This is a genomic window from Rhizobium sp. CF142 (assembly GCF_000281145.1).
Classification (GTDB): domain Bacteria; phylum Pseudomonadota; class Alphaproteobacteria; order Rhizobiales; family Rhizobiaceae; genus Rhizobium.
On sequence record NZ_AJWE01000008.1, the window covers coordinates 173,015 to 217,160 of the forward strand.

General features: G+C 60.9%; 40 protein-coding genes (1 of these 40 only partly in view). 20 read left to right on the plus strand and 20 right to left on the minus strand.

Going from position 1 to position 44,146, the window contains the following annotated elements; all coding sequences use genetic code 11:
- The 4 genes from PMI11_RS02000 to PMI11_RS02015 form a co-directional block, all read right to left on the minus strand.
- Positions 1-345, minus strand: the 5' portion of a protein-coding gene (locus tag PMI11_RS02000; protein ID WP_007812751.1) for an ABC transporter substrate-binding protein. The gene continues 738 nt to the left of window position 1, outside the view; only the first 345 of its 1,083 coding nucleotides appear in the window; its start codon is at positions 343-345; its stop codon lies off the left edge, out of view.
- 128 nt (positions 346-473) lie between these two features.
- Entirely contained in the window at positions 474-1,490 is a 1,017-nt protein-coding gene (locus PMI11_RS02005; RefSeq protein WP_007812754.1) for a dipeptidase, read from the minus strand.
- The gene (locus PMI11_RS02010) at positions 1,490-2,128 is read right to left on the minus strand and encodes a 2-hydroxychromene-2-carboxylate isomerase (protein ID WP_037070543.1); all 639 of its coding nucleotides are present in this window, start codon (positions 2,126-2,128) and stop codon (positions 1,490-1,492) included. Before PMI11_RS02010 ends, PMI11_RS02005 begins: the two co-directional genes overlap by 1 nt.
- Positions 2,121-3,602 carry an FAD-dependent oxidoreductase gene (locus tag PMI11_RS02015; RefSeq protein WP_037070544.1) on the minus strand — a complete coding sequence of 494 codons (1,482 nt, stop codon included), beginning with the start codon at positions 3,600-3,602 and terminating at the stop codon, positions 2,121-2,123. Before PMI11_RS02015 ends, PMI11_RS02010 begins: the two co-directional genes overlap by 8 nt.
- Before the next feature lie 504 nt (positions 3,603-4,106).
- Between PMI11_RS02015 and PMI11_RS02020 the strand changes: the two genes are divergently transcribed.
- From PMI11_RS02020 to PMI11_RS02110, 19 genes are all read left to right on the plus strand, one after another.
- Positions 4,107-5,231, plus strand: coding sequence for an ABC transporter substrate-binding protein (locus tag PMI11_RS02020; protein WP_007812761.1), 1,125 nt, complete (start codon positions 4,107-4,109; stop codon positions 5,229-5,231).
- 49 nt (positions 5,232-5,280) lie between these two features.
- Entirely contained in the window at positions 5,281-6,390 is a 1,110-nt protein-coding gene (locus PMI11_RS02025; protein ID WP_007812763.1) for a FecCD family ABC transporter permease, read from the plus strand.
- Positions 6,387-7,250 (plus strand): ABC transporter ATP-binding protein, encoded by an 864-nt coding sequence (locus PMI11_RS02030; RefSeq protein ID WP_007812766.1) that lies wholly within the window; start codon positions 6,387-6,389, stop codon positions 7,248-7,250. The genes PMI11_RS02025 and PMI11_RS02030 overlap by 4 nt, the downstream gene beginning before the upstream one ends.
- Positions 7,251-7,271: 21 nt before the next feature.
- The gene (locus tag PMI11_RS02035) at positions 7,272-8,591 is read left to right on the plus strand and encodes an NtaA/DmoA family FMN-dependent monooxygenase (RefSeq protein ID WP_007812768.1); all 1,320 of its coding nucleotides are present in this window, start codon (positions 7,272-7,274) and stop codon (positions 8,589-8,591) included.
- A 156-nt stretch (positions 8,592-8,747) separates the two neighbouring features.
- Positions 8,748-9,848 carry an LLM class flavin-dependent oxidoreductase gene (locus PMI11_RS02040; protein WP_007812770.1) on the plus strand — a complete coding sequence of 367 codons (1,101 nt, stop codon included), beginning with the start codon at positions 8,748-8,750 and terminating at the stop codon, positions 9,846-9,848.
- Between the two features lie 100 nt (positions 9,849-9,948).
- Positions 9,949-11,193, plus strand: coding sequence for an acyl-CoA dehydrogenase family protein (locus tag PMI11_RS02045; protein ID WP_007812771.1), 1,245 nt, complete (start codon positions 9,949-9,951; stop codon positions 11,191-11,193).
- Positions 11,190-12,233 (plus strand): ketopantoate reductase family protein, encoded by a 1,044-nt coding sequence (locus tag PMI11_RS02050; RefSeq protein ID WP_007812774.1) that lies wholly within the window; start codon positions 11,190-11,192, stop codon positions 12,231-12,233. Before PMI11_RS02045 ends, PMI11_RS02050 begins: the two co-directional genes overlap by 4 nt.
- A 38-nt stretch (positions 12,234-12,271) precedes the next feature.
- Positions 12,272-12,865 (plus strand): TetR/AcrR family transcriptional regulator, encoded by a 594-nt coding sequence (locus tag PMI11_RS02055; RefSeq protein WP_007812776.1) that lies wholly within the window; start codon positions 12,272-12,274, stop codon positions 12,863-12,865.
- Positions 12,849-13,451, plus strand: coding sequence for a 2-hydroxychromene-2-carboxylate isomerase (locus tag PMI11_RS02060; RefSeq protein ID WP_007812778.1), 603 nt, complete (start codon positions 12,849-12,851; stop codon positions 13,449-13,451). Before PMI11_RS02055 ends, PMI11_RS02060 begins: the two co-directional genes overlap by 17 nt.
- A gap of 29 nt (positions 13,452-13,480) precedes the next feature.
- Complete coding sequence (gene sseA, locus PMI11_RS02065) at positions 13,481-14,359, plus strand: 3-mercaptopyruvate sulfurtransferase (protein WP_007812779.1); 879 nt, start codon at positions 13,481-13,483, stop codon at positions 14,357-14,359.
- Positions 14,356-15,732 (plus strand): FAD-binding oxidoreductase, encoded by a 1,377-nt coding sequence (locus PMI11_RS02070; RefSeq protein WP_007812782.1) that lies wholly within the window; start codon positions 14,356-14,358, stop codon positions 15,730-15,732. Before sseA ends, PMI11_RS02070 begins: the two co-directional genes overlap by 4 nt.
- 43 nt (positions 15,733-15,775) lie before the next feature.
- Entirely contained in the window at positions 15,776-18,097 is a 2,322-nt protein-coding gene (locus PMI11_RS02075) for a molybdopterin-dependent oxidoreductase (RefSeq protein WP_007812785.1), read from the plus strand.
- A gap of 309 nt (positions 18,098-18,406) precedes the next feature.
- Complete coding sequence (locus tag PMI11_RS02080; RefSeq protein WP_007812787.1) at positions 18,407-20,059, plus strand: ABC transporter substrate-binding protein; 1,653 nt, start codon at positions 18,407-18,409, stop codon at positions 20,057-20,059.
- Positions 20,060-20,098: 39 nt separating this feature from the next.
- A complete protein-coding gene (locus PMI11_RS02085) occupies positions 20,099-21,109 on the plus strand; it encodes an ABC transporter permease (protein WP_007812789.1) in 1,011 nt (336 codons plus the stop codon).
- Entirely contained in the window at positions 21,106-21,954 is an 849-nt protein-coding gene (locus PMI11_RS02090) for an ABC transporter permease (protein ID WP_007812791.1), read from the plus strand. The genes PMI11_RS02085 and PMI11_RS02090 overlap by 4 nt, the downstream gene beginning before the upstream one ends.
- Entirely contained in the window at positions 21,933-23,663 is a 1,731-nt protein-coding gene (locus PMI11_RS02095) for a dipeptide ABC transporter ATP-binding protein (protein ID WP_007812793.1), read from the plus strand. Before PMI11_RS02090 ends, PMI11_RS02095 begins: the two co-directional genes overlap by 22 nt.
- A complete protein-coding gene (locus PMI11_RS02100; protein ID WP_007812795.1) occupies positions 23,660-24,742 on the plus strand; it encodes an LLM class flavin-dependent oxidoreductase in 1,083 nt (360 codons plus the stop codon). Before PMI11_RS02095 ends, PMI11_RS02100 begins: the two co-directional genes overlap by 4 nt.
- Positions 24,743-24,850: 108 nt before the next feature.
- Positions 24,851-25,411: an FMN reductase gene (msuE, locus tag PMI11_RS02105; protein ID WP_007812798.1), complete on the plus strand. Its 561-nt coding sequence runs from the start codon at positions 24,851-24,853 to the stop codon at positions 25,409-25,411.
- Positions 25,412-25,664: 253 nt separating this feature from the next.
- On the plus strand, positions 25,665-26,279 hold the full coding sequence (locus tag PMI11_RS02110) for a L,D-transpeptidase (protein ID WP_007812799.1): 615 nt from the start codon (positions 25,665-25,667) through the stop codon (positions 26,277-26,279).
- Between the two features lie 262 nt (positions 26,280-26,541).
- On the opposite strand, the gene PMI11_RS02115 is transcribed toward PMI11_RS02110, so the two are convergent.
- The 9 genes from PMI11_RS02115 to PMI11_RS02160 all read right to left on the minus strand — a co-directional run bounded on the left by PMI11_RS02115 (position 26,542) and on the right by PMI11_RS02160 (position 35,203).
- A complete protein-coding gene (locus PMI11_RS02115; protein WP_007812802.1) occupies positions 26,542-27,528 on the minus strand; it encodes a beta-ketoacyl-ACP synthase III in 987 nt (328 codons plus the stop codon).
- Positions 27,528-28,796 carry an adenosylmethionine--8-amino-7-oxononanoate transaminase gene (locus PMI11_RS02120; protein WP_007812803.1) on the minus strand — a complete coding sequence of 423 codons (1,269 nt, stop codon included), beginning with the start codon at positions 28,794-28,796 and terminating at the stop codon, positions 27,528-27,530. Before PMI11_RS02120 ends, PMI11_RS02115 begins: the two co-directional genes overlap by 1 nt.
- Positions 28,793-29,431 carry a dethiobiotin synthase gene (bioD, locus tag PMI11_RS02125; protein ID WP_007812805.1) on the minus strand — a complete coding sequence of 213 codons (639 nt, stop codon included), beginning with the start codon at positions 29,429-29,431 and terminating at the stop codon, positions 28,793-28,795. Before bioD ends, PMI11_RS02120 begins: the two co-directional genes overlap by 4 nt.
- Entirely contained in the window at positions 29,428-30,573 is a 1,146-nt protein-coding gene (locus PMI11_RS02130) for an 8-amino-7-oxononanoate synthase (protein WP_007812807.1), read from the minus strand. The genes bioD and PMI11_RS02130 overlap by 4 nt, the downstream gene beginning before the upstream one ends.
- Positions 30,570-31,547 carry a biotin synthase BioB gene (gene bioB, locus PMI11_RS02135; RefSeq protein WP_007812809.1) on the minus strand — a complete coding sequence of 326 codons (978 nt, stop codon included), beginning with the start codon at positions 31,545-31,547 and terminating at the stop codon, positions 30,570-30,572. Before bioB ends, PMI11_RS02130 begins: the two co-directional genes overlap by 4 nt.
- Positions 31,548-31,787: 240 nt before the next feature.
- Entirely contained in the window at positions 31,788-32,456 is a 669-nt protein-coding gene (locus tag PMI11_RS02140) for a GntR family transcriptional regulator (protein WP_007812811.1), read from the minus strand.
- Positions 32,457-32,828: 372 nt separating this feature from the next.
- On the minus strand, positions 32,829-33,650 hold the full coding sequence (locus tag PMI11_RS02150; protein WP_037070546.1) for a bifunctional allantoicase/(S)-ureidoglycine aminohydrolase: 822 nt from the start codon (positions 33,648-33,650) through the stop codon (positions 32,829-32,831).
- A 69-nt stretch (positions 33,651-33,719) separates the two neighbouring features.
- Positions 33,720-34,295 (minus strand): hypothetical protein, encoded by a 576-nt coding sequence (locus PMI11_RS02155; protein ID WP_007812815.1) that lies wholly within the window; start codon positions 34,293-34,295, stop codon positions 33,720-33,722.
- Complete coding sequence (locus PMI11_RS02160) at positions 34,292-35,203, minus strand: SMP-30/gluconolactonase/LRE family protein (protein ID WP_007812816.1); 912 nt, start codon at positions 35,201-35,203, stop codon at positions 34,292-34,294. The genes PMI11_RS02155 and PMI11_RS02160 overlap by 4 nt, the downstream gene beginning before the upstream one ends.
- 118 nt (positions 35,204-35,321) lie before the next feature.
- Between PMI11_RS02160 and PMI11_RS02165 the strand changes: the two genes are divergently transcribed.
- On the plus strand, positions 35,322-36,224 hold the full coding sequence (locus PMI11_RS02165) for a MurR/RpiR family transcriptional regulator (RefSeq protein WP_007812819.1): 903 nt from the start codon (positions 35,322-35,324) through the stop codon (positions 36,222-36,224).
- 4 nt (positions 36,225-36,228) lie between these two features.
- Here the strand turns inward: PMI11_RS02165 and PMI11_RS02170 are convergent, their stop codons facing one another.
- The 7 genes from PMI11_RS02170 to PMI11_RS02200 are packed head-to-tail and all read right to left on the minus strand — an operon-like array spanning position 36,229 to position 43,548.
- Complete coding sequence (locus tag PMI11_RS02170) at positions 36,229-36,945, minus strand: aspartate/glutamate racemase family protein (protein ID WP_007812822.1); 717 nt, start codon at positions 36,943-36,945, stop codon at positions 36,229-36,231.
- An 18-nt stretch (positions 36,946-36,963) separates the two neighbouring features.
- Positions 36,964-37,869: an ABC transporter substrate-binding protein gene (locus PMI11_RS02175; protein ID WP_007812824.1), complete on the minus strand. Its 906-nt coding sequence runs from the start codon at positions 37,867-37,869 to the stop codon at positions 36,964-36,966.
- 15 nt (positions 37,870-37,884) lie between these two features.
- On the minus strand, positions 37,885-39,033 hold the full coding sequence (locus tag PMI11_RS02180) for an ABC transporter ATP-binding protein (RefSeq protein ID WP_007812826.1): 1,149 nt from the start codon (positions 39,031-39,033) through the stop codon (positions 37,885-37,887).
- A gap of 4 nt (positions 39,034-39,037) precedes the next feature.
- Entirely contained in the window at positions 39,038-39,871 is an 834-nt protein-coding gene (locus tag PMI11_RS02185) for a carbohydrate ABC transporter permease (protein WP_007812828.1), read from the minus strand.
- Positions 39,871-40,776: a carbohydrate ABC transporter permease gene (locus tag PMI11_RS02190; protein WP_007812830.1), complete on the minus strand. Its 906-nt coding sequence runs from the start codon at positions 40,774-40,776 to the stop codon at positions 39,871-39,873. The genes PMI11_RS02185 and PMI11_RS02190 overlap by 1 nt, the downstream gene beginning before the upstream one ends.
- A 28-nt stretch (positions 40,777-40,804) precedes the next feature.
- Positions 40,805-42,058, minus strand: coding sequence for an ABC transporter substrate-binding protein (locus PMI11_RS02195; RefSeq protein ID WP_007812832.1), 1,254 nt, complete (start codon positions 42,056-42,058; stop codon positions 40,805-40,807).
- Between the two features lie 56 nt (positions 42,059-42,114).
- Entirely contained in the window at positions 42,115-43,548 is a 1,434-nt protein-coding gene (locus tag PMI11_RS02200; protein ID WP_007812834.1) for a M24 family metallopeptidase, read from the minus strand.
- Positions 43,549-44,146: the final 598 nt, after the last annotated feature.

Consider the following 44,146-nt stretch of genomic DNA (forward strand, 5'->3'; position numbering starts at 1 on the left):
GGTGAAGATGCCGTCCTTCGCCGCCTTGATGGCGACTGCGACGTCGATCAAGGCAATATCGACTTTCGGTTCCGCCCGCTGCAGGGTGAGCAGTGCAAGCGTTTCGGCAGAGTTTTTGCTCTGCTGATAGGTCACGCTGATATCGGGATACTTGGCCTTGAAGGGGTCGATGATGAATTTTTGGTAGTTGTCGGCGAACACGCCGGAAAAGCCGACGATATTGACCGTTCCCTTGACCGAGGCGTCCTGAGCCTGGGCGCCGCCCATGAGTGCGAACAAGCCGGCCGCAACGACGCCGGCGCCGACCAGCATCCGCGAAATTCCGTTCTGCATGAATGTCGTCATGTCTGTCTCTCCAGTTTTGTGCGGGGCCTATCTTCTACCGCCGCGCAGTTCCCAGGCTCGCAAATACGAGCCCTTCTTTCCCGTAGTTCGGCAATTTCCTTCCTGCCGGCGGCAAGCGCCGGCAAGGATCATGCGGTCGGTGTCCAGGCCCTATCGAGCAGCCGCAGCCAGTTCCCGCCCAAGAGCTTCAGGATGAGATCCTCGCTCCAGCCGCGCGCCAGCATGCGGGCCGTCAGGTTCGGCATTTCGGTCATCCGCTCGATGCCCTTCGGCTTGGAAATCTTGACTGACCCGAACTCCGTAAGTTTGCGCGCCGTGCCTTTGTCCTTGTTGGCCCACAGCAGCCAGGGACCGGGACGTGGACGATCGAGCGAGAAGTCGGTGCCGATGCCGACATGGTCTTCGCCGACCAGATCGATGATGTAGGCCATGGCATCGAGGTAGTCCTCGACGGTAGCGTCATTGCCGGCGGCAAGGCCCGGCGCAAACAGGCTGACCCCGATCAGGCCGCCTTTTTCGGCGCAAGCGACGAAGAGTTCGTCCGGCTTGTTGCGTTTCACGTCTTTCAGCGCCCGAGGGAGGATGTGGGAAATGCAGACCGGGCTCTTCGACTGTGCGATGACGTCTGCGCTGGTCTTGTCGCCTACATGGCTGAGGTCGCAGAGCACACCGACGCGATTCATTTCCGCCAGGACTTCCTTGCCGAAGCCGGTAAGACCGCTGTCGACCTCCTCCAGGTAACCGGCGCCGGAATAGTTCTGGGTATTGTAGGTGAGCTGCATGATGCCGACGCCGAGATCCTTGAAGATCTCCACGTAATCGAGCTTGTCTTCCAGCGGCGAGGTATTCTGCCAGCCGATGATGATGCCGGTCTTGTTCTCGGCCTTCGCCGCACGGATGTCGACGACGGTGCGGACCGGGCGCAGGATATCGTCGTTCTCGCGCAGGAACCGCTTCCATTCCGAGACGTAACCGATGCCTTCGCGGAAATTCTCCCACAGGAGCGACGAGACGTTGACTGCGGTTAAGCCGCCGGCGCGCATTTCCTCGAATATCGGGCGGCTCCACTGGCAGGTCTGCAGGCCATCCACGATGATGGCATCGTCATGCAGCTTCTTGGCGTCCGGTTTATCGGTGGCAGGCATCACGCGGGTTCCTTCAATGCATCAATCATCTTTCGTCCGGCCTTGAGCGCCCGGTCGACGAAATCCAGGCGGTCCTGGCCCCAGAACAGCTCTTCGCCGATGACATAGGTCGGCGTACCGAAAATGCCGAGCCGCTCGGCCTCGGCGAGGTTTCCATGCCATTCGGCAACGACTGCTTCGGATTGCAGATCGACGATCAGTGCGGCAGCAGCCTCACCCGCGGTCGCAAGCGCGATGGTGCGCAGCGTGGCGAGATCGGCAATGTCTCGCTCTTCGGCCCAGAGGGCGCGCTGGACGGCGAAGGAAAAGGATATGGCGTCGAGCCCGGCATTCTGGAGCGCGATGACGGCATGCGCCGCCGGCTCGATCGTCCGGCAGGGATAGAATTTCGGTTTCAGGTTCAGCGGCATGCCGAGATGTTCCCGCCAGCGCCTAAGCTCCACCTCGTGATAGAGCTGCCGCGCGTCCGGCCGCTTGCGCAGCGGAATGCCCCCGTTCACCTCGATGATGCGGATCGGCCGCAGGCGCACTGGCGCGCCGTTGTCGCGGGCAATCGCGATCGCCTTCTGCGCCCCGAAATAGGCCCAGGGCGACGAAATGCCGTAGAAGATCTGCAGCTCCAGGGTTTGCTCATCCATTGGCACGGGTCATTTCCTCATAAATGTCTGCATCGGTCCACTCGTCGCCGAGAAGTTCGGGCGTATCGAAGCCCAGGAAGCGATCGAGGTGGTAAGCGCGATCCTCGACGAACAGCGACCGGGCCAGTCCCGTCGCAAGGCGCGTCGCTCCTTCGCTGATCGAAGGAATTCCGCTTGTGATCTTGCCGTGCGACGGAACTGCCGGAAAGGCAAAGCAGAAGATCCGCGAAATGGCGGCCGACGTCGCCGGATCGAGGCCCGGTTTCGCCTGAAACTCGAAGGCCGGCCCCAGATACGGTGTAGATCCGATCCCCGCGTGTTCCCATCCCGCCGGCGGCGTGTAGACGTCCCGCCAGAGCAGGATTTTGTCCTGCAGCGCCGCAAATTCCGGCCGCCTGGCGAAATCGACGGAAAAGCCCGTGGCGAAGATCGCCAGATCGGCCGCATAGCGCCCTTTCGGCGTCACCACCTCCACTGCACCATCGGCCTCGACCAGATCGTCGACCGGGCTTGCAACATGGAAGAATGCATTCGAATGGCGCGACACCCGTAAAACGCTGTGACGCGGCGGCGGGATCTGAGCCCACTCGCCGGCGACCATATAGGTCCATTTGTCGGCATCCGGCAGACCGAGATAACCATGCGTCATGCCCTGGCTGCCGATACCGGTGAACTTGTCGATGCGCGGGATATGAGGGCGGCGGACGAAGATATCGACGCGGGCAGCACCTGCCTCCAGGGCCGCGGCGGCATTGTCCATGGCCGAGGCGCCCGCCCCCACGACGGCAACCCGCCTGCCCTTCAAAGAGGACATGTCGATGCGATCGGCGCCATGCTTCACGAAACGCGACGGAACGCGGCTCGCGACATCCGGCAGCGTCGGTGCGCCCAGCCCATCGAGGCCGGTCGCCAGGACGACACGGCGGGCCAACACCTTCCGCACCGCCCCGTCATTGCTCAGGTCGAGCGCCACCAGGCCGTCCGGGCGGAATCCGAGGCCGGAAAGCGCGGTTTCGTTGACGACGTCGAGCCCGAGCACACGTCGGTACCAGACGAGGTATTCCATCCACATCGGACGTGGGATCAGGTCCATGTCGATATAGGCCTGCTCGCCATATTGCGCTTCGAACCAGGCGCGAAACGTCAGCGACGGAATGCCGAGCGCCGGGCCGGTCGCGTCCTTGCGGGTTCGCAGTGTCTCCATCCGCGCGTAGGTGATCCATGGGCCTTCAAACCCCTGGGGCGCGCGGTCATAAGCCCGAACGTTGGGGATACCGACTCTCTTGAGAGCCGCCAGAGTGACTAGGCCGCAAAGGCCCGCGCCGATCACCGCAACGTCCAGCACTTCGGCGCCATCGACTTCGGTCCGCGGCATCCAGCCCTTCGGTGGTTGATTCAGCCACAAAAGGTCGAGTTCGAGGCGCCGTTCGAGCGCCTCTAAGTTCGTTGGCCGATTTTGGTCGCGGGTTCGCATCAGATTACTTTATTATGTGTAATTGACATAGATATGCCGCCATGATGCGACATTAGAAATTTAACTCATTCCCCGAACTATGCAAGCATGGTGGGCGCGCCGAACCGCCGCCAAGGGAATTCAATTTTCAAGAATGCGTAGAATCGCAAAATCGGTCCGCGACTAGGTCGGTGTCGTTACAGGCGGGGCGCGAACGAATCCATGCAGCATCAGATCAATAGTTATGCCGGATAAATCGCAGGCTAACCGTCCAGTCCATCGATCGCCCGCGAGAATTTAATCGAGACGCCAGCCTGTTCCTCGCATCTAGTCTGACCGATGCGGCGGGCTCGAACCACGGCAGTCGCGAAAACTGAATGAATATTCTATCAAATCTATAGAGAAAGAGAATAACCCGTCTTTCTCGTGCAGCGGTCCATGCCTTAGTTTGCTGCAGATCGAAACATCAGGGCGCCATCGGCCGCCTTCGCGACAGAACCATAAGTTCAAGGGATCGGACGAAACATGCTGAGACGACATTCGACATCGCGGTTTAAGCGCCTGGCCGCGGCAATCGCTTTTTCATCCTCATTCCTTGCAGGTATTCCATCCACAGGCTTCGTCGGGGAAAGCTACGCTCAGGCCGATGACCGAAAGACCGTTACGATCAAGGACGAGCTCGGTCGCGAGGTAACGCTGCCGGTTCCTATCAAAGCCGTCTATCCCGATCTGTGGTATCAGACCGAGATCGTCCGTGCGATTGGCGCCGGCAAGTCCATCGTTGCCGTCGATCAAACTGCCGATCCCAGCAAGAACCCGGCAAACAAGGACTACTTTGCGGAATTTGCCAACGTACCGGATGCCGGAAACTTCAACGGACCGAATTGGGAAACGATCGCCAGTTCAGGAGCCGAAGTATTCTTCGCTCGCCGTAACTCTCCCTGGCAGGACGCCGAACAAAAGCTTAAACCGTTTGGCATCCAAGTCGTGGTGGTCAGCGCATGGGATCCCAAGGTGCTCCGCGCGCAACTGCCGAATGTCGGCAAGATTTTCGGTGCCGAGAAAGGCGCGACGGATCTCGCACAGCTCTATGACGATATCGACAAGGTGCTGACGGAACGGCTGAAGGGCGTTGAACCCAAGAGGGTCTATTTCGAGAACAATGCCGATTTTGTCACGTCCGTGCCCGGCTCCGGATGGCATGACACAATCGTGCTGGGAGGCGGCAAAAACATATTCGGTGACATTAAAATCGGCAATACCGGCAGTGCCTCGGTTCATCAATACACGGTCGATCCCGTCGAGATCATCAATCGCAATCCGGACGTCATCATCCATAACGGTGTCGACGGCCAGGCCTCCGGCTACCAGGCCTGGGATAAGACGCTGCTCGAAGGTGAGGCGCAGCGGATCGTCAGCCGACCAGGCTGGGACGCGATCAAGGCCGTTCAGGACAAAAACGTCTTCGTCTTCAATAATTTTCTTTATTCGGCACTGGGCAAGCAGCTCGGCGCGCTCGTCGTCGCCAAATGGCTCTACCCCGATCGTCTCGCGGATGTCGATCTCGACGCGTATTTCGCAAGGTGGCTGGAGCCCCAGGGCGTGAAGGCAAAGCCTGCCGCGGACTACCTCTACAAGCTCGGCGGATAACCGCAGATCAATCCGAGCCAAGGCGCCACGCCGATTGTTGAGGAAGACAATGAGTTCGACACAGACTGAACCCTCTCTTGCCGGCCTCCCGGACAAACAGCCGAGCAGGTCCGGCCGTGCCGGCGACCGCTATACCTCTCAAAAATGGGCGATCGCCGTGGGAGTGGCAGCGGTGATCGTCACGGCGCTCATCGGCATCCAGATCGGCACGTCAGGCGCGACGCTCGCCAATGTGCTTGAAACTTTCTGGGCGAAGCTCGCCGGAATCCCTGCCCCGGATCGGGCGACGTTGCAGATTCAGAATATCATCTGGGAGCTGCGCGTGCCGCGTATTGCGCTGGCAATCCTCGGTGGGGCGGCTCTTGCGGTCGCCGGCACCCTGTTCCAGGGACTGCTTCGCAATCCCCTGGTCAGCCCTTACACGCTCGGGATCGCGCCAGCTGCAGCCTTCGGCGCATCTCTCGCCATCGTCGTGTTCGGTGCGACAGCCGGGAGTGCTGCCGTCTCCCTGGTGGTCGGCGCGCTACTATTCTCTTTCCTCAACACGGCATTGGTCCTGACGCTCGCTTCGACACGCAACCTCAATGCCACAACACTCATCCTCGTCGGCATTGCGCTTTCGCAACTGTTTGGGGCTCTGACCGCATGCATCCAATATTTTGCCGCAGATGAGATCCTGGCCGCGATCGTTCGCTGGACCTGGGGGTCCGTCAACAATTCCGCATGGTATCAGGTCCTCGCCCTGCTTGCTCTATTGGGTGTGACCTTTCCCTATATCCGTTTCCGCAGCAGCGCGCTGAACGCGATCGCATTCGCCGGTGACGACTCCGCAAAAAGCCTGGGCGTTGCAGTGTCCAGGGTGCGGTTCGAAACCATCGCAATCGCTGCCACGCTAACCGCCGTCACCATCGCGTTCACCGGGATTATCGGCTTCGTCGGGCTTGTCGCGCCGCATATCGCGCGCCTGGTGGTCGGGGCCAATCATCGCTTCCTGATCACCTTCTCCGCCATCATCGGCGCACTGCTGCTCGTTGTATCGGATGCGGTCGGCAGGCTGGTGATCATACCCGGCGTCATCCCTGTTGGCATCATCGACGCTTTGGTCGGCGCTCCAATCTTTCTCTATCTGATCCTCACGCGACAAAAGGCGATCGAATGACCCTCAAGATTGACTCTCTCGTCGTCGGCTATGGGAAGAGGACCATTGTTAAAGACGCCTCTCTTCAGATCGGAAAAGGCGAACTCGTTGGGCTCCTGGGCTCAAACGGCTCAGGTAAATCAACGTTGATCAAAACCATCGCCGGCATCAACACGAAGACGAGCGGCACCATCAAATGGAACGGGACGACGGATCTGGCAAAATTTCCCCGGCGCGATCTGGCGAAGATCGTTGCCTACGTTCCGCAGTCTATCAGCCTCTCTTTCGGGCTCGATATCAGGGAGGCCGTTCTGTTGGGACGTACACCTTATTTTGGCACGCGACCGCGGCAAGAAGACTGGGATCACGTCGAAGCGGCGATGAAACTGCTCGGCCTCGACGAGCTCGGCGATCGTGCTGTGACCGAACTATCGGGTGGTCAGGGGCAACGTGTGCTGATTGCCCGTGCCCTGGCACAGGATCCTGAGATCTTGCTCCTCGACGAGCCAACCAGCGCGCTCGACATCCGCTACCAATGGCAGACCCTTAGTGTTGCGCGCCAGGTCACACGGGACAAGAACGTTGCCGCAGTCATCGCCATTCATGACCTGAACCAGGCCGCCCGCTTCACGGACCGGGTCGTTTTCCTTCACGAGGGCGAAGTCATCGCCGAGGGACGACCGGCCGACGTCTATTCTGTCGAACTGATCAAAAGGATTTACGGCGTCGACGTCGAACTGTCGACCTACAAGGGATTTGTCCAGGTGCACCCGCTGTCAGAGCACGACGCTGCGCATCGAGGCCCCGTACTGTTTCCGTCTGCGCTTGCAGTCGATCCCGAGCAGCGGCGGCTCGAGCTCCAAGGCCGTTACACCGCCTAAACTAATTTCGAGGACACCGACATGACGAACAAATGGGGAAACCGCCAGAGTGAGCGCGGTGCCGGATTGGTTCTGGGTCTCCTACTTGGTGGGACAGGGCAGACGAAGAAGCCGGGCACCAACGGGTCGACCGACAACTTGCTCGACATCGACGCTTATATCGAGCAGGCCCAGCAGGCAGAACGCGGCAAGATTCACACGATCTTCCTCGCTGATGCGCTTGTGACGAGCGAGACGGCGCCAAAGCCAGGCCTGGAGCCTGTTACACTCCTCAGTGCGCTCGCTGCCAAGACATCGAGGATCGGTCTTATCGGTTCGATATCCACCTCCTTTACGGAGCCCTACAATCTTGCCCGTCAAGTTCTATCCCTTGATCACATCTCGCGAGGCCGCGCCGGCTGGAACTTGGTAACGTCTTCGGCTGGCGAGAAGAACTTTGGCAAGACATTGCCGGCGCATGACGATCGTTATGCCGTCGCGGAAGAATTCGCTGACGTGGTTCAAGCACTTTGGCAAAGCTGGGAACCCGACGCGGTGACCTACGACACGCACGGACGCCAGTCGGTGGATGCGAAGAAAGTTCATCGGATCGATTGGGTGAGCGACAATTTCAATATCCAAGGTCCGCTGAACGTGTCTCGCAGCCCGCAGGACAAACCAATCCTCGCCCAGGCGGGCTCCTCCGCGGAAGGTCGTCAGCTGGGAGCCCGCATCGCCGACGTCATCTTCACGACGGGCTTGACGGACGCCGAGCCGTCGATCGAGCTCTACAAGGACTTCAAACAGCGCGCGTCGGGCTTCGGCCGCTCACCCGATGCCATCAAGATCCTGCCAGGTGTTGCGCCGGTGATCGGATCGACGGACGAGGAGGCAAAGCGCTTCTGGCAGAAGATAATCGATGAGATCGACTTCGAGGAGGGCCGCAAGTCACTCGCCGGCCAGTTCGGCGGCATCGATTTCGAAGGCATCGACCTCGATGCGCCGATCCCTGTCGACGAACTTCCACAGACCGCTGATGTGCAGGGGCGACGCTCGCGTTTCGGGGTTTTCCGTAATCTCATCGAGAGTGGCAAGGTCCGGACCGTGCGCGATCTGATCATTTACCACTCCAGCGGCGCCGGCCATTGGTTTCCGATCGGTTCGGTCGAAAACATCGCAGATCAGCTTCAGGATCGATACGAACGTGGCGCGACCGACGGGTTCAACTTCCTCGCCTTCACGCTGAAATATGAACTCGGCCTGTCGGCCGTGACCGACCACCTGATCCCCGAATTACAGCGACGGGGGATCTTTCACCGGGACTATCAGTACGAGACGTTGAGACAGAATCTCGGTGTCTGAATTCACCTTAACCAAGGCTGCCTGCACCTCATTACCCCGGCTGGGCAGGGATAAAATTCTACAATTTCTATAGAAAAAGAATGACCTGTCTTTCTGCGGCCGCGTGGTCGCGTTAGCATTCCCACATGATCCGATGAAGCAACATGGGGTAATCAAATGCCGACCGAATTTATCAGCATCACTTTTCCGAACGCGTCGACCGAGATCAATCCTCTGGAGAATCCGGCGCTCGACCCGCAATTCATCGAGCGCTACGCGCGTTCGCTCGACGATTACGGCTTCAACTACACGCTCATTCCCTATGATAGCGCATCCTTCGATCCTTTTACTATCGGTGCGACCGTGGCGGCGCACACGAAGAACCTCAAGATCATCATCGCTCTTCGTCCCAACACCATCTATCCAACCGTTGCGGCAAAATCGCTCGCGACGCTTGATCAACTGAGCGGCGGGCGCGTCGTCGTCCACTTCATCGCTGGCGGAAGCGACGAGGAGCAGGCCAAGGAAGGCGATTTCCTCGACAAACGTCAGCGTTATGAACGGCAGGAGGAGTATATCCGCATTCTGCGTCGCGTCTGGCAGTCGAGCGAACCTTTCGACTTCGATGGCAGCTACTATCAATTCAAGCAGTTTCACAGCCGGGTGCGTCCGGTCAACGGCACCATCCCGGTATCGGTCGGCGGCTCCTCTGACGACGCCTACCGCATCGGCGGCGAGCTGGCCGATATTTTCGGGCTGTGGGGTGAACCGCTGGCGGAGACCAAGCAGCAAATCGATCGCGTCTACGCCGAAGCGGCACGCGCCGGACGCAAGGATCGTCCGCGGATCTGGGTCACCTTCCGGCCGATTATTGCGGAAACGGACGAGCTTGCCTGGGCCAAGGCTCATCGCACGCTCGACTTGTTGAAGGAAAATCGTGCCAAAGGTCTCGGCAAGGTTCCGCCGACCGCCCCTTCTCCGCAGAATGTCGGCTCGCAGCGCCTGCTGGAAATCGCCTCGCGCGGCGATGTGCACGATCGGGCTCTCTGGTACCCGACGGTGACGGCGACCAATGCGCGCGGCGCGTCCACTGCCCTAGTCGGGTCGCCGCAAACCATCGCGGATTCCATCCTCGACTATGTCGATCTCGGCGCCGACCTGATCTCGATCCGCGGTTATGACAATCTGAATGATGCGATCGACTACGGCCGCTATATTCTGCCACTCGTCAGGGCGGGTCTGGCGGAGCGAGAAGCCCCGAAACAGGCCGTTGCCTAAGCTCCGTCAGCAAGCGGATCACCGACGTGCTCGCGAAGATCAGCCATCGCGCGGAGAGCGTGATGGCATTTCCCGCCGCCTTTAGAGAGGCTGAAGAAAATTGCCTTATAGCACCAATGACTTGGCGGACGTGACCAGCCAGCTGGCGGCCGCAGCCCCCGCAGCGGACGCCTCTGGCGCCTTTCCCTGGGCAGGTATCGAGGCCGTTCATGCTTCCGGCCTTCTCGAAAGTACGGTGGCAGCGCGGTTCGGCGGGAAGGGAGCGAGTGTTGCCGACGTTGGGCGAATCCTCGCAGCGCTTGGCCGGGGTGATCCTTCCGTCGCCCTGATCAGCGCGATGACCATCTTCACGCATCTCGGCCAGGCGGCAACCAACCGCTGGCCGGAGCCGCTTTACCGACGACTGCTCGACGACGCCCGGGATCGTCCGATCCTGTTGAACGCAGCGCGGGTCGAGCCCGAGCTTGGCTCCCCCGCTCGTGGCGGACTGCCCCACACGTTGGCGCGCCGTACCGCCGGTGGCTGGGCGATTTCCGGTCGCAAACGTTTCGTCACCGGTGCGCTCGGCCTCACCCATTTCCTGGTCTGGGCTTGTACCGATGAAACGCCACAGCGGGTCGGCACTTTCATCGTTCCATCGACACGTCCCGGTATTACCGTGATCGAGAACTGGAAGAGCCTGGGAATGCGGGCAAGCGGCTCGCACGACGTCGAGTTCAAGGACGTTGAGGTGCCGCTCGAAGACGTCCTCGATCTGGTCGACATCTCCGCAGGCGCGCAGGACAATCGCGCCCATGCCGCCGCATCCGTTGCGCTGACCGCCATCTATCTTGGCGCAGCCGAAGCTGCCCAGGATGCATTCATCCGCTTCGGCCACGAACGCATCCCCGCCAATCTGGGCGTCCCGATTGCAAGGACGGACAGGTTCGTTTCTGCAGCTGGCGAGATTGACCTCCTCGTGGGTGGCGCGAGACAAATCCTGTTCAATGCGCTCGACCATTCACTGGATGAAGCGGAAACTCTCATCAGGGCTCGCCTTCTCGCAGCTCGCAACATACGCGACGCTGTCCAGCTTGCCGTTCGCACGCTTGGAAATCCCGGTCTCAATGGCGATTTGGGCATCGAGCGCCATTTCCGTGACATCCAATCGGTTCTCGTCCACGCGCCCCAGGAAGACACTTCGGTTTCGATCCTCGGCCGCTCGGCATTCGATCGGTGGAACCGGACAAACGAGGAGAAGCAGCACTCCTTCAGCGAGGAAAAAACTGCCGAGGCAATCTCCGGCTCCCGGCGGGCAGAAGGCACACGAGAACTCCTGAACGCGATTTCCGGAAGGCGAGCATGACGCGCTACATCATCATAGGTGCAGGCGCTGTCGGCGCCAGCCTTGCCGCGCAGTTCGAGCTCTCAGGCCTCGACTATGCGCTCGTCGGCCGCGGCGCCCAGATAAGACATATTATCGATCGTGGGCTGACCTACCAACGGCCCGCCGGGACGCGGCAGATCCGGCTCAACGCATTTGATACGGCCCAGCCACCACCGCTACGGCAAGACGACATCCTGCTGCTGACAGTGAAATCTCAGGACGCTGCAGAAGCGCTTGCCTTCTGGTCCTGGCGGGCGCTCGAAGGCTCTGAGACACTGACAGCATCCGGCCTGCCGATCGTCACATTTCAAAACGGCCTGGCGACGGAAGCGGCAGCTCTTAGACTCTTTGCGAACGTCTACGGGGCCAGCATCTTGACGCCTGCCCGATTCACCGAGACCGGAAAGGTCGTGGTCGGCGGCGACCCCAAGGTGGCCATCGTCACCCTTGGCCGCTATCCTCATGGCGCGGATGAGACGGCTGCCCGCCTCGTCGCGGATCTCGTCCGATCCGATTACATTGCCGAGACCAGCAGCGATATTCGCCGGTGGAAGGCGGCGAAGCTTCTCCACAATGTCCGCAATGTGCTGGAGCTCTTCGATGGCGCGGAAGATGCGCGCGCAGCATTCAGTGCGGCTCTTGTCGAGGAGGCTGAAGCGGTGCTCAAGGCAGCGGGTTATTCTTTCGCGTCGCCCTCCGAACGTACGGTCAGCATAGTGAATTGGAAGATCGCCGAAAACTCAGGCATTCGGCCCGGCCAGCAGTCGACCTGGCAGAGTTTCACGCGCGGTGCGTCGAGCGAAGTCGATTACTTAAATGGAGAGATCGTTCTTCTGGGGCGCCTGCATGGGATAGATACACCCTTCAATCAGGCTGCCCAGGAAATCGCCGGATCCGTGGCGCGACAAGGTGGCTTCACGACGCTCCTTCCTTTCGCTAGTCTGCGTCGGCTTGCCGAGAACCACCTTTCTTTCTCCACCCTTAGCCATTCGAGGCCGAAAGCACATCAAACGGACTAGTCCCGGGGTGTTGCATGAACGGCATCCGGACCGACACAATGAAAATATCCGAGCATATCCTGACCACCGCTGGCGCCCTCTTCTACAAGGAGGGCATTCGCGCCGTGGGCATCGACCGCATCGTCGACGAAGCCAACGTCGCCAAGGCAACCCTCTACAGACATTTTCCGTCCAAGGATCATCTTGTCGCAGCCTATCTCAAGGAGCGTCACGAACGCGTCCTCCTTCAGCTGAGAGAGGTCACGTCCATCGTCGCGCTCCTGCCACGTGACCAGATCGCCTTGATTTTCGAGCGCCTGTTCGAAAAGGCCGACAGTCCCGAGTTTCGCGGCTGCGCCTTTGCACTGGCGGTTGCCGAACACGGAGATTCCGAGCGAGTCGTTTCTATCGCTCGCGAGCACAAGAATGCCGTGCGCGACGTCTTCCGCTCCATCATGTCGGCTGCCAGGTGTTCGACCGAACAGGCTGCCGCCCACATGTCGCTACTTTATGAGGGAGCGCTGGCGACGGTCGCCGTCGGCCGCGATCCCCAGGCCGTTCTGGTGGCGCGTGATTGCGCGCTGTCCGTCTTTGATGTGGCCACCGGCCAATTTATCCCATCCGGAGGAAAGCCTTATGACCAAAACCATTGATTACTTTTTCGGGATTGGGTCGCCATGGTCCTATATCGGCCTTGACCCATTTGTCGAGCTCGCGTCACGATCCGGCGCCGAAGTCCGCCCCTATCTTATCCCATTGATCGTCGAAAATGGTGCGATCTACTCGCGTGATCGGCCCGACGCCCGTCGCGCATACTGGGTAAAGGATCTCCGGCGCTGGGCGGCTCTTCGTGGCAAGACGCTCGACTTCACGAACCGATCAGCGCTCTCCGACCCCACTCCTGCCGGCTTTCTTGTGCTCGCGGCACAGCTTGAAGGACTGGACTGGGTTGGGCTCACCCGAGCGCTGCAGCAAGCCTTCTGGAGTACCGGCGCCGATATCGGCAATGCGGATGTGCGAAAGGCAATTGCCGATGCGGCCGGATTTGACGGTGCAGCACTCGAAGCGCGCACCGCGCTTCCCGATATTTCCGAACTCTGGAGCGGCAATCGTGACGTTGCAAAGGAGGCCGGTGTCTTTGGTCTTCCGACCTTCCGCTATGAAGGCGAGCTCTATTGGGGACAGGACAGCCTTCCTTTCCTGGAGCGTCATCTGTCGGGCGAGAAACTGGTGGCCTAGCCTATCGTCAAATCTCTATGGAAAATGCCATGTCCCTCACCTTACCCGGCCCGCTCGTCTCGACTGCCTGGCTGGCAGAACACCTCGATGAGCCCGGCCTCATTGTTCTCGATGGTTCCTACAAGCTTCCCGGTGTCCTGCCGGTCGCAGCGGACGACTATCATGAGCGGCATATCCCGGGCGCACGCTTCTTCGATATCGATCGTATCGCCGATACCTCATCCCCGCTGCCCCACATGTTGCCTGCGGCGGAGGTTTTTGAGCGGTTCGCCGGTCAACTCGGTCTGTCAAATGACAGCGTGATTGTCGTCTACGACTGGCCTGGCCTGATGTCGGCCGGGCGCGTCTGGTGGACATTGAGGGTCTTCGGCCATGTCAATGTCGCAGTCCTCAATGGGGGATTGCGCAAATGGCTCGCAGAGGGGCGAGCGGTCACGGCCGAGCTCGCGACCTACGACAAGGTGCGGTTCCATGCCTCGTACAATGCGTCCCTGGTCCGTTCGAAGGACGAGATCATCGACAACCTGCGCACTCGCGGGGAGCAGATCATCGATGCCCGTTCTGCGCCGCGGTTCAACGGTGACGAGAAGGAAGTGCGTCCCGGCCTGCGCCCAGGACATATTCCCCAAAGTCTCAATCTGCCCTTCACCGAGCTGGCGGATCCGCAAACCGGGGAGCTGAAGAGCGTCGAGGCGATCCGTTCGGCCTTTGAAACTGCCGGGCTTGATTTTTCGAAGCCTGTCGTTGCCAGCTGCGGCTCCGGCGTTACTGCCGGTGCGCTGGCATTCGGGCTTTATCTTGCGGGCAAGACGAATGTCGCAGTTTACGACGGTTCCTGGTCCGAGTGGGGCCTGCCGGGAAATACGCCGGTTGACACAGGTCCGGCTTCGCACGGACCCAGAGAATGAGCGGACTGTCGGCTGATCTTTGCGAGGCGCTGCACAACCGGTTCGGCGATCGGTTCTCCACATCGCATGCCTTGAGGGAGCAGCACGGCCGCGGTGAATCCCACCACACGGCGGCGATCCCGGATGCCGTTGTCTTTGCCGAAAGCACGCAAGACGTGGCAGAGACCGTCCGGCTCTGCACGACCGAAGGCGTGCCGGTCATCGCCTACGGCGCCGGTACCTCGCTTGAGGGACATCTGGCGGCGGTGCGTGGCGGCATCTCCATCGATCTCTCCCGCATGTCGCAGATCCTCCGCGTCAGCGCCGAGGATCTCGATTGCACGGTTGAGGCAGGCGTCACCCGCGAGCAACTGAACACCCATCTGCGCGACACGGGGCTGTTCTTCCCCATTGATCCAGGCGCCAATGCGTCGATCGGCGGCATGGCTTCGACGCGGGCGTCGGGCACGAATGCCGTGCGCTACGGGACGATGCGGGAAAACGTCTTGTCGCTGACCGTCGTGCTGCCGAGCGGCCAAGTGATCCGCACCGGCGGCCGGGCGCGCAAATCCGCATCCGGCTATGACCTGACGCGGCTGTTCGTCGGGTCGGAAGGCACGCTCGGCATCATCACTGAAGTGACGCTGCGGCTTTACGGAATTCCGGAAACCATCTCCGCAGCGCTCTGCTCTTTTGAGAGTGTCGAGCAGGCGGTCGGCGCGGCGATCGCGGTCGTACAACTTGGAATTCCAGTTGCTCGCATGGAACTGATGGACCGCGGCCTGATCACGGCCGTCAACGCCTATTCCAATCTGTCGCTGAAGATCGAGGACACGCTCGCCTTCGAATTCCACGGCTCCCCCGCTGGCGTGCAGGAGCAGGTGGAGATGGTAGCGGCGATCGTTGAGGACAACGGCGGCAAGGATTTCGAATGGGCAAACGCGCCAGAAGAGCGCAATCGCCTCTGGAAGGCGCGCCATAACGCGTTTTACGCGGTCGTCTCCCAGCGGAAGAACGCCAGGGGCTGGTCGTCCGACGTCTGCGTACCGGTCTCCCAGCTCGGCAGCTGTATCCTGAAGACGCGTGAGCTCCTGCGCGACTGCAGCGTTCCGGCCGCCATTCTCGGTCATGTCGGCGATGGCAATTACCACGTCGTCTTCGCCGTCGATCCAACGAACCAGTCCGAACTCGATGAGGTTGCGTCCATCAACAAGAAGATGGTGCAGCATGCAATCTCCGTGGACGGTACCTCTACCGGCGAGCACGGTGTCGGCACTGGCAAAATCGCTTACCTGCGCCAGGAACACGGCGCTGCCGTCGACCTCATGACCGTGATTAAGAACGCCATCGATCCGAAAGGCATCATGAATCCGGGCAAGATCCTGCCGGAATAGATGTCTTCGGCCTGCCAACTTTGACAGCGGGGCTATCCTGCACATGAACACGTTCCAAACCCACAGCTCTCATTGGGGCGCCTTTTCCGGCCGATATGAGGATGGAAAGCTCGAAATCCGTCCCCATCCGGCCGACCCGCATCCCTCGCCCCTGCTGGGCAACCTTGCTGCGATCGCCCATAGCCCCGCGCGTGTCAGACGTCCGGCGGTCCGGCGCGGCTGGCGTGCGGGCACCGCCGGCAACGCACAGGGTCGCGGCGCGGACGATTATGTGGAAATCAGCTGGCCGCAGGCGCTGGACCTCGTTTCGAAGGAGCTTCGGCGCGTTTATGCAGACTTCGGCCCGCAAGCCGTGTTCGGCGGGTCCTATGGCTGGTCGAGTGCCGGACGCTTCCATCATGCGCAGAGCCAAGTCCACCGTTTTTTGAATATGCTGGGCGGATATGTGCGATCCGTCAACACTTATAGCTCCGGCGCTGCAATGGTCATCATTCCACATGTTTTGGGACCATACGACCATTTCGACCGCAAGAGCGTCAGCTGGGATGCCATCGAAAGGAGCAGCGAGCTGATCGTCGCCTTCGGAGGAATGGCGATCAAGAATACGGATGTGCATGGCGGCGGCATAAGTGCCCATATCGTGCCCCGGACGCTGAGCGGCGCGCATGCGCGAGGCGCGCGTTTGGTCCTCGTCAGCCCACTCAAAGACGATTTTCCCGCTGAGCTGAATGCGCAGTGGCTGCCGATCGTCCCGGGCACGGATGTTGCACTGATGCTCGGTCTCGCGCATGTGCTGGTTAGTGAGGGATTGTACGACCGCAGATTTCTCGACCGCTACACGGTTGGTTACGAGCGCTTCGAGACCTATCTCCTTGGCCGCAGCGACGGTGTCGAAAAGAGCCCGGAATGGGCTTCCGGCATCTGCGGCATTACCGCCGATGTCATCAGGACTCTCGCGCGGACCATGGCGGGTGCCCGGACGCTGATTACCGTCAGCCATTCCCTCCAGCGCGCCGACTATGGCGAGCAGCCCGTCTGGATGGGCATCGTGCTCGCGGCAATGCTCGGCCAGATCGGGCTGGATGGCGGCGGCTATGCCTATTCCCTCGGTGCGTTAGGTAATATCGGCAAGAGCCAGCTCGCCGTCCCACTGCCGACCTTCAGCCAGTTCAAAAATCCCGTGCCGGATTTCATTCCCGTCGCGCGTGTTGCCGACATGCTCCTGAAGCCTGGTGACGAGTTCCACTACAACGGCCAGGCGATGCGCTATCCCGATATCCGCCTCGTCTATTGGGCGGGCGGCAACCCGTTCCATCATCATCAGGATCTCAACAGGCTGCGCGCGGCGTTCAAGAGGCCGGAGACCATCATCGTGCATGAGACGGCCTGGACGTCTTCAGCACGTCACGCCGATATCGTGCTGCCGGCGACGACGACGCTCGAGCGCGACGATATCGGAGCGGCGGACCGCGATCCGTTGATGATCGCGATGAAGAAGCTGATCGAACCGGTCGGCGAAGCGCGTGACGATTATGAGATCTTCTCGGAGATAGCCCGACGTCTCGGTACGTTCGAAGAGTTCACCGAAAACCGTACCAGCCGCGAATGGCTCGCTTTCCTCTTCGAGACGACGCGCAAGGCGCTCGCAGCCCTTGGACACCAGGCTCCCGACTTCGAGACGTTCTGGGAACGCGGAGAGATATGCCTGCCGCTCAAGCCCGATGACGGCGGACCGGCGCGCGCCTTTCGCCGTGATCCGTCTGCATCTCCCCTGCAAACGCCCTCCGGGAAAATCGAGATCTTCTCGCAGACGATCGAGAGCTTCGGCTACGACGATTGCCGCGGCCATCCGCAATGGTATCCTCCAAGGACCAAGGCAGAGACCGAAGAGAACCGCTATCCGCTACACCTGGTCTGCAACCAGCCGCATCAGCGGCTGCATAGCCAGCTGGACTATGGCGATTTCAGTCGCTCCACCAAAATCAAAGGCCGGGAACCGGTTCGCATCAACCCGGCCGATGCGGCCGCGCGCGGCATCTCGGACGGCGACATCGTGAGGCTGTTCAACGCACAAGGCAGCTGTCTTGCCGCAGCCGTGGTGAGCGAGAGCGTGCGAAGCGGCGTGATGCAGCTTGCGACGGGCGCGTGGTTCGAGCCGGATGATCCGAACGCCGACAAAGCCATGTGCGTCCACGGCAACCCAAACATCCTCACGCGCGATATCGGAACCTCGCAATTGGCCCAGGGTTCCACCGGACAGCTGACGAGGGTTGAGGTGGAGCGCTTCGCCGGCGAGGCGCCTCCGGTGCGGATCTTCGAGGCAATGAGGTTCGTAGACGACGCTGATAGGGCCAGCGACCGATAGATCAGCTTTCACCGACGCGAAAGTGCATCAAAGCGCGTCCTCAACTCCGCAGACCAATGATCGAATGGGTCGGCCAAGACGAACGCTTCACTATCAGTGATCGGGGACAGGTCCGGAAAAGCCAATCCTTACACATGCAGAAACCGAACAAAATAATCCATAAATTTAGTAGAAAAAGAACAACTGGTCTTTCTCCCTCGAATTGTCCTGCTTAGGCTGTGCCTCACGATCAAACAACGCATTCGCGGATCGCCAACAGCGCTCGCCGCCAACGCAACTCGACGCAACCCGAACCATCAGGACTTCTTTATGACCGAACGCTTTTCTTTGTTCTCCCTTTCCCGGCGTCGTTTGCTGACGGCAACGTCCGCGGTAGCAATTGCCGCTCTGGTCGTAACGGCAGGGCTCACTTCGGCTCAGGGGGCGGACAACCCGGTCAACGGCGGCGATGTCACCTTTCTCATCGACTCGTTGGGCGACACCTGGATCCCGAACAACAGCGCGATCTCGAGCTTCCAGGGCCATATCTGGGGCCACGTGACCGACAAGCTTCTCTATGTCGACGCCAACGGCAAGGTCAGCCCCTGGATCGCCGAGCGCTGGGAACAGAATGACACGGCCACCGAGTTCACCCTCCATCTGAAGAGCGGCGTGACCTTCTCCGACGGCACCCCGCTCGACGCGTCGGCAGTCGTGGCCAATCTCGACATCTGGTACGCCGGCCGCAAGAGCGAAGGCATCAACCCGATTGGCCTCTTCCCGAAGACCTACGACCATGCCGAGGCAATCGACGCGACCACGGTGAAGGTTTTCTTCAAGAAGCCGACGCTCGGCTTCATCCCGACGCTCGGCTACCACGGCTCGATCCTCATCTCTCCGAAGACCATCGCCGAACCTGCCAATCAGCAGGCTGACCTCAGCAAGACTTCCGGCAGCGGCCCCTATGTGGTCGATTCCTGGAAGGAGGGCGATTTCGTCAAGCTCACCAAGCGCAAGGATTATAACTGGGGTCCGGCGGCAGTTGGCCAGACCGGCTCGGCCCACCTCGATACGATTACCTACAAGCTGGTGTCCGAGCCGTCGCTGCGCGTTGCCGCCGTTCAATCCGGACAGGCCGATGTCGCCTACAATGCTTCACCGCAGGAGCTGGAGTCTCTGAAGACGGACGGCTTCACCGTCGCGACACCGCGCTACCTTGGCTTTGTGAACGGCTGGGCGATCAATACCAAGCTTGCGCCCTACGATGACGTGAAGGTTCGCCGGGCGCTCCAGGCCGGCATCAACCGTCAGGAAATCATCGACACCGTCTACACGCCCGACTGGAAGCTCGCCACGTCCTTCATCCAGAGCAACGTGCCGGGAGCGACCGACCAGAGCGCGCTTTTGGCCTACAATCCCGAGAAGGCCGAAAAGCTTCTCGACGAGGCGGGCTGGAAGAAGGGCGCAGACGGCATCCGCACGAAGGACGGCAAGCAACTGTCGCTGACGCTGAATTCCAACCCCTACCTCGCAACCTCGAAATCGATCGATGAACTGATTGCCCAGCAACTCGGCAAGATCGGCTGGAAGGTCGATATCAAGGCCTATGACGTCGTGACGTACGGCCAGAAGGTGAAGTATGGCGGTCCCGCAGTGCCGGCCTACGAGGTGACGCGCAGCTTCATCGACGCCGGCACCGTTGCCAGTATCCTGACGAATGCCAACAACGGCGAGAATTGGTTCGCCCTCGACGAGAGCGACAAGACGCTCAACGACCTGCGCGACAAGATCGCCAGCGCCGGTTCGATCGAAAGCCGCAAGCCTCTCCTGGATGAGCTCCAGAAATACATCCTCGATCAGGGCTACTTCATCCCGCGTACGCAGATCGTCCAGCGCATCTACGTGCAGTCTCCCAAGCTGAAGGGCGAGGTCTACAACGGCGTCGCCTATGCCAGCTACTACACGGCGACGAAGAGCGATTAAGCCCGCGCGTCAATCGAGCAACGCAAGGAGGTGACCGGCATGAGCAAAGCCTACCTGAACTACGCCGCAAAGCGCCTTGTGCAGGCGATCGTCGTCATCCTGCTGGCCTATGTCTTCACCTTCGTCGTCGTCAGCATCCTGCCCGGCGACCCGATCACCAACGTGCTGAACAATCCCCAGAACGGGTTCAGCCAGGAAGAGATCAAGGAGATCATCGCCGCGCAGGGGCTGGACAAACCGATCCCGGTGCAGCTGTGGACAGCCTTCTCCGGTTTCGTGACCGGGGATCTCGGCCTGTCGATGCGGACCAACCGGCCCGTGACGACACTGATTGCCGAGGTGCTTCCGTCGACACTAGTCCTTGCCTCCGCAGGTCTCGTCGTTGCACTTCTGCTGGCGGCGGTAATTGCCTATGGCACGCAGTTTCTGCCGAAACGGTTTGGCCAGGGCTTGCTGCGGGGCTTTCCGTCGCTGTTCCTGTCGGTGCCGAATTTCGTGATCGGCCTGGTGCTGATCCACCTCTTCGGTTTCCAGCTTGGCGTCTTTCGCGTGATTGAGCCCGACAGCGTCTGGGCGACCCTTTTTGCGGCGATTGCCCTCGGCATCCCGATCTCTGCGCAAATCGCCGAAGTGCTGATCGCCAACCTCGACCATGAGTCCGGCCAGGAATATGCCGCCGTCGCACGGGGACGAGGACTTGGGCAGATGCGCCTGTTCATCAAACACCTGCTCAAGCCGTCGTCGCTCCCGGTCATCACCGTCATCGCGCTGACGATCGGCGAACTGCTCGGTGGTTCGCTGATCACGGAGACGGTCTTCGGGCGTACCGGTCTCGGCAGCCTCGTACAGCGGTCGGTCAGCACTCAGGATCTGCCCGTGCTTCAGGCGGTCGTCTCGCTGGCGGCGGTGGTCTTCGTGATCGTCAACCTGATTGCCGATCTGACCTACCCGCTGCTCGACCCGCGCGTGAAACTTCTCGGCGGGGTCGAGCGTCGTCCAACCACGGCCGACGAAGGTTCCGTTAACATCTCCAACACGGTGACGTCATGACCCTCGCCTCCGCCTATTCGACCTCGCGTTTTGCGGCGATCGGCCGGCTGACGGCGCGGCCCATACCGCCAGTCGTCGCCCTCTCTTTTGCAATCGTCGCGCTCGCGATCGCCTGGTCGCTCGCCCCCAGCCTGTTTACGAGCGACAGCCCGGTCAACGGCGTTCCTGCCCAGAAGCTGCTCGGACCGAGTGCCGCGCACTGGTTCGGCACCGATCACCTGGGTCGCGACCTCTACACCCGCGTCGTCTACGGCACGGCCTCTTCGGTGGCGAGCGCGCTGATCGCCGTCATCATCGGCGTCGTCGCCGGCGGGCTCATCGGCCTGCTGGCCGGCTTCTTCGGCGGCTGGGTCGACACTGTGTTTGCCCGTCTGGTCGACGTGCTGCTGGCAATTCCGAAATTCCTGCTGGCCGTGATCGTCGTCACTGCGATCGGCTTCGACACCACGAACGCGGCAATCGCAACAGGCGTTTCGGCGGTGGCCCTCTTTGCCCGGGTGATGCGCTCGGAGGTCATCAAGACGCGGCAAGCGACGTTCGTCGAGTCTTCCTTCCTGCTCGGCGGCTCGCGCTGGCACATTCTGTGGCGTCATGTGCTTCCGAATGCGTCGCGCTCGGTGCTGCCACTTGCGGTGCTGCAATTCGGCGACTCGATCCTGGTGATCGCAAGCCTCGCTTTCCTTGGTTATGGCGACCCGCCGCCCGCTTCCGACTGGGGCCTGCTGATCTCGATCGGCAAGGATTACCTCAAATGGCCGTGGCTGGTTTACGCACCCGCCTTCGTCACGATCGCAACCGTCCTCTCTGTGAACAGGATCAGCCGATGGCTTCGCAAGACAGACTGACTGAGATTTTTGCTCACACCGACGCCACCGCATCCGCATCCCGACGATCGGCCTCCTTGCTGCGGATCGACGGACTATCGGTTTCCTATGGGGCGAACGAGGTCGTCAGCGATGTCGGGTTCGAGCTTGGCCGCGGCAAGAGCCTCGCTCTCATCGGCGAGTCCGGCTCCGGAAAATCGACGATTGCCCGCGCCGTATTGCGACTGCTCCCTGCCGGCGGAAAGGCTGCGGGCCGCGTTGAATTTGACGGCCAGGACGTGCTCGGGCTCTCGGAACCTCGTTTCCGGCCGCTCAGGGGACGTGCGATCGGCTTCGTGCCGCAAGACCCCGGCAACTCGCTCAATCCCGTGCGGACGATCGGCGCCCAGGCCATGGAGGCGGCAGCGCTTGTTTGCGAGCCCAATAAGGCAATCCGAAAGGCGCTCATCCTGGAGACCTTCGCGCAGGTTGGGCTGGACAACCCCCAGCGAGTGTACGGTTCCTACCCGCACCAGCTATCCGGCGGCATGCTGCAGCGCGTGCTGATTGGCCTTGCCGTCCTTCCGCGCCCGCTCCTGCTGGTTGCGGACGAGCCGACCTCGGCACTCGACGTCACCATACAGAAGCGCATCCTCGATCTGCTTTCCAAATTGCAGCACGAGCTCGATATCAGCCTGCTCCTCATTACCCACGATCTGGCGATCGCCGCGGAGCGAGCAGACGCACTGGTGGTGCTCAAGGACGGCCTCGTCCAGGAGGCCGGCAGTACCGCAGCAGTCTTCTCCGCGCCCGCTTCGGCCTATGCGAAGAAGCTGCACGCCGATGTGCCGGCCCTGAACCCTGATCGCTACCGTGCACTGCGCGACCCGGCCTTCCGTTTCCTCGGGGCCAAGTCCGACAAGGTCGCGAAGATCGAGGTGAGCGGCGTTACGAAGACATTCACGGTGGATGGTAAGGTTCTGACGGCCGTCAACGACGTATCGTTTGCCGTCCAGGCGGGTACGACCCACGCGCTGGTCGGAGAGTCGGGCTCTGGCAAGACGACTGCAATCCGATTGCTGCTTGGGCTTGAACAACCCGACACGGGCAAGATCGCGGTCGCCGGCGAGCGGCTCGACGGGCGCTCGCCTCAGTCGCTGCGCGCGGTATGGCGGCACCTGCAGCTTGTGTACCAGAACCCGTTCACGTCGTTGGACCCGACCTGGAAAGTCGAGGAGCTGGTGCGCGAACCGCTTGACCGGTTCGGGATCGGAACCCGTGAGGAGCGGGCAGCGTGGATCCGCGAAGCGCTGGCCAATGTAGGGCTCGGCAAGCCCCTGCTTTTGCGCAAGCCGGAAGCCTTGTCGGGTGGCCAACGCCAGCGCGTCGCCATTGCCCGGTCGCTGGTCCTCCAGCCGGATGTGATCGTGCTCGATGAGCCCACCTCTGCGCTCGACGTCAGCGTCCAGGCCGACATCGTCGAGGTGCTGCTTTCGCTCCAGGCCAGGCTCGGCCTGACCTACGTCTTCGTCTCGCACGATCTGGCCCTTGTTCGCCAACTCGCCCACACCGTCTCTGTGATGCAGCGCGGCCGCATCGTCGAACACGGCACTGTGACAGACATATTCGAAAGCCCGCAGCAGCCCTATACGCGCTCGCTGCTGGAGTCGATCCCATCCGGTGCCGCGCATATTGGGCGGATACCGCACCCACAGCACCGCCGGATCGTCAACCAGGAAAAGATTGCATGAGCATCGCTGCACCCGCCAGCACCCTGCCCGCGCCGTTCCGACCGAAGTTGCGGCTCGGCTTCAACACCCGGGTATCCTTCAATGACGAAGCCGGGCCGGCGCAAGGTCTGCGCGACGGGATCGAACTCTTCAAGGCGGCCGAACGGCTCGGCTACCAATCGGGTTGGGCCTACCAGCGGCATTTCGACCACTACCTGTCCTCGCCGCTTCCGTTCTTCGCTGCGGCAGGCCAGCACACAAGGCACATCACGCTCGGATCAGCCGTCATCCCGATGCGCTACCAGGATCCGATACTGCTCGCCGAGGCGGCCGGCACGACCGATCTGCTGATCGGCGGACGGCTGGAGTTGGCCATCTCGACTGGCGCCAATGCGGCGTTCGACGCAGTCTTCGGTGCGGTCGATACCGATGCCCGGACGGAAGCCAAACGTCGTCAGGCACGTTTCCTGTCTGCCATTGCGGGCGAAGTCCTCCATACCGTGGCTTCACCTGACCAGGGCGTCCCACATGGCGCCAACCTTCGTGTGACGCCGCATAGCCCGACGTTGCGCTCTCGCATCCGGCAGGGTTCGGCAAGCTTGAGTTCCGCGATACAGGCTGCCGAACTCGGGATCGGATTGATCTCGGGAACCGTGCTGCACGACCAGGCGCAAGACGAAACATTTGGAGAATATCAGGCGCGCATTATCGATGCTTACAGGAAAACGTGGCGCACAAAGTGGGGAACGGAAGCGCCAAAGGTAGCAGTGGCCGCCTCCATTCTGGTTGGAACGACGGCAGAACTCCGCGACAAGTATGCGGCGTATGATCTTGAGCGCCGAACGAAAGGGATTGGAGCGTCCCGCCCGAAAGGCGCGCTCGAGCCTGTCAGCCAGCCTCCCGGCATCCAGATCTCGCCGGTTTTCCAGGGAACGCCTGATCAGGTCATCGAGGCAGCTTTCAAGGATCCGGGTCTCGCGGCTGCCGATGAAGTGGTGCTCTTCTTGCCGCCGGCATTCGGCCTGGAAGAGAACATTCGCCTGCTGTCCGATCTAGCCGAAACGGTTGCTCCAGCCTTCGGTTGGTCGCCGGCACAATAATGGGATGGCAGTTGCTGTTTGAGAACGAGGCTATCCAAGAGCGGTTCAATTGCACCGACCATGCGGACACGTTGAACGGCCGAAACAAAATCGCGAAGGGATCCAAAAATGGGTAACAATCTGATCGTCGGCTTCTCGGGCAACCTTTCCCGTCCCTCAAGTACCAGGCGTTTCGTGGAGAACGTGACAACGTCGCTGGCGACGCAGGCCGGTCTATCGCACAGGGTATTCGACATCGAAGACATCGGCCCCTCACTTCTGGCCGCGAGGACGGTTGCCGACCTCGATGCCGAGGCGAGGACGGTGATACGATCGATCATCGAAGCCGAAGCGCTCGTCATCGGTTCCCCGACTTACAAAGGAAGCTATACGGGTCTGTTCAAGCACGTCTTTGATCTTCTTGATCCAGCAGACCTGCGCGGTAAACCCATCATTCTCACAGCGACTGGCGGCGGTGATAGACATTCTCTCGTGGTAGAACATCAACTTCGTCCGCTGTTTGCCTTTTTCGAAGCCTTTGTCCTGCCGACAGCAATTTATGCTTCGAGCCGCGACTTCAACGATGGCGAACCCTCAACGGCTATCATCGGTCGCGTAAATCAGGCGCTGGCAGAGGCCTCCTTCCTTGTGAAAGCTCGTTCAGCGACAGAAGCGATCGCGGCCGAATGAGCAATGCTTGCATGTCACCCTGTAGTTTAACCGCAGCAGAGCCAATTGACCTCCACGCGACCAACCGAGCCACGAGCGAGAATGCGTCCGCGATACCGCGCCGGACAGGATTGGCAAGGGTCCGGAAGTCATCAACATTGAGCTAGAGTCTGCGTGAAAACGGCTTCGGCTCTGAGTTCTTGCGAGTCAGCGGCCATAGTGCCGCCACAGAGTTCGGCCCAATCATGCTTGTATAACAAGCGGATGGCATAAAATGAGATTGCTGGCATTCCTCGCTGCGGCCCTTTTGCTGACGGTCTTTAACGCTCAAGCCCAGGTTTACGGGCCGTACGATGACTACGACGATTACGGCGGCTACTATTATGACGATCCATATAGCCCCTATCCGCCACCTTCCCCCTACTACCAGGCAACACCTCGATATCAGGCACCCTCGCGTGAGCGCAGGCAACGGTCGACACAGAGCGCACGGGGAATGATTGTGATCGCGACACGCGAGCATACGCTTGTCTACACGACGACATGGGGTGAACAGTTTGCCTACCCGATCGCCGTCGGACGCGAAGGCAAACAATGGTACGGATCCACGCGGGTTGTATCCAAACGGGCGCATCCCGAATGGCGGCCCACAGCAAGCATGCGGCAGAAGAATCCGAAGCTTCCGGCGGTCGTAAGGCCCGGTCCCAGTAACCCGCTAGGCACCCGAGCAATCTACCTTGCCGACGGACTGCTACGCATACACGGCACCAACGATCCCTCCTCCATTGGCACCAACGCGTCGAGCGGTTGCTTTCGGATGTATCGCGAAGACGTCGAGGAGCTTTACGAGATGGTGCAGCCGGGGACCCAGGTGATCGTCCAGCGGTAGTCGAATATCGCCTGATCAAACTGTTGGGGACTCGCCCCTGTCTTGGCAAATATCATGATCGGCAAGCAACTCTATGATCGCACTCGGCGTGTTCGCCGGACATCTTGTTCCAGATGCATCAGCGGCTTCAGGCCACCTCACGGCAGTATTCCGCGTCGATCGCGATCGATCCGTGGTAGTCAGTTTTGCGTCACTCGAATGCCATGCAGCTTCGCGCCGACATACTTTTCCACCGTGTGTTCCTTCCAGAATTATAGTTTGGTCACATGCCGAAAACCACGGCACCACCCATCAGGCCGGCGCCGGCGGCGGTGAGCAGCAGCCTTTCTCCTCCCGTAAACCGCCGCTCGAAATGGGCGACGGACAGGGAAAGCGGGATGGTCGCGGCAGACGAATTGCCGAAGCTCTCGATCGTGCGGATCGTCTTTTCGGGCGCGATGCCGAGGTTGCCGGAGACGGCGTCGAACATGCGCGCGTTGGCCTGATGCGGAACGAACCGGTCGATATCGGCCGCGACAATTCCTGCCTGCTCCAGCGCCCGCTTCGAGGTTTCGGTCATCAAGGCGACGGCGCGGGAGAAGACCTCGCGGCCGTCCTGCATGGTCATCAGGAAATCCTCGGCACTGGCTTCGGGAGAGAACGGCCGGTTGCTGCCCCCAGCGGGGATGTTGATCAGGCCATAGCCGCTGCCGTCCGATGCGAGATCGGCAGAGAGGAGGCCGCTTCGCCCATGCGTGCAGGGGACCAGCACCACGGCGCCAGCCGCATCAGCAAAGAGGACGGCGCTTGCCCGCTCGACAGGATTGATGCGGCGGCTCAGGATATTGGCGGCCACCACCAGGACGGCACGGCCATGCGCTCGCACGAAACCGTCCGCCAGCGTGAGCGCGTAGAGAAAGCCCGAACAGGCGCCGGCGAGATCAATCGCGCCGGATTTTTCCAGATTCAGCCGGTGGGCCAGCAGCGGAGCCGAGGGCGGCAGAAGATGATCCGGCGTCGAGGTCGCAAGCAGCGTCAGTGCGATCTCGTTGCGGGCGATCCCGGCATCGTCGAGCGCCATCCGTCCGGCTTCGGCGGCCAGGCCGCTCAGCGTCTCGCCCTCTTCGGCCCAATGGCGCGTGCGGATGCCAGTTCGCCGCTCGATCCAGCCTGTTTCGAGACCCAGGCGCACTTCGATCTCGGCATTATCGACGCAGCGAGCCGGCACGGCATGCCCGAAACCGGCCATACGGGAAGAACGACCCGACATCATCCTGCGCTCCCAAGAATGATCGAGGCGACCTCGTCTATGGCGTCATAGGCGCGACTGAGATCGACTGCCGTCACGCAATAGGGCGGCATCAGATAGATAACGTTGCCGAGCGGACGGATCAGCAGGCCGCGCTCGCGAAACAGCCGCCGCATGCGCGGGCCGGCCTCGGCGAGATAACCGCCTGAGGATACGACGAGATCGAGCGCCGCAATCGTTCCGGACTGCCGGATATTGGCGAACCGTTTGTCGCCCTCGAAACGCCGCAGGTTCTGCCGGTGCAGTGCTGCGAGATTTTCGATCCGTTCAAAGACCGGTTCGTTGCGCCAGATGTCGAGATTGGCGACGGCGGCCGCGCAGGCGATCGGGTTGGCGGTATAGGAGCTCGAATGGAAGAAGGTCTTGCGCCGGTCGGTGGAGAGGTGAGCATCGAAGATGTCGCCGGTGCAGAGGGTTGCCGCAAGCGGCAGCGCACCGCCCGTCAGCCCCTTGGATGTGCATAGGATATCGGGCGTGATGCCGGCCTGCTCCGAGGCGAACATCGTTCCCGTCCGGCCCCAACCGGTCATCACTTCATCGGCGATCAGCAGGCAGCCATGGTGCTGGGCGATCTCCTTCAGACCGGCAAGCGTGCCGGCATCATAGATCTTCATGCCACCCGCACCGAGAACTAGGGGCTCGATCACCAGGGCCGCCACCCGGCCCGAACGGCAGGAGGATTCGAACATGTCGAGCGTCAGCTGCTCGCGGCCAGCTTCGGGGAAGGCAAGTCGGTCGACGCCGAAGAGCAGCGGTTCATAGGCGGCGTTGAAAACGCCTCGCTCCCCGGTCGACATCGTGCCGATCGTATCGCCGTGGTAGCTCGCCTCGATCACCACTATCCGGTCGCGCGCCTCTCCCCTGTTGTGGAAATAACCGAGTGCCATTTTGAGCGCCACCTCGACCGAGGTCGAACCGCTGTCGGAATAGAAGACATGGCTCAATCCCGGCGGCGCGATCTCGATCAATCCCTCGGCCAATCGTTCGGCGGGCGCGTGCGAGAATTCGGCGAAAATGATCTGGTCATAAGCCTCCGTCGCCACCCGGATCGCCGCCATGATTGCCGGATGCCGGTGGCCATGGGTGATGACCCACCAGGACGAGATCGCGTCGAGAAAGCGATGACCATCCTCGTCAACCAGATAGGCGCCCTCAGTCGATGCGATACGTTTCATCGGCGGTTCGAGCGCATGCTGGGTGAAGGGGTGCCAGATAGCCGAGCGGGTCATGCGGGCACCTCCGCAAAGGAAGCGAGTTCGAAATTGCCGCGGAACACCTCGCCAAGCCCATCGGGCGTGATGTCCTGAAGCCAGGGGAGCCGACCGAGCGAACGAATGCCACCCATTTTCACGATAGTGCGCTGCGTTTCCTGGTTCTCGTCGCCGATGAAGGTGACGCCGAACACCGGAATGTTGCGATGCTTCAGAGCTTCGAGTGACAACAGCGTGTGGTTGATCGTGCCGAGCGATGTCCTGGCGCAAAGGATGACCGGAACCTGCCAGCGGGCAAACATATCGGCGAAAACCAGATCGTCAGAGAGCGGCACGAGCAGCCCGCCCGCCCCCTCGATCACCAATGGCCGGTTTGTCATCGGCGGCACCAGCCTTTCCGGATCGATCGCAATGCCATCCAAACGGGCTGAAAGATGCGGCGAGGCAGGTGTGGCAAGGCGATAGGCTTCCGGCAGGATGCGTGTGCCCGGCACGCCGCCGAGCCGCATTACCGTCTCGCTATCGCTCTCGTCCTCGAGCCCCGACTGGACGGGCTTCCAGTAATAGCCGTCCAACGCCGCAGTAAGGGCAGCGGCAAAGACCGTCTTGCCGATGCCGGTGTCGGTGCCGGAGATGACGAAGCGACGGGTCATGGCCTATCCTCCTCGATCGCCACGGCCAGCCGCCGGACCATGGCCGCAATCTGGTCCTCATCGACGTTCAGCGTGATGGAAATCCTGAGACGCGCCGTGCCGTCCGGCACGGTCGGCGGCCGGATCGCCCTGATGTCGAAACCTCCGGCGCGCATGCGCTCGGCGACCCGAACCGAGCGGGCATTGTCGCCGATCATCACAGGCAGGATCTGCGAACCGCTCGGGCTGATGCCGATCCGGGAGGACAATTGTTCGCCGGCGAAGTTCTTGAGGCGCTCCAGTCGCATGCGCTGTTCCGGCTCGTCGGCGATCATGCGCAACGCCTCCCGCACCCCTGATGCCATCAACGGCGACGGGGCGGTTGAGTAGATGAAATTGCGTGCGCGGTTGATGAGATAGTCGGCGAGGACAGCAGGCAGGCCGAGAAGCGCGCCGGAGACGCCGAGCGCCTTGCCGCAGGTATGCAGGACCAGAACATTGCCGCGGCTTTCCAGCCCCGAAGCAAGGCCGCGGCCGCCGGGACCGAATATGCCGGTGGCATGCGCTTCGTCGACGATGAGGAAGCCGTCGTGCCGGTCGGCGAGTTCGGCGAGCTCAGAAATCGGCGCTTGATCCCCGTCCATCGAATAGAGGCTCTCGACCGCGATCCAGGGACGCCCCTTGCCGCCGCCTGCGCGCCAGCGCCGGATCGCCTGATCGAAAGCGGCGACCTCATTGTGCGGCACGGCGACCGCCTCCGCCTTGCTGGCCGATATGCCGTCATGGGCGCTCGCATGGATCAGCGCGTCATGGACGATCAGGTCGTCGCGCTGCGGCAGCGACGAGAAGAGCGCCACATTGGCCGCAAATCCGCTGCCGAAATAGAGGATCTTCTCGACCCCGAAAAACGCAGCCGCTTCCGCCTCGAGCGCCTCATGTTCGGCATGATTGCCGCGCAAAAGCCGCGAACCACCTGCACCGGCTGGCACGCCCTTGTCGATCGCAGCTGATATCGCCGCCTTCAGGCGGGGGGCACTGGCGAGCCCAAGATAGTCGTTGGAGGTGAAATCCACGCCTTGCTGCAGGCTGAGCGTGCGCAATCGCGACTTGCGCTGAAGGCCCGCAAGTGTAGCCGCATAGCGGGCGAGCGCCTGCGAACTCAACGGGCTTGCTCCAGTTCCATCGGCTTCAGCCCGAGCCGGCTGAAGAGGGCCGCATCATGATCCTCGCCGGGATTTTCCGCCGTGAGCAACATGTCGCCGACGAAAATCGAATTGGCCCCGGCGAAGAAACAGAGGGCCTGCGTTTCATCGCTCATCTCGGTGCGACCGGCCGACAGGCGGACATGCGAGCGCGGCATCAGGATACGGGCGAGCGCAACGGTGCGGACGAAGTCGATCGGGTCGACCGGTGCGGCATCGGCAAGCTTGGAGCCCGGGATCGGGATCAGCATATTGATCGGCACGCTTTCCGGTGGTGCCGGCAGATTGGCGAGCGTCACCAGCATCGAAATACGATCTTCGGCCGTTTCGCCCATGCCGAGAATGCCACCTGCGCAGACCTTGATCCCGGCATCGCGGACATTGGCGAGCGTTTCCAGCCGGTCCTGGAACGTGCGCGTGGTGATGATCTCGGAATAATAGCGCTCGGACGTATCGACATTGTGGTTGTAGTAGTCGAGGCCGGCCTCGGCGAACCTTTCGGATTGCGCTGGCGTCAACATGCCAAGCGTCATACAGGTTTCCATCCCGAGTGCTTTCACGCCCTCGACCATGGCGACCAGTGCCTCCATGTCGCGCTCTTTGGGATTGCGCCACGCGGCCCCCATGCAGTAGCGCGTCGCACCGCCTTCCCTTGCCTTCTGCGCCTCGCCAAGCACGCGCTTGACTTCCATCAGCTTCGACGCCTTGAGACCCGTCGGATATTGGGCGGACTGGCTGCAATAGCCGCAATCCTCGGCACAGCCACCGGTCTTGATAGACAGCAGCCTGCTCATCTGAATGGCATTGGGATCAAAGTGCGCGCGATGGACCTGCTGAGCACGGAAAAGAAGATCGTTGAACGGCAAGTTATAGATAGTTTTTGCTTGCTCGCATGAGACGGGGATACCGGGCGGCAGCGCCACATTGTCCAACATTCAATTACCTCCCATTTGAATAGATAGAATCTAGTTTTATCTATAATTTTATGGACGGCAGCGTTTTGCAATAGCCCTGTGCGGGAATGTTGATCAGGTAAGCAACTCGAAAGAGAACCGACGGAGAGTGAGATGCTTCCATCGACACACCCATCCGAGCATCACTAGGTCGCTCCGCACCACACGGTCGCTGAATGCTTTTGTTTTCGAAAACGTGGAAAAATTCAGCTCGGCTCTGCCTTAGCCTTCAATGGCAAATGCCGCGCCCGTTGCGCCCGAGGCATACAGGATCGGCTTTTGGCCAATCCTCTGCACATGCCGATCCAGCACCACAATGGCCTGCTCGACTTTGCCCTTACGGAGATGGTCGACAATAGCATGATGATCGACATCAACCCGTGGCGCCCAGCCGCCGCGCCCGCTCACAAACAAAAGTCGCGATCCCACCATATGGAGATCGTCGATCGCTGCAAGCAGCCGCGGCATGTCGCAAGGTGCGAGCAAAAGCCTGTGGAACCGGCGATTCGCCTCGTCCCATTCGCGGATATCAACCGCACCGTCACCGGCAGTCATGGCTGTTTCCGCCTCATCCAGGATGAACGGAGTCAAATGCGGCGCAGCATGGCGAAGCGCAAGCACCTCCAGGGCAGAGCGCATGCGGGCAACCTCCTGAACCTCGGCGAGCGAAAATGACGCGACCCGCACGCCACGGCGCGCCTCACTCACCGCGAGCCCCTGTGCCTCGAGGCGACGGAATGCCTCGCGCACCGGCACATGGCTGGTGCCGAATTCTTCAGCGATATGATCCTGCCTGAGCCTGCTGCCGGGCTCCAGAGCGCCCGTAATGATGCGGTCGGCGAGAACGCGGCTGATGCGATTGGCGATCGTGTCTTCGGTGATCGTGGTCATGTTTTATAGATAATTTCACAGAGTAGCGCTGTCGAGGTCATAAGCAGCTCAAGACTATCCGACGAACAGGTCGGGAACGGCGTTTGGGCAAGATAGCTGGCGTCCTTGAGTGCAGATGTCCTTGATCCTCAGCTTCAGTTCGGCCTGCTCGCCGCACCCGGACTTATAGACAGAAAGCGACCGATTGATCTTCATCGTCGAGCAAGCGAACCGGATCCAGACCTTCGAGTCTGTCTTGATCATGGCACGTTGGTGATCAAGCCCACTGCCGAAAAGCACAATTGGCTGGCCACATCGTCCCGGAGCGTCGCCGCTCGCACCAAGGCATATATAAATAGTCACGTCAGTCGTTCCGACGGCCGGACGATACGATTACCAAAGTGATGCGTGCCGATTGACGTCCTTGTAAAGCAGATAGCGAAACCGGCCCGGTCCTCCCGCGTAGCAAGCTTGCGGGCAGAACGCCCTGAGCCACATAAAATCGCCGGCCTGGACTTCCACCCAATCCTCATTCAGACGATAGACGGCCTGTCCCTCAAGAACATAGAGTCCATGCTCCATGACGTGGGTCTCCATGAAAGGGATCACGGCGCCTGGTTCGAGAGTAACGATCGTGACATGCATGTCATGGCGGATGTCCGTCGGGTCGACAAAGCGCGTCGTTGCCCATCGACCGTCCGTATCGGGCATAGGGGTCGGCAGATGCTCGTCCTCGTGTGTGAAGATCGCCTCCGGCGCTTCGATCCCCTCGACTGACCGGAAAGCCTTCCTGATCCAGTGAAACGTCGCGACCTCAGCGCCGTCGTTTTGCAGCGTCCACGCACTACCGGCCGGCAGGTAGGCGAACGATCCTGGCCGGAGGCGATGTGTGGCACCGTCATGCTCGATCGACAAGCTTCCGGCAACCACGAATAGGGCCGCTTCAGCTCGGGAATCCGGCTCGGGCTTCGCGCTACCGCCGCCAGGCAACACCTCCATCACATATTGGGAGAAAGTTTCCGAAAAGCCGGTCATGGGGCGCGCTATGATCCATGCCCGCGTCTTGGACCAGTGCGGGAGGAGGCTGGTGACGATATCCATCATCACACCTCGAGGTATCACTGCGTAGGCGGTGGTGAACACCGCCCTTCCGGAAAGGAGGTCGGTCTGGGGCGGATGTCCGCCACGAGGGGTATGGTAGGAACGATTTTCCATCGATAAGACTCACCTGGGGTTTAAACAGTTTCGTCGGCTTCCGACATAGACGTTTGAATTCGCCCCGCTTCAGCGCAAGTAGAATGGCTTCCCTCCGGCGCTCTGAAGAGCCAGATCGATCGCCGTCATATCTGCATAGTTCATCAGCAGTCCATAAGTCGACGAAACATGGAACGGCGCGTCGGTCGAATGTGTCGTCACGACGCTGATCACCTCGTCCCGGAAGCCGAGATCGTGCAGCACAAGCCCAGCGACGACGCCGTGCGCCATCTGCATCGACATGGTCGAGCGCTCGACGCCCTCGGCCTTTGGTGAGAAGAGCACGAGCTTGTCGATGTCGTGGACGAAGAGGATCTCGTCGAGCAATTCCGGATCGAAGTCCCGCGAGATCAGCTTTCCACCTGCAGCGGCCAGGCTTCGACCGATCCTGACGACGTCGTTGGTGTGGGCGACCAGCGAATACGAAACGCCTGGGGAAACGGGTACGCTGTCGAGGTCGGGGAACTCGCTACTCGACCACATGATCGACCAGGCCTCGACGATACGGTCGATGATTGGTGCGGCGAGAGTGTCCAGTCCCTCCAGAGCATCCCTTACAGTGTCTCTATGGGAATCCCTGACCAGATCCTTCCGGTAGAAGCTCATCCTTCGTTCCTTTCGTTCGCGCCCGGAAAGGGCATGTCTACTTTCAGAATCCGGCAAGCCGCGCTGTCCGTGATGTAGAGGCTGTTCGGGTCCGCTTTTCCAAAGGCGATGTTGGAGGCGGAAGCTCCCTCGGGCACCTCGACGAAATGCGTGAGACGCCCGACCGCATCGAAACGCAGGACGCCAAGTCCAGGCTGCGCGACGACCAGACCGCCGTTGGCGTCGACTGACAGTCCATCAGGTCCCCCACCCCCGGAAAGATTGAGGAAGACACCAACCTTGCTGGTGCCGCCGTCTCTGAGGAATGGAAGTCGCCATATGGTGTTGGTCCGCGTCACCGCGACGAACAGACGGCTTCGATCCGGACTGAACGCCAACCCGTTGGGGCTTGGTATATTGCCGAGCACCCTTTCCAGCCTTCCCGTCGGGAAATGCCACCGATAGACAGCGCCGCTCGTCTCCTGCAGGCCGGACTGCCCCTGATCGGTCATGTAGACCCAGCCACCATCTGCCAACGTCAGGTCGTTCAGGCCGCGGAAGCGTTCGCCTCGGTATCCATCGACAAGAACGGCGACGCCCCCGTCCGGACGAACCTCCACCAGACCCTGCTTGTGGTCCGCGACGAGGATGCGTTCGCCCAGGATTTTCAAGCCGTTCGGCCAGCCCTCGTAGGAACAGTAAAGTTCAAACCTTCCGCGAGGGGTCAGCATGAAGATACGACCGAAGGGGATGTCCACCACGAAGAGGTTGCCATTCCTGTCGAAGCAAGGGCCTTCCAGGAAGGAACCTAGTGTCCGGCCACTGGCGTTCACATCGGACCAGGTGCTGGACTTTGGCTTGGTCCAGCGTTCTGGCAAGGTGGCATGAACCTCTGCCAGAAGGCGGACGGGCGGGTCGAGATAGAACATCAGCAGCCACTTTCTGACGTCGGAAATACTCTGCTCGACGCATGCGTAATGCGTCGATGCTTGAACCTTTTGACGTGGTTCAATAAGGGTTCACGGATCAGATGACGAAGGACGCGCAGTGAAACCCACGCAGAAGGAAGATGGCTCGAAAAGGCCTCGTTCGCTGGAGGCGAGGATCTACGCGATCTACTCCGATCTTCCCCCCGCGGAGAAACGCCTGGCGGACGTCCTGCTTCAGTATCAGATGGATCTACCGAGCTACACCGCCGGAGAGCTGGCGGAGAAAGCGCAGGTTTCAAAGGCGACCGCCGCCCGGCTGATCCGAACGCTCGGCTATAAGACCTATCCGGATGCGAAGCGGCAGATCCGCAAGGATCAGGACTGGGGATCGCCCCAGGCGGGCCTTGCCGACAAGGAGGGACTGCAATCACAATCGGTCTCCATCGCCAGAACGATGCAGATGGACCTCGACAATATTCGCACCACGGTCGAAGGGCTGCCCGAGAAGACCTTGGCGGACGTCAGCGACGCGATCGTGCGTGCGCGTCGTGTCTGGATCATGGGATTGCGCAGCGGCTACGGCCTTGCGCAACAGGCAGCACACTATTTCACACTGATGAAGAGTGACGTTCAGGTTCTCCCTGCCGGCGGTGCGAGCTATTCTCATGAAATCGCCTCCATCGCGAAGGGCGACGTCATGCTCGTCATTGCCTTTAGACGCCGTCCCCGACTACTGCCGACGATCATCCGCGAAGCACGGGCCGCCGGCGCAATCACGATCCTGATTACCGACCTCAGTGCCCTGGCGAGCGCAAAGGCCGCGAACCATGTATTGCGATGCCGTTGCCAATCGCCCTCCCCTTTCAACTCCTTCGTCGCGGCCCTGACCATCATCAACTACCTCGCTTGGAACGTCGCGACGGTCATGGGGGCGGAGAGCCTGGCACGCTACGAGAAGATCGACCGGCTCGTGAAGCTTCTGGACGACGTCTCCACTCCACAGACCACAACCGGACGCTGAAGCTTCAGCGAAAGCTTTCAAGAACGTCCACGCGGGTCGGACTAGCCCAAATGCCCCTTTTCGAAGAGGAGAGCCGGCAGTGGACCAATGTCTGCGCCAGGCCGACGGCAGCGCTGACACCATCGACGACAGGTATCTCGTGCTTCGTCTGAAGTTCGAACGCGAACTCCGCCATTCCGGCACATCCGAGAGCGATCCCCTCAGCGCCGATCGCGACGGCCTGTTCGATAAAGCCCGAGATCGTGTCGACAGCACGCGTCTCGGGATTTTCAAGTTCCAGTACCGGAATGTCGGACGCGAACACCTTGCGGCAGCGGCGTCCGAAGCCGTAACGAAGGATGTTGTCTTCGATCACCGGAGCGGACCTCGACAATGTCGTCACGACGCAGAAGCTGTGGGCGACAAGGCTGACGGCATGAAACGACGCCTCACCAATTCCGATGACGGGCCTCGTTGCGACCGCTCGCGCTGCGTCGAGACCGGTGTCGTCGAAGCAGGCGATGATGTGAGCGTCCGCCCCGTCCGCCTCGGCCGCGATGATTTCCCGCAGGAGGCCAGGCACCGAGAGTGCGCCGTCGAAGGGGCCTTCGATCGCCGCCGGTCCGACCTTCGGCTGGCGTCCAACGATCTCGGTGCCGGCGTCGGCGACGGATCGTGCCGCGGCTGCAATCCGCTCCGTCATCGAAGCGGTCGTGTTGGGATTGATGACTGCGATACGCATGGTCCGGGAATCCTTGCGTCAGAGGCTAGAGAACTGGCTGGTTGGACGGCGATCGATCAGCTCGGAATATGCGATCGGCTCCTCGGTCAGATGACCGTCGGCAATGCCGCGCTGCCATCGCGCATAAGCCGCCTCGTCGATCTTCGGTGACGTCCACATCCCGATCGAACGATAGGTGTTCGCGAGCTGGACGAGGAGATCGGCATCGAATTTCGGGAATGTCTCGGCAAGGAAACCGCGAAACCCGGTCGCATCGTTATCAATGATCCAGGTCATCGCCCGCCCAAGCGCCCGGGCGAACCTCGTCTGCAGGTCGAGGCGGTCGTCGTCGCTGTCGTCGGGCGCGTAATAGACGCTCCACGGCACGTTGCCGCCGGTGACGGCGAGCGGCGAGACGACGCGCGCCAGTCCTTTCATCTCCAGGCTGGCGGCGGACGGATAGTCGATTACGAGATAGTCACCCATCCCACCCAGGAAGAGATCGGACAGCATCTTCCCGTCGAGGTCCTGGACAAATTTCACCGATAACGGATCGACGCCGTTTTCGCGAAGCAGCATCTTGATGAAGAGCCCGACGCTTGCTCCATTGCTGCCCTTCATCGACACGATCTTCCCGGCAAGCCTTGCCCAGTCGAAATCTTCGGGCGCCTCGCGTCCCACGATGGCTAGAGGCGCACGCGCCGCGACCTGGGCAAAAGGCGTCAGTCGTTTGCCTCGTGCGAAGAACATCGATGGCACCCAGATGCCGCCGAGCGCTGCGTTGGCCTTCGCCGAAGCGATGTCAGAAAGGACAAGATCCCAGGGGGACGGGACGCTGGCGCTCACCGACAGTCGCTCGTCGGCGAAGAAGCCTTTCCAGCTTGCGACATATTCGGGAAGGTAGTTCAGGCTATGCCCGGTGGCGGAGATATGAAAGTTCTGCATCGTTCCCATCCTGTCTCAAGCCACCCGTTGGCCGGTGTCTTTGTCGAACCAGACGACGTCTTCCAGCCGGTAGTCGAGCGAGCATCTGGAACCGATGGCGAGCTTCGGGTTGCCAGAGACGCGGACGAACACGAGATCATGCTCCAAAAGCGTCGTTTCGGGGGCCTCGCCGTCGGTCAGCAGGCGGCAGCCGATGACCGTCTCGGCGCCGAGCCGTTCGACGACCGCGATACGCGCCGGGATCTTCCCCTCGCCCTCGGGCAGGAGCGTCAACTTCTCCGGACGGATGCCGAAGGTCACCTCGCCCTGCTTCGGGATCGGCGTCGAATGCGATGCGGCTTCGCCCCCTGACAGCGAGAGCTGGTTGCCTCTGGCATTCGCCGGAACGAGGTTCATCGGCGGCGATCCTACGAAGCGTGCGACGAATGTGTTTGCGGGCCGGTCGTAGATCTCGTCAGGTGTGTCGACCTGCTGGACGACGCCCTTGTTCATCACGATGATCCTGGTCGCCATCGTCATAGCCTCGACCTGGTCATGGGTGACGTAGACGAAGGTCTTCGCCACCTTGTGATGCAGGGCCGATATCTCCGACCGCATCTGAGTTCTGAGCTTGGCGTCGAGGTTCGATAGCGGCTCGTCCAGAAGATAGACCTGCGGGTCGCGCACAAGCGCTCGAGCGAGGGCCACGCGCTGTCTCTGTCCGCCCGACAAGCTCGCAGGACGCCGTTCCAGCAGCGTCTCCAGTTCCAGCTGTCGGGCAATCCGGAGCGTGCGCTCCGCGATGTCGGGCCGCCTCATGAGGTTCCGGCGGGCGACGCTGTTGACGATCGGCAGGTGATACCACTTGCGGAAACTGTTCATTACGAGCGGAAAAGCGATGTTCTCGCGCACGGTCATATGCGGATAGAGCGCATAGCTCTGGAAGACGAACGCGATGCCACGTTTCGTGGGTTCCCAGTCGTTGGCGACGGCGCCATCGAACAGGAGTTCGCCGGAGGTGATTTCGCTCAGTCCTGCGATCATTCTCAGCAGGGTCGACTTGCCGCAACCCGACGGTCCGAGCAGCACCAGGAATTCGCCGTCATTGATCTCGGCGTCGAAGGTTTTGATGACCTGATGGTCGCCGAAGCTTTTGGACAGGTTCTTGAAAGTGAGAGCAGGCACTGGATTATCCCTTTACAGCGCCAGCGGTCAGACCTGCGACGATCTTGCGCTGAATGAGGAGGAAGAAGACGATGGCGGGCAGGCTGAAAACGATCGCGGCCCCCATGACGGCGGACATCGGCGTCTCGTATTGGCCGACGAAGGACGCGAGCCCCACGCTTGCGGGCCACAGCGAGGCGTCCATGAGGAAGGTCGACGCGAAGAGGAACTCGTTCCATCCCGCGAAGAAGGCGACCACGGCTGCCGCCGCAATGCTCGGCATGATGAGCGGAAGGATGATCATCGTCAGCACGCTGAACCGCGGGCAGTTGTCGATGATCGCCGATTCCTCGATCTCGTAGGGCACGGAGTCCATCGCACCCTTCAGGATGAAACATGCGACTGGCAGCGAGAACCCGACATTGGCGAGGATGAGCCCGAAGAGACTGTTCAGCAGGCCGAAGGTGATGAACATCGCGTAGAGCGGAACGAGGATCAGCGCCTCGGGAACAACCTGCGTCATGAACAGGAGGAAGCCGACGAATCCCTTGCCATGAAAGCGGAAGCGGCTGAGGGCATATCCTGCGAGCGAGCCCAGGGTGAGGCTCAGAACGGTTCCACCGGAGGCGATCAACAGCGTGTTGATCATCCAGCGACCGAGGGGGACCTCGCCGAGCTCTCTTGTCAGTTCGCCGACGTTTTGAGGCTGGGGCCAGATCACCTGCCCGGTACCGTAAAGTTCCGAATTGATCGATAGAGCCGTCGTCAGCATCCAGTAGACGGGAAAGCCCGCATGAAGGATCAGGACGCCGATGAGCAGGTAGCGGAGAGTTTTGAGGGTTAGCTTCTTTGTCGACATCAGCGGGTCATCCATTTCATGCGGCGCCGCTCGGCAATGTAGTGAAGCGCGGCGATGATGAGCGCGAGAACCAGCCCGACGGCACCATAGGCGCTTGCCATGCCGAGCTCGTGCCCTTCGAATGCGACCTGGCGGATCTTGACCACGAGCGTACCGGTGCTTCCCAATGGGCCACCGCCCGTGAGAAGGTAGATGATGTCGTACCGGCGGATCGACCAGACGGCGACGAGCAGGGCGGCCAGTTGGATCGACGGCCGAATATGGGGAAGCGTGACCGCCCGAAACGTATTCAGTCCGTCCGCGCCATCGATCTTGGCGGCTTCCCGGACTTCTCCAGGCACTGACTGTAGTGCGGCAAGGACGACGAGCATGACGAAGGGCGCTACCTGCCAGACTGTCACCGCGAGCACAGAACCGAGCGCATAGTCCGTGCTGGTAAGCCAGGCGAAACGACCGAGACCGAGCGCTTCCGTGACACGGTTGAAGATGCCGGACCGCTCGTTGTACATCCACAGCCAGATCAGCGACGCGGCAACGCCCGGCACCGCCCAGCCGAACAGGAGGATAGCCCGCACGACGGTTCGTCCCCTAAACGGCCGGTCGATGGCAAGTGCCGAGATCACGCCAAGCGTAACGCCGAGAATGACGGTGAGCGCCGTGTAGATCAGCGTCACCTTGAGCGACAGATAGAAATTCGGATCGTCGAGAAGCCGTTCGTAGTTCCCGAGGCCGATGAACCGGCCTCGGTTTGGATTGACGATGCGCGTGTTGGTCAGGCTCATGTACATCTGACGGGCTAGCGGCCAGAACATGAAGACTGCCAGGTAGATCATCGGCGGCAGGATGAAGGCGTAGGGCAGAAATCGCGCCAGGCCACTGCGTTTCTTGGAGGCGGTCATGGTCATTTGATCACCCTCTTGAACGACGCGTTCATCAGAACTGTGTATCGACGCTCTTCTGGGCCTCGGCCAGCGCCGTCTTCGGATCGGTATTGGTGAGAAGCACCTTTTCGACCGCCTGCATGACGAAGCGCATGATCTGGGGCGTTTCGACCTCGTGCCCCTTGATGAGCGTACTCCTGGAGGTTTCGGCGAGCTTTGCAAATTCCGGAACCCAGGGATTGGCGTTCGAGAAAGCCTCGTCTACGGGCACGTCGGTCGCCAGAGCGTCCGGGCCGGATGCGCCTCTCAACGCCTTCTGCCCGTCGGGACCGACGAGCCACTTCACGAAGGCCAGCGCCTCCTCCTGATGTTCGCTGTGCGAGCTGACGCCGACGAAGATCTGCTGATGGGCACCGGGATGCGTGAACGGCAGCGGCGCTGCACCCACGTCCGCGGACGGGAGCGCACCCCCCGAAGCGATGTTGAGCGTGCCGCCCGAATTGTCGATCGAGAAGGCAACATGCTTTTCCTTGAAACGCGTCCGTTGCGTCGGCATGCTGTCACCGACCGGAACGATGCCAGAGTCGTAGACTTTCTTGAACGCCGCGACGGCGGCCGCCGCCTCCGGCGTGTCGATCGTCAGCTTTCCGTCGGCATCCACCCAGTTGACCCCATATCCGTAGGCCCAGTTCTGGAAATCCATGAACCATCCCTTGAAGTCGTTCATCTGGTGGCGGGCGGTAAAGCCGATGACGCCGGGTGTCGCGCCGGAGACCGTCTTGGCGGAAGCGATGAGATCGTCGATCGTCTTCGGAACCTCGGCCTTCGCCGTATCGAGTATGGCCTTGTTGTATATGAGAGCGTAGACGGCGCGCTGCCAGGCGACGCCGTAACGGGTTCCGTCGATGACGCCGTTCTCGTTCGTCTTGTTGAGGTTGACGCCGGCGACCGCGTTATCGAGGGGCACAAGGAACCCGGCATCGGCGATTGAGTAAAACAGCCCTTCCTGCATCATGGCGATATCGGGGCCCTGCCCAGCCCCCATTTCCGTCGTGATCTTGTCGTCGAACTCGGACGCCGGAATGGCCTCCTGTTCGAGCGTGACGTTCGGATTGACCTGCTGATATTTCAGCATCGCGTTCCAAAGGTTCTTGCCGCGCAGAGCGTCAAGCCATTGGGAGTTCGCGAGCTTCAGCGTGACCTTGTCGCCCGACTGGGCGTAGCTCGCGCCGACATTGAGGCTGAGTGTCAGGCTGACGGCAGCGACGGCGGTCAGCAAGGCTCGGCGATGAATTCCTGACATCATGTTCGTTCTCCTTCTGGGGTCGTTTTTATTATTCATTCCATCCGGGATGACCCGGTTTACGCATTGATCCTGTGGACGGCCAGCGGCGTGTGGTGGCTGAGGTTTTCGGCCCCATCGGCGGTCACCAGGTAGCAGTCGCCCACGTTGCAGCCTGCCACCTCTGGTTCGAGCCACTGCGAGTGCAGGACGAAGGTCATGCCTTCGGCAAGTTCGTCGTGGTTGTTGGACTGGATATTGTAGGGCGTCATCTTCGCCATCGACACCGAGTGGCCGACGTTCGGGTTATGGGGCCCGAGTGTCGCGGGGTAGACGTGCATGAGCTTGCGTCCCTGACGTTCCCAGTCCTCCTCGACGACGTGCTTGCGGGGGATGAGACGCGGCTTGCCGTCGTCGCCGGCGGCCCAGTTGTAGGGCATGTCGCGGCTCTCTGCAGACGACAGATATCCGCGGGAGATATACGGCTCGAACGAGGCGTTCGCCAATTCCGAGATCAACGCGCCCGGCCGGATGAGAGAGGCAGCCTTCTCCACGCCCTCCCTGCACATCTGCAGGACTTCCTCCTGCTTGTCGGTAATGTCGCCGACGGCAATCATTCGCGCGATCTGCGCAGTGTAGCCCTGGTAGATCACCGCGGAGATGTAGAGGTTGATCAAGTCGCCGGGACGAACGACGTGACCGTAGGGCTTGCCGCAGTGCGTGCCGTAACGATTGATGCCGATCTGGTATCCGTCTCCCGTTTCGCCGCCGCGCGACATCTGCGCATAGGTGAATGCCGCATAGATTTCGAAGTCCGTGACTCCGGGGCGGGTCACATGGTGGGCGGCTTCAATCCCGATGCTGGCGAGCTGCGCGGCAGCGCGCACGACAGCCTGCTCCTTCGGCGATCTGACCTTCTGCATCCGCTCGACGATTGCATGGGCGGGAACGAACGAGCTCTTCGGCAGCCGGGCCTTCAGTCCGTTCCAATAGCCCGACGACGTCGCATCTCCGATGAGACCGACCTGCGCAACGGAAAAACCTTCCTTCTCAAGAAAGGCGCCCACAGCCTCGACCACCTTGTCGACAGTCTTGCCTGGACGATTATAGGTCTCCCTTCCCCAGGTCCCTACCTGCCAGATGTCCTCCACCAGCACCGGCTCACCGGCCGGAGGCAAAAGGACGGAGCTGCTGAAAATCGAAAACAGCGTCAGAGGGCGGTCGTCATCCGTCGGGATCACGAGGATGCCTTCGCGGGCCCAGTCGCAGATGTAGCGGAGGTAGGAATTGGAGACCTTGTAGGAGCCGATGGAGTCGGCGTGGACGAGTACGACATCATGGCCGGCGACGACTGCTTCGCGACGAATGCGGCGCAGGCGGTCGACGAACTCGCTCTCCGGAAGCGGTCCGACCGGCTGGAATTCGAAACTGGGTTTGAAACCATCGAGAAGCTTCTCGAATTGCTTGCGCTCTCCCTGGTCCCGAATGCTGTCCGATCGATTCAATGCGCTCATTGGTCTCTGCTCATGAGTTATCACTAATGAGCCAAGCTTATCGCTGAAATTTTTTTTGCAAATAGCATCGGGAGTCGAAATCGGTTCAATATGCCCAATTCTTATGCATATGAAAAAAATTGTGCATACCGACTAAAAAAAGTCTGCATCGTCTGCGGGCGCACCGATGAGCCAGTCAACGCAAAAACACGATGTTACCGGCATTTTCGGCCCGGATCGATGAAAAAAAACCGTCATCGGACGCTGAAAAATCTGCAGCGGCCAACAGGAAAATGCCCAGAATCTCGGCGCGCGACCATGAATGTTCGCCTGAAAGTTATTTTTCATGTGAGTTCGCGATAGCGTTCGAAAAGCCAATCGTGGAAATCCGCAACCGTTTCCTTTACAATATACCCAAAGGCGCGGCGGCGCTCGAACCAAGTCACAAGGCGAAGTCATTCTTGAGTGGGACTGCTCGGATATGACCGTCTGGACAAATGAGAGCCTACGACGAGAGATCGCCTCGCCCACCCCTCACCCGGCCGCACCAGCGATCGCGCAATATCGATGATGTCGTCGCGCGAGGCCGTCGGATCTTCCCTGTTCCAGGCGGGACCGA

Bases quoted from the DNA above. Each gene is read 5' to 3' on its own strand.
- msuE (WP_007812798.1), top strand. From the start codon at position 24,851: ATGGGTAACAATCTGATCGTCGGCTTCTCGGGCAACCTTTCCCGTCCC.
- PMI11_RS02015 (WP_037070544.1), bottom strand. From the start codon at position 3,602: ATGCGAACCCGCGACCAAAATCGGCCAACGAACTTAGAGGCGCTCGAA.
- PMI11_RS02005 (WP_007812754.1), bottom strand. From the start codon at position 1,490: ATGCCTGCCACCGATAAACCGGACGCCAAGAAGCTGCATGACGATGCC.
- PMI11_RS02085 (WP_007812789.1), top strand. From the start codon at position 20,099: ATGAGCAAAGCCTACCTGAACTACGCCGCAAAGCGCCTTGTGCAGGCG.
- PMI11_RS02115 (WP_007812802.1), bottom strand. From the start codon at position 27,528: ATGTCGGGTCGTTCTTCCCGTATGGCCGGTTTCGGGCATGCCGTGCCG.
- PMI11_RS02030 (WP_007812766.1), top strand. From the start codon at position 6,387: ATGACCCTCAAGATTGACTCTCTCGTCGTCGGCTATGGGAAGAGGACC.
- PMI11_RS02055 (WP_007812776.1), top strand. From the start codon at position 12,272: ATGAAAATATCCGAGCATATCCTGACCACCGCTGGCGCCCTCTTCTAC.
- PMI11_RS02175 (WP_007812824.1), bottom strand. From the start codon at position 37,869: ATGCAGAACTTTCATATCTCCGCCACCGGGCATAGCCTGAACTACCTT.
- PMI11_RS02140 (WP_007812811.1), bottom strand. From the start codon at position 32,456: ATGACCACGATCACCGAAGACACGATCGCCAATCGCATCAGCCGCGTT.
- PMI11_RS02195 (WP_007812832.1), bottom strand. From the start codon at position 42,058: ATGATGTCAGGAATTCATCGCCGAGCCTTGCTGACCGCCGTCGCTGCC.
- PMI11_RS02070 (WP_007812782.1), top strand. From the start codon at position 14,356: ATGAGCGGACTGTCGGCTGATCTTTGCGAGGCGCTGCACAACCGGTTC.
- PMI11_RS02120 (WP_007812803.1), bottom strand. From the start codon at position 28,796: ATGACCCGCTCGGCTATCTGGCACCCCTTCACCCAGCATGCGCTCGAA.
- PMI11_RS02110 (WP_007812799.1), top strand. From the start codon at position 25,665: ATGAGATTGCTGGCATTCCTCGCTGCGGCCCTTTTGCTGACGGTCTTT.
- PMI11_RS02075 (WP_007812785.1), top strand. From the start codon at position 15,776: ATGAACACGTTCCAAACCCACAGCTCTCATTGGGGCGCCTTTTCCGGC.
- bioB (WP_007812809.1), bottom strand. From the start codon at position 31,547: ATGTTGGACAATGTGGCGCTGCCGCCCGGTATCCCCGTCTCATGCGAG.
- PMI11_RS02050 (WP_007812774.1), top strand. From the start codon at position 11,190: ATGACGCGCTACATCATCATAGGTGCAGGCGCTGTCGGCGCCAGCCTT.
- PMI11_RS02190 (WP_007812830.1), bottom strand. From the start codon at position 40,776: ATGACCATGACCGCCTCCAAGAAACGCAGTGGCCTGGCGCGATTTCTG.
- PMI11_RS02185 (WP_007812828.1), bottom strand. From the start codon at position 39,871: ATGTCGACAAAGAAGCTAACCCTCAAAACTCTCCGCTACCTGCTCATC.
- PMI11_RS02200 (WP_007812834.1), bottom strand. From the start codon at position 43,548: ATGAGCGCATTGAATCGATCGGACAGCATTCGGGACCAGGGAGAGCGC.
- PMI11_RS02160 (WP_007812816.1), bottom strand. From the start codon at position 35,203: ATGTTCTATCTCGACCCGCCCGTCCGCCTTCTGGCAGAGGTTCATGCC.
- sseA (WP_007812779.1), top strand. From the start codon at position 13,481: ATGTCCCTCACCTTACCCGGCCCGCTCGTCTCGACTGCCTGGCTGGCA.
- PMI11_RS02100 (WP_007812795.1), top strand. From the start codon at position 23,660: ATGAGCATCGCTGCACCCGCCAGCACCCTGCCCGCGCCGTTCCGACCG.
- PMI11_RS02170 (WP_007812822.1), bottom strand. From the start codon at position 36,945: ATGCGTATCGCAGTCATCAATCCCAACACGACCGCTTCGATGACGGAG.
- PMI11_RS02095 (WP_007812793.1), top strand. From the start codon at position 21,933: ATGGCTTCGCAAGACAGACTGACTGAGATTTTTGCTCACACCGACGCC.
- PMI11_RS02150 (WP_037070546.1), bottom strand. From the start codon at position 33,650: ATGGAAAATCGTTCCTACCATACCCCTCGTGGCGGACATCCGCCCCAG.
- PMI11_RS02040 (WP_007812770.1), top strand. From the start codon at position 8,748: ATGCCGACCGAATTTATCAGCATCACTTTTCCGAACGCGTCGACCGAG.
- PMI11_RS02020 (WP_007812761.1), top strand. From the start codon at position 4,107: ATGCTGAGACGACATTCGACATCGCGGTTTAAGCGCCTGGCCGCGGCA.
- PMI11_RS02035 (WP_007812768.1), top strand. From the start codon at position 7,272: ATGACGAACAAATGGGGAAACCGCCAGAGTGAGCGCGGTGCCGGATTG.
- PMI11_RS02155 (WP_007812815.1), bottom strand. From the start codon at position 34,295: ATGAGCTTCTACCGGAAGGATCTGGTCAGGGATTCCCATAGAGACACT.
- PMI11_RS02080 (WP_007812787.1), top strand. From the start codon at position 18,407: ATGACCGAACGCTTTTCTTTGTTCTCCCTTTCCCGGCGTCGTTTGCTG.
- PMI11_RS02060 (WP_007812778.1), top strand. From the start codon at position 12,849: ATGACCAAAACCATTGATTACTTTTTCGGGATTGGGTCGCCATGGTCC.
- PMI11_RS02025 (WP_007812763.1), top strand. From the start codon at position 5,281: ATGAGTTCGACACAGACTGAACCCTCTCTTGCCGGCCTCCCGGACAAA.
- bioD (WP_007812805.1), bottom strand. From the start codon at position 29,431: ATGACCCGTCGCTTCGTCATCTCCGGCACCGACACCGGCATCGGCAAG.
- PMI11_RS02090 (WP_007812791.1), top strand. From the start codon at position 21,106: ATGACCCTCGCCTCCGCCTATTCGACCTCGCGTTTTGCGGCGATCGGC.
- PMI11_RS02010 (WP_037070543.1), bottom strand. From the start codon at position 2,128: ATGGATGAGCAAACCCTGGAGCTGCAGATCTTCTACGGCATTTCGTCG.